Source organism: Bacillus sp. EB106-04-02-XG92, from assembly GCF_058791995.1.
The window spans coordinates 164,394-207,379 of record NZ_JBYTEA010000009.1; the positions used below are offsets into that span (position 1 = coordinate 164,394).

Below are 42,986 nucleotides of genomic sequence, written 5' to 3' on the forward strand. Positions count from 1 at the left end.
TTAAAAAAGGAGGAATACAAGTGAACAAATTTATACGTGAACTAAAAACAGAAGAACTAACAGAGCATGTTGGAGGAATTGATCCTAAAAATGAAACAGTAATCCATGATGGTGGAGGAGCAGGACCCGATTGTAGAAGATTGGCTCATTCATGTCTTTGGAAACATTGGAAATCATGTAACCTATTTGATCAGTTTTGCTAACATTCTTAAAAACAAATATTTACAGGAGGAATACAGATGAACAAACTTATGCGTGAATTAAAAACAGAAGAATTAACAAAACATGTTGGAGGAATTAATCCTACAAATGAAACAGTAATCCATGATGGTGGAGGGGTAGGACCGAATTGTAAAAACTTGCTCAATCAATGTATATTAAAGAATGCTAAGGCATGTGGCATATTTGACCAATTTTGCTATACAGAGTGGAAATAAGACATATTGATGAATAAATGTAGTTTCATTGTATAAATTATCTTAATCTCAAAAAGTATAAAAATCAGTATAATAATATATTTAAAAAACAGAATTTTCATTCTTTTTATACCAGTTTAAATCCTTATTATAGTATTTTGTAACGGATTCCAAAATCTATTTAAGTAAGCAATATTTTGGAATCTGTTACAATAAAATGTGGGAATTTTAAAATTTAAAATCCTAATATTAAGTAAAGGTGATATTAAAATGAAATACATACATACAAAACAACAAGAAGAATACGATTGTGGAATTGCTTGTGTAGCATCTATTTTTAAATATTATCATTTGCATCATGGTATTAATTATCTTAGGGATCAAGTTACTTATAAAAATGGATATGATTTAAAAGATTTGATATCGTTATTCAGTCAAGTTAATCATTTTTCTTGTAAAGCTGTTGAGATAAATAAAGATGATATTGGAGAAGCACTAAAGCACATTGAAGGACCTTGTATAGCTTTAATAAATAAAGAGATCAATGAATCTTATGAAGGTCACTATATAATTATTTATAAACGGAAGAAAAATAAATTGGTAATAAGTGACCCGGGTAACGATAAAATATCTACAATTACTATTGATGAATTTAAAAAACATACTACAGGCATATTTCTTCTAATTGAATCTAAAAATAGTAATTCTGATAAAAAAACAAGTTATCATCAGAAATTTTTTAGAGAATTGATAAAAAATAATAAATTAAGTATCTCATTTGTCTTATGTCTATCCATCTTATTTGTTTTATTTTCAATTAGTAACTCATTCTTCTTTAAACTCGTAATAGATGAGATTATTCCTTACAATTATGATTACCTATTGTTAGAATTTACTTTGATTTTTTTAGGAATCAATTTTTTAAGTAACGCATTTGATTATTTAAGAACGTACATAATTAACAAGGCTGCAATAAAATTAGACCAATCTATATCAAAAGAATTTTTCAGGAAAATATTAAAATTACCTATTAATTTTTTTGAAAATAGGGATGATGGTGACATTATATCAAGATTTAATGATATTTATTATATTAGAAATTTAGTAAATGTAGCTTTTGTTTCAGTAATATTAAATACTGTAATTTTTTTAGGAATAGGATTTGTCCTTTATAGCATCAATGTTTTACTTTTTTTCACTGTTCTTATTTTGACGTTGATTTTAATAGCAATTACTTTTATGTATTATGATATTATCCAAAAAAGAAATAAAGATTCTATGAGTAAAAATGCTGATACACAATCGTTTTTAATACAATTTATAAAAAATATGACTAATATTTATTCTTTAAACAAGAAAGAATATTTTTCCTCTGCATTTAACAAAATATTCAATAGGGAACTTAATGCGGCTTTAAAAGAAGCAGTTACAATAACAAATAATAATGGACTAAAAAAACTTGTTCAGACTTCATTTTCTATCATATTATTATATGTTGGTGCTAAACAGATTATGGCGGATACTATATCATTAGGAGATTTGCTTTTTATAAACTCGTTAACTATGTTTATGCTAAGCTCTTTAACAGGATTAATTGAATTGCAAGGAGAAATTCAAAAATCGCTTGTCGCTAAGGATAGATTGACTGATTTAATGAATTATCCAGTAGTTCAAAATAAGCCTCAGACAGACATTACAAGGATTAAAGACATATCTATAGACAATTTAAACTTTAATATTAATGATCACTGTATTATTAAAAATGTTAATATGAATATTTCTAATAACGAAAAAGTTATTTTAATCGGTGAAAGTGGTTCAGGAAAAACTACGTTTTCTAAATTATTAAACAAACTCTACCAGACTAACCCATCACAAATATATATTAATGGTGTTGATATTAATGAAATTAATGACAATAGTTTAAGAAAGGAACTTATTTATTTAAATGAAAATCCATTTCTCTTCAAACATACAATTAAAGAAAATATATGTATGGGAGAATATTTTACTGAAGATGAAATTATTAAGGCTTGTCAAATTGCACATATTTATGATGTAATCACTTCACTTCCTAAAGGTTTTAATTTTGTAATAAATGATAGTAATTCCAATTTGTCTACGGGACAAAAACAGCGATTATGCCTTGCTAGAGCAATTCTTCACAAACCAAGTGTTTTAATTTTAGATGAATCGCTTAGTAATGTAGATCCTGATAATTTCAGGAAAATTTATGATGCTTTATTAGATTTAAATTTGATAATAATTTTTATTACACATAATCCTGAGTATATAACAAAATATGATAAGAAATTTATTTTTAGAGAAAAATCTATCTTCGAAATGCAAAGAGAATTTGAGAAACAATTAACTTAGAGGTGAATAAAATGTCAAAAAAAATCTTGTTTTCCAGTTTAGTTATTCTAATAAGTATAGGTTCTCTCTTTTTTATTTTCACTTCAAAAGACTTAGATAAACCTAACTATACTAATATCGATATGAAGGAATATAAAGGTAAAATAAACTCAAAAGATAATTTTTATATTTACGTTTACAAAACTAGCTGTACAGCATGCCAAACTACTAAGCCATACTTAAATGAAGTGATTAAAGAAGATAAGAAAAAGGTATTTGCTATAAATATGGAGTCAGAAGAAAATATGGATATTGAATTTTTAAAAAAAAATAAAATTCAAAAAACACCCACTCTACTAAAATATAAAAATGGGGAAGAAATGAACCGGGTAGAAGGGATCCAATCTAAATCTGAATTAAAGTCATTTTTGGCAGAATAAAATTAATTTGATTTTTTAAAGGAGTAAATGTATGATATATTTTTCTTTTCTTGTTTCACTAGTAGCTACGATAGGGAGTTTATATTTTAGTGAAGTAAAGGGTTATGTTCCCTGTAGTCTATGTTGGTATCAAAGAATTTTTATGTACCCAATTCCTTTGTTAATTTTTATTTCAATACTAATTAATGATAAAAATATAAAATATTATCTTCGTTTTTTCTCATTGATCGGTATAATTATTTCTTCTTACCATAATTTCATTCAATTTACTCAACAGAAAAGTAGCTTTTGTGGTATTGTAAGTAGTTGTTTAACAATCTATGATAAATGGGGAGGTTTTATAACAATTCCGCTCATGTCTTTAACAGCATTCATAATAATATTTGCTTCATCATTTTTTATAAACGAGAAGGTTCTATTGCAAAATTCGAAAGAATCATAAACTAATTGATAAATGAGAAACAACGTTTGGGATGTAACTACTGGTTAAGTTGAAAAATTCAAGAAAATATAAAGTGGTTTTATAGATTTGGGATAGACGTTAGGCAATCGCTATTAATTGCTCAAAACATTCGATAAATGTAGTACAAATAGTATTTCTCATTAAGTAGAATTAATAGACAAGTAAAAGGGTAAATATAAAATGTTTTAAATGTTAATTAAGATAGAAATTAAATTGTGTACTTTTTACATAATAAGATTACATTTAAACTAAAATATATATGACATTTAAATCTACGGTGGAAAAGAATAAAAGTTCAGCAATCATATATCGCTGAACTTTTATTCTTTATTCTTTCCAATTCTTCCTAAACTATCTTTAATAGTTGTTTCTCCAAGTTGAGTGTATAACAAAGCAGTATCTTGACTCGTATGCCCAAGTTGCTGCATCACTTGTAACGAGTCTTTTTCTTCCATGTATAATTTATTTGCCAATGTGTGCCTTAATTTATGAGGGGACATTTTTTTACCATAAGCTTTAGTATATTTTTCTACTATATCTTGGATAGCCCTAACAGAAAGAGGCTGTGCAGTATGTTTATACTTCGATAAGAATACATTTTGTAATTCTTTCCCTGGAGCATATTTGTTAGCTCTAATCTCCATATATTTTTCAAGATCATTTAATGCAATTGGGGTAATCCAAACGGAATCTTCTTTGTTTCCTTTTCGGATTACATCAATTAGTCTTTCCTTTAAATTTATATCTTCCATGCGGAGATCGGCCAATTCACTTACACGAATACCACTACCAAGAAAGAGGGAGAGGATAGCTACATCACGCTCCTTATCTCTTAGGAAATAGAATAATTGATGTTTTGTTAAAGATTTTTCATGTTCGTACTTAACATAATTCAGAAATTCTTGATCATCATCATTATGGAATATTTTAGATCTCATACGTTTTGCACGAGCATTTAATGTTTCTTTATCTTTATGTATTTCAATTTTAGCCATTACATTTCTATAAAAATAGCATTCTCCATCTTCATTCTCTGATAGGGAGGTGAGGTACTTAAATAAAGACTTTAAGGCCGAAATTTTTCTGTTAACAGAGGAATTCTGCATATTTTGTTGTAGTTTTAGAAACCTCATAAAGTTCTCAACATCTTTTTTCTTTAAATTCTCCAAATCAGAGAAAGATATGTCTTTAATGGGCTTAAATTCAATAATTTGTTCAGATAATAGCCAATTAAAGAAGACTCTAAAATCATATACATAATTTAGTAGGGTGGAGGGAGAGGCATCATGCAATTCTTTGTACTCCACAAATTCTTCTATGTAAAAGGGCATTTCATTTAAATTCTCGTATAATTTCTTACGATGTACGGATTTTTGACGTTGTTTACTGTAATCCATAAAAATCACCTCATATATACTATAACAGAAAAGAAACTCGAACACAAGTTCGCATTAAATTCAATTTTTACACAAACTTATTTACATAATTAAATTATGAGATGCTAAAAATACTCAATAGTGAATGCAATAATGTATTTACTCAAGTAAAAATTATAGATAATTAAGCTAGAAATTTGTATTTGACCATAAAAATTAGTGCAAAAACTAGATATAAATGTATGCAAAATAAAACAAATTTGATATATAAATTCATACAAAAGATCAATACATGAATATAGTTTAAAAGTCTTTATAATAATATAAATTGGTTTATATAATCATAATTATGGGGATTTAATTAGGTCAACATGTTAAAAAATCTTATAAAGTGAAATGTAATTTACTATAAAAATTAGTAATGAGTTATTCAAAATTTAATAATTTCTATATGAAGTATGAATTATATAGGTACATACCAACATACGAAGATTCATGTAACTAAGCTTGAAAGCCCTAGATACCGTTATTAGATTTTTATTTAATCCTCTTATTGTTCGTAAAATTGGTATTTCGTGCGAACTTTCTTTGTGTTTTTTTAGTATATAATTACTGCTCTTCTATTTTTGAATTTCGTTGATTCCGATATTCTCTCTTTATATTAGAAATACACTATGGAATGAGTTTTTTCAAAAATAAAATAAGTTTTTATGGAAACTCTTATTTTATTTTGATTCTGTCTTATTCGGAACAAAAAAGTAAAGATAACCATTCATATATAATAACTTCTCACTTAAATACACGTTTAATGTGTGATTTCTATATAACAAAGAAAAAAGCATCCGTTTGGGACGCTTTTCTAGTTTTATTTTAAAATTATCTCTTTAGGATCTGTAATAATTTGCTGACTCTCATCATCATTATCAATTTCTTTTCTTAAGTATTCAAGTGTAATTTCGATCTCTTCCTTATTCTCATAATAAATTCCTTTTGTACTTATAATTTCTTGCTCTATTTGTTTTTCTCTTTCTTGAAGTGGATTGATTTCTGCTCTTATGAATAGTTTTTTTCTTTCCCCTTCAAACTTTTCACTCGCTTTTTTTAGAATTTCAATTTTTTTCATTAGAATACAGGATTCAAGTTCCTTTTCTTTTTCTACTTTTACAATCGCTTTATACTTTTCTATTAATTTTTTTTCCCACTTTAATAATTCATCAAGAATATATTTTTCCATCGCCTAATCCCCTCCAATTAAACTATTCGATAAGAATTATAAATATCCTTTTATATGAATAAACTAATTATGTATTTGGAATAATAATCCCAAATAGGATGTGGGATTATACATGAAAATGTGACTTACCAAAGGTACGGCCAATTATTTTTGTTGTACCACCAGTAACTACAGTAATCTTCCACCATACAAAGTCACTTGGCGCATATTTATCATGAGTAAACATTTCCTCGCCCATAAAGAGCTGGATACCTTGTTTTACTTCTCCAATTCCAGGAGCTAAATCAAGGAATACTGAAATTTGTTTAGCGGAACGTTTTTGTTCTTCTAAATATTCCTGCATTTTTTCAGGTGGCACACCAAAATTACGTAATGTGTCTTTTAGCCCATCCATATTCCCCATTTTTTGTGCAGCTGCTGGTATTTCAATCTTGTAACTTACAATTTAATTAGCAGTATCTAAAAGATTATTCGTCGCGTCTATACCTGACATAATATCTGTGTGAAGTGTTGAGAAAGCTTGTTGTGCTTCTTTAATATGCGTAGAAACACTTCTTGTTAAATCTTCGGCCATTGATTTCTATGCAGGTATTCTATCCTTAAAATCTTTACGTCAATCTTTTATCTCTGTAACAGTATCTTTTAAACCGTTAGCTTGTTTTTTAAGCTCTTCTTGCGGTAAGGAATTCAAGAATTTTTCTATTGGTTCAATATATGCTTCTCCTACTTCTACTGGAAAACCATTATACATGTTAAGTGACGCTGCAATTACATCCATGTATTCTGCTAATTGTTTTTTAGTTTCTGATAACAGATTCTTAGCAGCCTGTACATTGTTAATAATATCCCCAGAGTCCTTATTAGCTTTATCTAAAACCATAATACTATCTTTTTATTGATATAATAATAAGAGCCTCCCTATTAAGGAAGACTCTTATCTTTCATATAAATGAATTCAATTTTATAAATTAAATGTAGGGTGTTATATTCCTAGGACTTTGCAAAAAAATTATTTAATATAGATTGAAGTTCGCATTGTATTAAATGGAGCGTTAATAGATGTTTTTTTGTATTCAAATGTTCCTTGCTGATGACCAGAAGCATCCCACTTATAATACCAGCCAACAATTGGTTTTCCACCAATTATAGTAGGGGTACCGCCCACATTTTAACGAAAATATACGCTAAGCAAGTTTCGACAAAAAATGAGCCGAAATTCCTATCCTAAGGACAATCCGGCTCTTATTTCTAGATTTGTTGTAAAGGACGAAGAGTGTCTAATGTTGTTGTATTCCTAGAATTAAATCGATATTCTCCCAAAAAGTTAATGTGCTCCCACCCTAGAGGTGAAACATGTTTTAATAATTCTTCATCTAAACCCTCTATGTTTTTTAACACTTCTACAGGTTGGCTAAGATATACAGTATTCCATATGATAATAGCATTAATAAGAATGCTTAAAGTACCTGCTCGTTGTAATTGATCTTGAAGAGCACGTTCACGAAATTCTCCATGTTTCTCAAAAAAGATTGCTCTTGCTAATGAATTCATTGCTTCGCCTTTATTTAAACCTCGTTGAACTTTTCTTCGTAAATTTTTGTTCGAAAGGTAGTCTAGGATAAAAATAGTTTTTTCGATTCTTCCCATCTCTCTCAATGCTTTCGCTACTTTATTCTGCCGGGTATAGGAACCTAATTTCCCCATAATAAGTGAACCTGATACTTTTCCCTCTCGAATAGAATGAGCGATACGTAAAACATCATCGTAATTTTCATAAATTAATTTCATATTTACTTGCCCTCGGATAAGCCCTTCTATATTCAAAAAATCCTTAGGAAAACCAATTATATATAATTTAGAACTTGATATATCTCTTAATCGTGGTGCAAAACGAAATCCTAACATATGTGTTAAACCAAATACTTGATCCGTATAACCAGCAGTATCTGTGTAATGTTCTTCAATTATTAAATCTGACTCATGATGAAGTAATCCATCAATTACGTGTACAGCATCCCTTGCGTTCGTATTAATCACTTTTGTATAAAAAGAAGAAAATTGATCACTTACAAATCGATATATAGTGGCCCCTTTTCCAGTTCCATAGTGTGGATTAGAACTAGCGTGTAATGATGAGACGCCAATTTGTACTCGCATTCCATCCGATGACGAAGTGGTACCGTCACCCCAATAAGAAGCTAGGGGAAGTTTTTGCTGAAAATTAACCAATACCGCTTGTGCACGATTTAATGCATCATCATACATCCTCCATTGACTTACATTAGCTAACTGATGATAGGAAATACCAGGTGTAGCTTCTGCCATTTTTGTAAGTCCCACATTCGTTCCCATAGCCATAAGTGAGGCAAGAGAAATGATAATTTCTTCACCTTTAGGTGGTTTGTTTGTAGAGGCATGAATAAATTGCTGTTCAAACCCAGTCCAATGAGCTACCTCTATTAGTAAGTCTGTGAGTTTAATTCGAGGAAGCATATGATAAAGTTTGCTACTTAATTGCTTTGCTTTTTGTGGGGTATCCTTGTCTAAACGCTGAAGATGCAGAGTTCCACCGCTAATATCTACTCCTTCTAAGGAATTAGCATTTTTAGAAACTGCTAGGCGAATGCCATTTTCTTTACTGTGATTCCACTCGTTAATAGATATTAAATATTCATCAAAATCTTTATGTTGTCGACTTCCTACAATAGAAATATCTCCCGAACGTACATAATTCCGTAGTTCTGTAAATGCAGCTAATTCATAAAAATGCCGATTAATATTTCCATCTTCATCATGTATATATTTTCTCCATCTATTTGTAACAAAGCTCAACGGCGCGCCATTAGGTACTTTTCGTTTTCCCGATTCATTTAATTCATGTATCGTCTCTAAAGCTTCTAATACGTATCTGGCATAATTAGTAGATTGAAATTTTAGTGATTTAAGTAATGTGGGAGTATATTTACGTAGATAATTATATCGACTCTCTAACAAATCCAGATAATCGTAGCTCATTGGCCGCGACAGTTGTTTTGCTTCCTCTACAGAGGCTACAAATTTATCCCAAGGCATAATAGTTTCTAATACGATAAAAGGGTCTACATTCTCTTCTTTCACTTTGATTAAAGCCATTCCTAAATCTGCATAATGAAGGATTTTTTCGTTTAGTGATTTACCATTTCTTTTGTGCAATTCTTCTTGTTGTTTTCTACCTTTTAGTTGTAGGTTCATCATTTGTTTATCATGAATTTCAAAGGCCTGATCAATTAAATCTTGTGTTAAATCAAGTAAATAAGCTACCAATATGGCATACTTTTTTATATCTTTAAACCTTCGAAATGAATAAGCCTCATAGCGTGCCCCAATTCGAGATAATTGTCGTAAACGATTAGGATGTATACCTTTTGTATCAATATTTAATTGTAAGCCTTTTATATACTCTAAACGCTCAATTACCTTTAAAAAAGATTCTGGTGAAAATTGACCAGGTATTTCTTTTAACCAAGCTAAATATGTTTTTGAAGAATTAGGTATAAAGCGAAGTAAACTGCTTATTTTTTCTTTTTGTAAAAGAGATAAAGAAGATGTGAGCATTTTAAATATGATTTCTTCAGCTCTTTTGCGCGTTTCCCATATTGCTCGTTCTATCACTGCCATTGAAGGAAGTATAACTTGCCAAGTACGTAATTCTTGCAATGCTGTCTCAATGAGATATGTAGTAGTTCCATTATTTAATGCATGAGATTGAAGAAATTTAGATAATCTTCGATAATCTGTAGTTGTAAAATTACGCAAACCATATTCCTTTCGAATTTCTTCCACGTGTTCATACCTTGTAGCTTCTCGCTGGGCATATAGCCTCCAGTCTTCTGTACTTGCACCAATTTGTCTCGCTACAAATTCTAAAACTTCGTTAGGAATGTGTTCAATATCCGATAAAGTCCAACCTAAATATCGTAAAACACTTAATTGCATAGCAAAACCCAGTCGATTATAATCCCTCCGATGGCAATTAATGATTTTTCTATCATGCTGACTAAAGGTAAAGTATGTACTTAATGTCCATTCGCTAATATCAGAGGGGATTTGCATATAACGCTTTCGTTCTTCTGCTGTAAGAAGTTCTCGTACCCTCACATACATAAGAATTCGTCCCCCTTTTTATTTATCATAAAGCTATGACATACGATTTAAAATTTATAGAAACACTATTTGATTGTCTCATATTTCCAAATGTATAGGAATGATGAAAGCGTCTTTTCAAAATAATGTTTATAAAATAAAAAAGCCTCAAAAACATTTATGTTTTTGAGGGTTAGATTAATTGAGATAGTACCAAAAAAATGCGAATTTCGTACGCTAAGCAATTTTTAATATAAAAACAACCGATTCCTGTATATATTCCTGTATATTAAGAATATCGATTTTGTTCATTTTATTATTCTTTACCATTTAGAACTTAGCAAATTTCACTTCAAATATTAAAATCATTTATTAGTTATTACTTATACACAATTTTAAAATAAGAATAAACAGTTAATACATAATATCCAAAATAAATTATGGAATATACACCACCACCAATTAAAATAGGAATCATGATAGTATATATAGGCATATTTGTTAGTATTGGTACAGCAAATAAGCTATGAGAAAGTCCGATTATTACAGGTAAAATAAAACTAAAGCGAACTTGTTTTGAAATTGACTTTCTTACCTCTTTTTTCGTAACACCGATTTTACGAAGAATCTTATAATATCTGTGATTTGCATATGCTTCAGATAATTGTTTATAGTAGATAATAGAGCCTGTTTCCAGGACAAATACAGCCCCTAAAAAGATACCAACAAATAACATAAGTCCAGTCATATCCATAATATCTACATACGCTTTGTAAAAAGAGCCAATTTTCATATCATTATCTTTAGGTAATATTTTTAATAACCCTTCAGTTAGTTTTTCGCTATCCTTTTGCTGTCTTACATCAATATTTCTTACAACATAAGGCTGATGAGTTTGTTTAATCGTTTCATAGAGTTGATCAGGTACAATGACAACTAAATCCCCTAAATTTGTTAGTTTACGAATTTTGACGTCCTGAATGACAGATGTTTCCGGCTCAACTTTAAGGGGTAATTGTAGTCTATTACCCTTTTCAAAATTCTTATCCTCATGTAGGTTATATATAAATACTTCCCCTGGATTTAAGTTGACTTTCTTCACTCCCATATTTTTAGCATTTCTATTCAACATAGATTGGGACATAAGTTGAAAATCATATGGTATTTTAGAAGGGGGATTGGGTAGATTTGTATTACCTTTTTCCTCAAAAGGGCCTCCCTTAACTGTTACCATTTCAACTTCAAAGTCACGGATAATTGGATTTTTTTTCTTGTTCTCTTCAAAAATAGTCTGTATGTGCTTTTCAATCGCATCCTCTTGTTTTTTATATGAAAAACTGTACGGTGCCTCGCTTTTTGCTTCCAATTGTCCACCGAAATACCCTGATACAACAGTACTAATTGCTGTTAAAGCTACAGCACTTAATAGAGCAATAATCGCAAGTAACTTAGCATTTCCTTTTACCCGATATAACAACTGTGAAATATTTAGTATGTTCATACCATTATAAAGTATGTTTTTTTTACTTCTCATTTTCTTTAATACAATTACTGTGTAAGAAGAAAATAGAAAGTACGTTCCAAGAACAATTGCAATCAAAATAATAACCGGGACATACACAGGATCTTCCATAGGCCTCTTCACAAATTTTACGACTTCATGAAAATAAAAGGCTAAAACATAACCTATTCCAAGTAAAATAATACTCATGTACGCCAATATTTTAGATCCTTTTGGTATACTTTCTCCTTTATGATCGGCTTGGAACATCTCAATTAAAGAAAATTGATAAATTACACGAGAACTTTTCCATGCAGTATATAATAAAATAGCTAAAAAGAGCACGGACGTATCTATTAGCGCTTTTATAGAAAACTCAAAATATATAGCTACATTCAATTTCATCAAGTTTGTTAGCAGTTCTAATGCTAATTTAGAACCTAAACTACCCATTAGTACTCCAATTACTAGAGCTATGCTCCCCATTATAATGGTTTCCCAAAATAGCATGGTACTGATCTGTTTTTTAGTTATACCTAATAAAGAGTACAATCCTACCTCTTTTTTACGCTTCCTCATAAAAAAATTAGTAGAGTAAATAATATATATTGCTATAAAAAGGATGAGAATTACTTTGGATGATTGAAGAACACTATTAACCACCACATTATTAATCATTACTTCTTTTATTTGAGCACTATAGCGAAGTGAGGCAAATATAAAATAGATAACCATACTCATAGTTAGGGAAACAAAATAGAGTATGTACTCTTTAAAATTACGCCGTATATTACGTTGAACAATATCAAATAAAGTCATTTTTTGACCTCCATAAATATTTGTGTCAGTGGGACATAGACCACTTTGTTAGTTTTACAGCTTAACTAAAGTGCCTATTGCATTTTTACAATTATGTTTGAAAAATCCATTAAAATATATAATAAATATTGTAATGGAACTCCAATTTTCTTAGAAACTTCCGTTTTGTGTTCTGAAATCACTACTAGATAAGGCCCTCCATTGCAACTCCCGAAATTGCGGACATTACATCAACTATTTTTTGGAAGAACTGTTTACGTGTTAATTCTCCACGATGTAATTCTTTACATAACTCACCATCTTTTATAAAAATAACTCGTTTACAATAACTTGCCGCAAGCGCGTCATGCGTTACCATTAAAATTGTTGAATTATCCTGTTCGTTTAATGACTTCATACTTTCTAATAAATCTGTTGCTGACTTAGAATCAAGCGCTCCTGTTGGCTCGTCTCCAAAAATCATACTTGGATTTGTAACTATTGCACGAGATGCTGCGCAGCGTTGCTTCTGTCCCCCAGATACTTGATATGGGAATTGATTTAAAATATGATCAATTCCAAACTTCTTCGCAATCTTCAAAACGCATCGATCAATTTCTCTCTCTTCCACTTTTGATAGTGCAAGTGGAAGAGAGATATTTTCTCTCACCGTTAACGTATCTAATAAATTATAATCTTGGAAAATAAAACCTAAATGCTTGCGACGGAATAACGCCAGCTTTCCATCATTCATCTTTACAATATCTTTTCCATTAATTAAAATCTCACCACTCGTCGCATTATCAATTGTAGAAATAACATTTAATAGCGTAGTCTTGCCAGAACCAGATGGTCCCATAATGCCAACAAACTCCCCTTCTTTTACTTGTAAGTTAATACCTCTTAATGCTTCAAATTTATTTCCACCTGTGTCATATACTTTTTTAATATTTTTCGCCTCTAACACTATTTTCATCTCTATATCATCCTTTTCTTCTAAAATCTATAGCACGTTAATTTTCTTTAATCCCGTTAACCCATACAAGAAAATAAGTTTGATGGGCACATCATAAAAATCCTTATTTGCAAAAAGAGGGAATACTAACGATCTAATTCACTCTTTTTTATTAACCCCTAACAATTAAACTATTATTTTTTTGTATAATTAGTTAATTTTATTTGGAATTATAAATAAATTAGATTTCAACATATAAACAACTTCTTTTTAAAATCATCGTGTTATGTAAAGCCCCTTGCGCATACTGTACACAAAATAAAAAGCCTCACTTTTTATTTCTATAACTCCTCATTGACCTAACATATATAGGATAGAAGAAATAAATTAAATAAAAAGTGGGGTAAAGATTAAATATTTATTAAAAATTTAAATTCTCTTCTTTTGGCAATCTAACTTCAAGTATTGTTTTGGTTGAAAGGCAGTTATTAACGTGTCCATATTTTTCTGTATATACTTTTTACCTTTCTTCATTTTTCCATTTTTAAAATAATCAGGATTTGGATTTTTTTAATAAATACGTGGATTCAACATGATACGAGAGATATAGTGGGCCTCTTTATCTTGGATATATTGAAGGTCTTTTAAATGAAAACAATCTAAATCTCGGATACATAAATCATTCACGGTCACAGTTGGGACACACACAGCGCCGTAAGTACGATCATGTTGTTTCCCCTGATAAACTGATGAAAATATATCTCGGAGTTGAAATGCAATTGAATCTAAAATACGAATACACTGGAAAACAGAAGTGTATGGAGAAGAAATCACATAAAAGCGGACAATTTTTTGCTTGGTACTTACTGGTTCGTTATACAAAATCCAAACCTCTAGCAAGATCCCGTAAGGTATTTGGAGATAAAAACTTTGAATCTCTTAAGTAAATAGTTGTAATTCATCAGATACAGAAATAGACATACAAAAACGCCATCCTTTTCGTATATTTTCACAAAAAGAATAGCGCTTTTTTCTCTATATGGATACTAATTTATATTAGCTTTATAGTGATGTAAAGATACTTCTATAAACTATTTTTAGCCACCAGTTTAATATGTTCAGGAGCTACAATTTCTTGAATTGACTCCTTTAAATCCTCAACTACCATTTCTTCTATGTGTTCCAAAGGAACTTCAAATAGCATACATTCTAAATTGTTAATATTAACCAACGAATAATTTTCATTTTTTTTAATAACTAAGTATTGATTTTCCTTTGTCAGTAATAAAGAACCTAGTTGAATTCCTAACATGCGCTTGTCTTCGAATTTCATAGCATAATACCTCTTTATATAATTTATTGAAACAACCCATATATCATATAAGACTATACAGTTTTATACGAAAGTATAAATACAAAGTTAATATAACGATTTCACCAATAAAATAAGCTAACAAATAACTTAATCCGATTAAAATATTACTCATGCACGCCAAAATTCTAAATCCTTTTGGCATACCCTCTCCTTTATAATCGACTTGAAACATCTCAATTACAGAAAATTGATAGATTATGCGAGAGCTTTTCTATGCAGTATATCTATAAATGGAATTAGAAATTTTTAGCTTGCTGGGTACATCATGACAGTATTTTACAAAAGGGTGAATCCTTATAAGAACATTTACTCTTTGGTGATAACATCTTAGCACCAAATTAAACCTGTCACTATTCTTACTCATACCGTAGACAATCAATTGGATCCAATTTAGCTGCTTTATTAGCCGGAAGTATACCAGAGGCAATACCGATCAATATAGATACTCCAACAGATAGTAGACCTAGCTTTGCGGAGATAATGAATGGCCATCCACCTAAAAATGCAGCTATCCAAGCAAAGAACATACCTAATCCAAAACCAATTGCTCCGCCCAATGCCGTTAAAATACAAGCTTCAATGAGAAATTGCATTAATATTTTTCTTCGTGTTGCACCAAGTGCTTTTCGAACACCTATTTCACGTGTACGCTCTGTAACGGATACAAGCATGATATTCATTACACCAATACCACCCACAATTAAAGAGATTCCAGCAACACCAGTGAATACCATTTCCATCGTATTGAATGATTCTTCTACGACCGAATCATTTTGTTTCTCATCTGCTACTGTAAATAGATGCTCAAATTCCAGTGGTTTCAATTCATTTAATACAGATACAGCTTGTTTCCCTACAGTTTCTCGCTCACTAGAAGAAGATAACTTTATTGTCACTGCATAATATTCCTCAACCCCTGCAATCAATGGTGCATTGTCAATCGATGTATATCCTGTATGCAAATTTGATTGCAATATATTATCATATTTATACACCCCCGCAATCTTATATGGTTTTCCCTTTATATCTATATACAAATCATCATTCCAAGTATCAAACAGTTTTGTAAATAAAGCTTCACTGAGAATTACAACAGGGATTGGTTTTTCCAGTTCAGTCTCTGTTAACTCACGCCCATGTACCATTTTTAGTTTTTGATCCTGCATAAAATTACCTGTTCCCACATATAAATTAAGAGGAGCTTCTTTTGATTTCACATAGGCTTTTACGTCCATATTCATATGTGGGTACACGTCCTTTACACCTGGTACTCCTTGTAATTGCTTTACCATATCTGGTGTGATTTTCGCTTTATCTAGTGGAGAATCCGGATTGATATACTCTATATAGATTTCATCCATATGGCGGCTCTCTTCAATCTCTTTTTGTATCTTTGCAGTATTTCCATCACCCATTGCGAGAATCGTCATAATCGAACTGATTCCAATAATAATTCCTAGCATTGTTAAAATGGATCGCATTTTATGTGCAAAGATAGAAGATATAGCCATACGTATATTTTCATTCATATTCAAATTCATTTCCTCCAATCTTGAACAACGTTTCCATCACGAATAACAATTTGACGTGTTGCGGCTTCTCCGATCTCACGATCGTGGGTAATCATAATAATGGTTGAGCCTTGTTTGTTTAATTCGTAAAATAGATTTACAATTTGTTCACTTGTTTTCGTATCTAGTGCACCTGTTGGCTCATCTGCCAAAATAAATTTCGGGTTATTTACAATTGCGCGTGCGACTGCAACACGCTGTTTTTGACCACCTGACAATTCATTTTGCATGTGGGTAGCGTGATTAGCTAAACCAACTTTCATTAAGGCTGCTAATGACCGCTCTTGTCTTTCTTTTTTATCGACTCCAGCATAAATAAGAGGTAGTTCTACATTTTGAAGTGCTGTAAGTCTCGGTAATAACATAAAGTTTTGGAATACGAATCCAATCTCTTTATTTCGAACATGTGCGAGTTCTGTTTCAGACATATTTGAAATGTTTTGACCAGCTAATTCGTACGTACCTGTTGTTGGCTTATCTAAGCAACCGATAATATTCATTAATGTAGATTTACCAGAACCAGATGGTCCCATGATAGAAGCGAAATCTCCTTGATTCAGCGTTACATCAATTCCGTGTAAAATTTGAATGGATTCTGCACCATTTTGAAAAGATTTTGTGATTCCCTGTAAGTTAATCATTGCGTGGCAACCTCCATACCATCTTTTAGATTTACAGTAGGTTTAGAGATAATTTGCTCTCCTTTTTTCACTCCTGTAACTTTTGCTTCACTACCCGTTTCGAATTCAACCGTAACAGCTTGTTCTTTTGCTTTTCCGTCTTTTACTACGTAAACAACTGTTTTATCTCCTTTTTTCAAGATGCTGCTCTTTGGGATGACTGTACCTGTTGCTTCACCTGATTTATTTGTTACGTATACGTGGAAGCCGTTTTGTAACCCTTCACTATTAGCTAATGTGACAGTGAATGGATAATTAGAAACTGTTTTGTTTTCGTCCATATTCATTATCGGTGTAGAGCCGATTTCTGTTACTTTTCCTGTCCAAGTCTTACCGGAAACCGTTTTTGATGAAATCGTTACTTCTTGCCCAACTTTCATATTAGTAAGATCATATTCAGACAGTTGACCTTTTACTTTAAATGGGCCAGCGTGACGAAGTGTAATGCCGCTCATACCGGATTTCTCATCTGAAATTTTCACAATATCGTCAATTACACCATCGGCTGGGCTTGTTACAGAAAGTGCGTTTACCTTCTCTTTTGCTGCTTTAATCATTTCACCCGTTTTTTCTACTTCGAACTTTTTCATTTCAAGTTGTGATTCTAATTGTTGAATCTCAATTTCTGATGCTTTTACTGCTTCTGCAGGAAGACCAGCATTTTTATCTTTTTGTAGCTTTTGTTTTGCTACATTAATTTGTTTTTGCAGTAATGTTACCTCTTTTTGTGCAATTCTCTTTTGCATTTCTGCTTCCGTTACCCCTTGTCTAGCAATAGGATCATTATATTTGAAAAGAAGCTGTCCTTTTGTTACTTCGTCACCTTTTTTCACAGCTAATTCATACGTACCTTTTGTCGGATCAAATGAAATAGTCTCAATGCCATTTGGGATAACTTCTCCACCGAATTTTTGCTGATTCTCTATATGTTTTTCTATCACTTCAGATAATTTATAGGTTATAACTGGTTCAGAATTCCCAGCAAACGTCATATACCCCCCAACTCCTATACCAATTGTTAACACACCAACGATGATTACCTTATTTACTTTTTTCATATTACCCTCACTTTTTTCTATGTTTTATTTTGGAAACCATTATTTCATTTTGTGTAATTAGTTAACCTTTTCAGGAATGATATATAAATTAGATTACAAAATTTAAACATCTCCTTTTTAAAATCATTGTATTATATAAAGTCCAGCACATACGGTGCACAATATAAAAAGCCCACTTTTTATTTCTAACTCCTCCTTGACCTAACCTATGTATAGGATAGAAGAAATTAATTAAATAAAAAGTGGGGTGAAAATTAAATATTTATTAAATTTTTACATTCTCTTCTTGCGGTAATCTCACTTCAAATATTGTTCTAAATTCATTACTTTGTGCTGAAATGTTTCCATTATGTTGTTCAACAATATTTTTTGCAATAAATAATCCAAGACCTGTACTGTTTTTCTGCACTGTTCTCGCTTTATCACCCGTATAAAACATATCGAAAAGATAGGGTAATTCTTCTTCAGGGATGCTATCTCCATAATTAACAATCTGTACAACAACATCTCCATCTTCAATATATCCATTCATATCAACAAATTGTCCTTTATTTCCGTATCGAACCGCATTTGTTACAAGATTTTCAAATACTCGAGCTAATAAATTCCCGTCACCGTTGATATATAAATGAGGCTCAACATGTAATCTAGCTTCTAATTGATTCTTCTCTAATAATGGGTATAATTCCTCACCTAGCTGTATAAGTAATTCACTTATATTAATAGATTTTTCATCTAATTGTTGCACACCATAATTTATTCGCGTAATTTCAAACAACTCTTCAATTAAACTTTCAAGTCGTTGTGATTTTGCAAATGCAATTGTAGAATAATATTTAATCTGTTCCTTTGTTAAGTTCTCCTCTTTGAGAATTAAATCTAAATAACCAAGCACAGATGTTAATGGTGTCCTTAAATCATGAGCTAAGTTAACAACAAGTTGATCTTTACTACTTTCAGCGAAGTCTCCTCTTTCAACTGCCTCTTTTAATTTTTCACTCGCGATATTAATTTCACGTGCAATATCGCTAAATTCATCATTTGATGAGATATTGACTGTATTTGTAAAATCTCCTTTTGCAAGATGATGAATACCATTAGAAATCTCATCAAAATACTTTAAGTATGGTTTTGTTAAAAAGAAGAAAAGCAAAATAGATAATAAAATAAAGGAAATTAAAAATAAAAATAATGTTTTATCTCCAAATGCCCTTCCTGTTTCCCTAAATTGATCTAAAGGATTTTCATGAAGTACCATTGTTTTAAAATAAAATAATCCTTTATACATAATATATGTGACAACAGCTGCTAGTACCGTACTTAGTACAAACAATGCAATCATTTTAAATCGAAAACTTTTCATTATTTTAACCATTGAAAGTATAACCTACTCCCCAAATCGTTTTTATTAATTTGTTCTTTCTCTTATCCTCACCAATTTTTTTTCGTAAAGTACGAATATGCACCGTAACTGTACTATAACTATCATCATAATAATCATTTGTCCATACTTGCTGAAATATATTTTCAAGACTATATACTTTATTCGGATGACTGGCTAATAAATATAAGATATCAAACTCTTTCGGGGTTAATTCAATTCGCTCTCCGTATACATGTACCGTACGTTTCTCAAAATCAATCACAACGCCGCCTACCTCTAAAACAGATCTATTCTCCTCTTCTACTTTCGGTTGATTTAACGTTAGAAATCGGCGAAGTTGAGCATTCACACGTGCGACTAATTCGATTGGTGTAAAAGGCTTCGTCATATAATCATCTGCACCTAGTACAAGGCCTGTCACTTTATCAAAATCAGATGTTTTCGCGCTTAAAAAAATGATTGGCATATAATGTTTGGTGCGAATTTTCCGCGTTACCTCATAACCATCCATTTTTGGCATCATGATATCTAACACAACTAAATCGATTTGCTGTGATTGAATAACCTGTATTACCTCTTCTCCATCAGTTACTTTCACAACCTGGTATCCTTCTTTTTTTAAATGTATTTCAATTAATTCAGCAATCTCCAAGTCATCATCAGCTATTAAAATTGTAATGGGCTTCATTTTATTCTCTCTCTTCTTTTACTTACATATATTCCAATTTAAAACTTGATTAATCTATTTTATACCATCTTTAAAAATACTATTATGTATTTCGTTCTTTTAGAGGATAGTTTAAATTCCTATTATCCCCTATGGCGAAAAATTATTTTAGTATTTTTTGAATGGTTATACAATTTTACATTTCTACATACAAATCTTATCATTTTTAGGATAAAAGTGAAAAATGTCCCTATAAAAAATATTTTCAAATACCTTACTAACTTTAATTTAATATTTTTTCTTCCATTAAAGATGTAGAAGCATTATAAATAGAACGTATCCCATATAGCCAAGTTTGGGCAAAAATATCTTTAAATAGATAACAAGCAAAAGCAGTCGGTGTTCCATATAATATCTAATTTTCTTTTAACGATACCTCTAAAGTATCTTTATCATTCTATAGTTTCTTCTATAATTCCCAGGTCATCTTAATTTTATCTTTTATAAGTACATACTTTTTCTACCTCTGGAAAATATGCTGTCAATTTGTCTTTCTCTTGTACCATTTTTTGTTTCTGAGTAAAATCTTTGTCATAATCAATATTTATCCACTCATTATCAAGCCAATTGTATGCCCCTGAATTTTTAAATTCATATGACATTTTTTCGGTATACATTTTTATTAACAATATAGTTTTCTTTTTTGGGTTTCTGGATTAACTTCTATTTTTTCGCTAAACGTGTAAGAAATCGGACAATTATTATCATTATCCACTAATCTCCAATTCCCATTTAATTCTTTATTGCTACATCCAATTAGCAATAAACTGAAGCTAATTGGAAAAATGAGCGTTTTAATTTTTTTCATCATACATTTACCTTTCATCATCATTTTTTATTTAATGTTAATTAAGTACAAATCCCTCTCTAACATAAATGTGTTATATAAATAACTGCACATATATAGGATAGAGAAAATTAATTAAATAAAAAGTAGGGTGATTATAAAATTTCCATTAAATTTTATAACTCTTTTATTTTCACAATCTTCTTTCAAGTCTTGTTGTTAATTCATAACTTTTAGCAGAGTGTTTCCGCTTATTTTGTTCAAAAATTCTCTTAGCAAGATTTCATTCATGTTATCTTCTTTATTATGTAAAATAATTGTGCTTAATCGTATCTCTCTTTAAATGATTAAAAGCTTATAATAGATAGAATGATATTTTATATTCATAAGAAACAAGTTTCATATGAATATTATTTCATACAAAACGCTTAGTAAGGAGAATCAGAGATGTCTTTAAAACACACTATTCTAGGGTTTCTCAATATGAGAGCTTTTTCAGGATATGATTTATGGAAAATGTTTAATGGTTCTGTAAATAATTATTGGTCTGCAACACATACTCAAATCTATAGAACATTATCAGAATTAGAAAAAGGAAAAATGGTTGAAATTGAATTTATTCAACAAGTAGCTACTCCAAATAAAAAGGTCTATCATTTGACTGAAACAGGAAAAAAGGAGTTATTAAAATGGCTACAGACACCTATTGATTTGCCACCTGTTAGAGATAAATTTTTAGTTCAATTTTCTTTTTCAGATATTATGAATCATGATGATATTATTCATAATATTGAATCCTATATTAAGAAAATAGAAATAAAATTAGAAGAACTCAATTCCGAACAATATAGGGTATATTTTAAATACGCCCATAGTGACCGAGAAAAATTTCTTTTGGAAAAAACATTGGAGCATGGTATATGGAGCTATGAAAACGAATTGAAGTGGCTTAAGGATTGCTTAAAAACCTATAACCAACTATTTGTTAATAACGAAAAAATTAATCTTGTAGAAAAGGATAAATAAGATGAGAAAAAATGCTAACTATCAAACATGGATTCGAATGAAAAAACTGATTATGTTTTTGATAAGCTCAATAGTTCTTCTATTCATAACATTATTGCCAATTACTTTATATCTGCGATTCCTATCAGGGCTTATAGCGTTACCTTTTATTTATATAACGTTTATACTTTCTTATTCTACTTATCAATTCGCAGCGTTTGGAGGAGATTACCAATCGAGAATACATGATTTAATGGTGAAAAAAGTGAATTGGAATGGACAAGGAAAAATATTAGATATTGGAGCAGGTAGTGGATCATTGATTATTAAGCTTGCGATAGCTTTTCCTAAATCTTTTTTAACTGGAATTGATTATTGGGGGGAGAATTGGGAATATTCACGGGAGCAATGCCAACAGAATGCTGAAATAGACGGTGTATCTGATAGGATTGATTTTCTAAAAGCAAGTGCCGCCAACCTCCCTTTGCAGGATGATGAATTTGATATAGTTGTAAGTTGTCTAACATTTCATGAAGTAAGAGATACGAGAAATAAAACAGAAGTAATTAAAGAGGCTTTAAGAGTGTTAAAACCTGGTGGTGAATTCATCTTCTTAGATTTGTTTATGGATGAAAAAATATTTGGCGATACAGAAGAGCTTTTTAATGACCTAAAGAGACTTAATATATCTAAATTGAATAGCTACAAACTTGCTGAAGAAATGAAGTTACCAAAGCTTTTATTAAATAAAAAAGTATTAGGAAATGCAATGATTTTGAGTGGGAGAAAATAGAAGTGTACGAATTACTTGCGAAAATAATGAAGACCTCTTTAAGAATATTACGTAATTAGGTAATCGAACATGAATTTTATTAAAATATTGTAGTGAGACACTGTATATAAAAAGCTAATTCTAACTTATGAGTAAGATAGAATTAGCTTTTTATTACTTATTTTTCTTAGCGTGGGTTTTTTCCGAAATGCTGGCGGTACCCCATGCCCATCAAGCTAAGAAAAGCAATGACCTTCAAAACTAAAATTTTATATTTATATTATTCTTGCATTCTCATTTTGCTTTAAAAAGAATGCAAGAATAATCGATTTTTAATATTAACACAACAATCATAGTTATTATTCTGAAAATTAATAGTACAACTCTATTTTTAGGCTAATTCTATTTATTACTTTTCTATAACAATTTTAGCTATTTCATTAGCATATTTTTTAGAGTCAAATTCATCATAGTTACTTAGTACCGCAACAGACAAATATTCTTCAGGAAACCAAATGAAGTGTGAACTATAACCTGCCCAACGTCCGGAATATTCCAAGTATCGACAGTTAAATCCTTCTCTAACTCTCAGTCCAAAAGCATAATCTTCTTTTTCAATAATTCCCTCTCCAGTTGGAGAGATTTTCGAACCCAATTCGCTCATTCGTTTAACAAGGTCTTCAACTGTTGTATGAACTGCTCCATCCCCTGTATGTTCCCAAGGGCTTTCATAGATTTCATATGTTCCTTGCTCATTCTTCGAATATCCGCTTGCAATTGATATAGTAGTTGGATAGTAATCCACAATTGTTGTGGCCCTCATATTTAAAGGGTCAAAACTACGATCCTTTGTAAACTGACGTAGAGACTTGCCACTTACCTTCTCTATCACTTGTGATAATAAGAAATATCCTGTATTACTATACTCAAATTTTGTTCCAACTGGGAACCTTGCCATTTGATGACTTTTAAGGTGTTCTAGCGATTCTCCCACAGTTAATGTATCAGTATATTTAATATTTGCTGCTTCAGCTAATTCCATATAATCAACCAGTCCACCTGTGTGATGAATTAGGTGTCTCAATGTTACCGGTTCAGCGTATGATAAAATAATACTTTGATGGAAGTCCAATTTATATTATTAAAATTGAAGTGGTTATCAAGTCGGAGAAAGGTACCTTGGGGTGTCTTTTTTTTATGATTTTACACAAATAAAAAAGCCTCGTTATAAGAGACTTTTTTATTATAAATAGAATTAAATATTAAATTAATTAACGCCAGCCTTCAAAATAAGCTGTCCATGTACCATCGGCTTCTTGCCATGCATGTTTCAAGTAATAAGTGACACCGAATTCCACCTTTGTGTTCGGTATAGAGTATCTAGAAATATACCCTTGTTCTACAACTTTTACCAATTGTGCAGCCATAGTAACCTTTTCTTGCTTTGGACTTTCTGTATTAGGTGTTGCAGCCATCGCTCCACCTGCACCAGATAACATAATACCAGTCGCTAATGCTCCAACTACTAATTTCTTAAACATAAAAATTCCCCCTCAAGTATTTTTATATCTTACACAACAAACTTAACACATTTTACAAATAATGTTAGTTCATTAAATTTGATAAAATAATATTTAAGTATTCGGAAATTTAAACATTAAATAACTTTATTTAAACCACGTTCTAAAATCAGAACGTGATTATGCTTGTTAACAAAGATATTATTTCGTCTGTTCAATCCTTTACAGAAAATCGGCTTTTCATATATGGTGACCCCTATATGAAAAATTCCTTAGCGTACGAAATTCGCGTTTGGTTGGTGCTACCCCATGCCCATCAACTTAAGAATACAAATCAGCCCCAAAACGAAAAAATGAGCTTTTTTATTACAAATTAGCATAAAATATTGTTCTGGGGGTAGTTATATTTTCTTGGCTTGATAGCGATGGGGTCCTGCCAACATAACAAGAATTTCGTACGCCAAGGAATTATTAGGTATATTTTTTTAATATATCCATTTTAAAAATAAGTTATACAAATAATTTGTTATATTTGCATGTACCCTAGCTGATATAATGTATAAGACAATTATTGGCTAATTAATAGTTCGCATATATTAGGGAGGTACATAAGTAATGATAGAAATAATCGCGGCATTAGTTTCACTAGTCGTACATTTTATTAGTTATCTCTTTTCAACAGGAGAAGACAAGAAAAAGGCAAAAGCAGATTTAAAAGAAGTTGTTACTGGTACTTATGGGAAAATGTTGTTAGGATTTTTTGGAGCTGCGGCGGTTACAGGAATATTTGTAGTCATTTGGATTTTATCAGAGTAAACCTTTCCGTTATTTTAGCCTATATAACGTATAAGGCAACTATTGGCTAATCAAGTGTACATATTTGCGTATGACGCAATAGATGTTTAACCAAGAAGAAAAGCATTAGAGGAAACAAGAAATTGAATAATAAGATATTATGCAAAATATTTCTCTTTGTGAAAAGATAAGATCCTAATCTCAGATCTTATCTTTTTTATTTGTTAATTTGCAATAGGGCTACCGCCATATGCCCATTTTCATGATTAGTTCGTTTTACTTTTAATACTCTCAGTTGCTTTTTTAAATAGTTTCATTGCCTGTTCTGCTTTGTTTTCTGCCTGTTCCAACTTATTATCATTTTGTTCTTCTAATGCATCTGAGAGTAATTGCAGAGCATTCCAGTAATTATCCATTGCCTGCTTTATCTTTTTTTGTTCAACTTCTAACCCTTTAGGTGCCTCAAGGTATTTGATGTCTCTTACGTGTATTTTTGCCATATCCAAACTCAATTGGATTTCACTTTTCTTTGACTCATAATCCTTTATATCTGAATGCCCTATATTTTGTATCATTCTCATAACTTCATCCATCTTATTTGTATTTTCTACGATGGCTGCTTTGTATTTATCAACTTCTGAACCACTAACTTTGTCGTTTAAATCTTCCTCACGATGACCCTCTTTCGCATGTTTCTGGTTCTCTTCCTTTACCTTTTGCTCTACATCAGGGTATTTCTCGTTTATCCCATTAAATACTGTCTCCCATTTAGAAACACCATCATCTATCCCAAACATACCGTTTTGTATGCTTTCTTTTGCTTTATCCTTATCATATTCACCATCATACTTACGGGCATCATACTGTCTAACTGCATCTTCTATTTTTATTAGGTGTTTTCTAATCTCTTCTACCCCTTCTTGTATTAAAAATTGGTAGTCTTCATACTTTTTAGGTGGTTTGATTTTTTCAAAACGGTTTATGTCCAAACTAATGTGACTAATTAAGGAATCTATCTCACCTATGTAGACACCCTCTTTTGTAAATAATTCATCAGTTTTCTTTTCTAATTTTTTTAAATGATACTGGAATTCTAAGTGTAGTTCAGTCAAACGATAAGGGTAATCTTCTTCAGATACTTTTACCTTGTTTTCACCTTCTGTGTCTGATACATTTGATTTACTTTCTTTACTACTTGATTCGTCTTCCTTACTTCCCTTTTCATACTCAATTCTAGACAAGGCGTTTCTTAGTTGATTTTCAATCTGTTCATCACTATAGTGTAATTTCTTTAGGTCAGATACCATTTTATCTGCATCATAATACTTATCTACTTTTCTATACTCTGACTGTGTAAGTCCATATGTATTTAATGTGCAACCTACTAGCATGAAACTAACACTTAACCCTGCTATTGCGATACCCTTAAATGATTTATTAATATTCATTTTAAACTTATCCCCTTTTTCTCTTAGTAATTCTTTTCTTCAACAATAGACAGACCTTCATGAGTTTTTGCATTGTCTGCTGCGTAGTTTAGTTTTCCTAACTTATTGTTTCAGTCTTAACTTAAATTTCTTCCTTATAATTACAAAAAGGATATACCTAAACATATAACTGCTAGTAAAATATATCCTTATATTATTTTATAATGATAACAATTAATGAGTCAAAGTGATTTGCGAAAATTATATAAAACAGGCATAATTTATTAGTTACTTGGTACTACCTTTACAGGAGTAGCAACACGTCTTCATCAACCCCAAAAAACAAATAACCAAACGAAATTTTGTGCTGACTTGTGACAAAAAACCTCATTTTTTCATTTTAGGAAAATCCTGAATTCTTAAATTAATTTGCATGGGGTACCGCCACATCGTTATCAAGCTAAGGTTTTGCACTATTCATAAAGAAAAAAAGACGTTATCCTTTTTGTAGAATTATAGGAAAGGATGGCGTTTTTTTATGGATCTTCCGATTCTTGACGAACTTCAACCGATTGCTGAAGAATTACAACAATATATGTCTCCCCATGTTCTAGAGCACTTAGCTAAAGAAATAGGATTCGTTCATCGAAAGAGTAAATATCAAGCAAAGGAATTAGTTGCTTTATGTGTATGGCTTAGCCAACAGGTTGCAAGTACATCACTCACACAATTATGTAGCTGTCTTGAAGTATCTACAGGTGTTCTTATCAGCCCTGAAGGGCTTAACCAACGATTTAATGCTTCCGCAGTACAGTTTCTTGAACAAGTTCTAGCTAAACTTCTAACTCAAAGAATTCATTCAACACAAGAAATAATTCATCAATACACCACGACCTTTAAGCACATTCGGATTCTAGATTCTACAACATTTCAGCTTCCAGATATATTTTCTTCACATTATCAAGGTTCGGGTGGAAGTAGCCATACGGCAGGAGTCAAAATTCAATTAGAGTATGACTTATTGAGTGGGAAGTTCCTGCACGTTTATGTAGGAGAAGGAAGAGAAAATGATAAAGCCTTTGGTTCAACAAGCCTACAAACCATTCGACCAAAAAACTTGTATATAAGAGATTTAGGCTATTTTGACTTACATGATTTACAGAATATCCATGATAAAGGAGCTTACTATATCTCACGTTTGAAATTAAATTCTCGAATCTATCGTAAGAATGATAGGCCAGAGTATTTTCGAAATGGGACCCTGAAGAAAGGGTCACTCTATATTCAGTTAGATATGGAAGAAATCATGAATCAATTGTCCCCTGGTCAAACAATGGAGATTTCAGAGGCATACATTGGACAGTATCAAAAATTACCAGCTCGTGTTATTATTCATCGATTAACAAAAGAACAAACAGAGAAAAGGTTGAAGGAACAAGCCAAAAAAGAAAAAAAGAAAGGTATTACCTACAAAGAACGAAGTAAACGGTTGAGTGGTATCAACGTGTATATTACGAATCTTTCTACAGAAAATGTTCCAACGGAACATATCCATGACTTGTATTCATTACGCTGGCAAATTGAAATTTTGTTCAAAACATGGAAATCTTTTTTTAAAATTGACAGGTGCAAAGAAATTAAGAAAGAACGCTTAGAATGCCATTTATATGGGCAACTCATTAGTATTTTACTCTGTTCATCGACGATGTTCAAAATGCGTCAGTTACTCTTAGATAAGAAAAAGAAAGAGCTGAGTGAATACAAATCCATCTATATGATAAAGAATTATTATCTATTGTTTTATGAGGGACTAAAGAAGGGCATCCATGAATTATTAAAAATTTTATTGCGTTTGTTTTACCAGTTAGAAAAAAACGGACGAAAATCTCACCGGTATGAAAAGAAAACAGTCTTTGATATCTTAGGTGTTGTGTATGATTGTACGTTGTCACAAGGTTTCCAAGTTGCATAATATTTTTAAAAACACCTATTTAATAGGTTTATTTGTTATGCACACCTTTAGTGTAGTCGTAAAAATTTCAAAAAACACATTCACATATACCCTCTTGTCCCCCTTAGCTTGATGGACATGTGGTGCTACCCCATTGCCATCAACCTAAGAAAACAGGTCACCCCCAAAACAATAAATAAGCTTTTTCGTTACAAGAAAGCCTAAAAATTTCGTTCTGGGGGTGTAATAAAATTTTAGCTTGATGGGCATGGGCTAATACCCCAAATAGTTTATTTTTCATATAAGAAATTCCCCCTTAGTAAAGTAATCGCTGTCATCTCTTATTTGTTTAACAAAAAATATGATATAGCTTGTTGTTTGCTGTTTTCTATCATCTTCACCAATGTTAAAAGAGCCACATTGAATTGATAATCGTCTTCAGAACGATTATTTTTAAAAGCATCATTCTTTCCTAACAGACGTTAAATACCTCTCTTTAAACATATATGTTAACACTAGAAACCCCTACATTTCCTTAGAACACACTTATGACTATTTTAATAGCTGGATTTGACTTAAAATCTTTTTAACCAATTTCATATCCGTAACTATCTTACCTATCAAACAACATAAAGAAACACAACTCCAAGTCATCTTATTGAAATTTTACATTCAACGAAGACTCACTCCCTTCTTGAACTTTCAGTATTATATATTAGATAGTACTATATAATACAAAATACATATCACACAGGAATATATTATATAATTACATTTATTTCAATAAAGTGTACTTATAACAAAAAAACCTATAACTATCAATTATGTCAGCCCCACTTTTCCATACAAAATATCTTTCTCTAGTGGCACCAATTTGTATTTAAGAATTGACTCAAATCGGATAGAATATTCCATGCAACAGTTAAGTATTGTGGCTATTCCAGTAAGAAAAGACCTGACATTATATATCAGGTCTTTTTTTCTTATTCTATCCCAACTGCATCATAAGCCTTCGTTACAGCTTGCACTTCTTTAGAGTTTTTACCATATAAATCTTCTGCTGCTAGAAGTGCGGCTTGGCGCATCATTTTAAAATTAGATTTTGCAGTTAAATATTTTGTAAGAGCACGATAGTAAATTTTTTCTGTAGCTTCGCGACCAACACCATTTACTTCCACACCAAAATGCCAGCCACCTTCAGACATTAAATATGCTGCTTTATTATTGATACTACTATTAATATGAACACCGCCATTATCATATGGAGTCGGGTAATAGTGTCTGTAATGATCTGGATAACCCATAGTTGGATCTAATGGGTTTGGAATGGAAGACGGATCACTTAAGGAACGCATCGCATCCCCAGCTATATCCGGTGTATAAATATCTTCACCCGTCTCCCAATCATCCCGGTCTACCATCACACCGAAAATATCCGAAAGTGATTCGTTTAATGCACCAGATTCATCTTGATACTCTAAATTTGCTGTATGCTCTGTTACAGCATGTGTCAACTCGTGGGCGACAACATCTAAGCTCGCCGAAAATGGAATAAACATTTTTCCATCTCCATCACCATACGACATATACACACCGTTCCACCCAGCGTTATTCCAATTTTTCCCTACGTGAACAACAGAACGTAACTTTGCTCCTTTGTTATCATAGGAATTACGATTAAATGTTTTCTTATAATAGTCGTATACTTTTTCTGCATTTACATGTGCATCAACACCTGCTTTATCTTCAAAGGACTTGAACTTACTTTTAATTTCATAACCCGTATATCCTAGTCCATGTGATGTTGAATCATGAAATTGTTTATCCAAATCTCTCGAATCAAACGTATGAACACCATTTCCACGTTTGCCATCAAATAAATGAAAAAACCCTGTTTTTCCATTTTGAACAATTTCAAATGATTGTTTGTTTCCTAAAACACCATATCCAAAACCAGTCATATGATCGACCGCATTATATTTATTAATTACTTTTCCATTTGTTGCATCAATAAAATAATGCCAGTATCCTGGTTCTGGTTTTGAAACCGATGCTTTTATAACATAGGAAAGATAATATTCCCCATCTTTTTCATATATGTATAAATCTTTCTTAATACCATCATAGTTATCTACTTTTCCCATCTCTTTCTCAATACCAGCTTTCGCAATATTTACAGCCTCTTTTTCTGAAATCTTTGCAGTTGATGGGATATTTTTATTTTCTAAATTCGGGATAACTTGTCCAAAAAATGCTTTCACATTATTATTTTTATCAAGTGCTATTGTTTGATCAGAACCATATACAGGAACACCATTATATTTTTCAATAAGCTTTACATGCGTCGTTTCTGCTTCTGCGTCTTCTTCTTCTCTCACGATTTCAAAATATTCCTCCATATTTCCTGCTAATTTAAACATGTCATTCTTACTCTTTAAATACTGGAATACACTCTCTTTTTTATCTAATCCTTCTGGTGCTTTCCACTCTTCCCCAATATAAGATGGTGTATGAAATTTTTGACTGTATTGTATTTTTTTCTCCGCTGCATATGTACGAGACGTATCTATTGTCGCAAATACCCCTAAAACCATAGATAAAGCTAATGTTGAAGATAAAACCTTCTTTTTCAAAAACACCACTCTCCATCCCTATTTTTTGACACTTTTATATAATTCTAGCAATAATAGTACACGACCTCCTAACTGACATTTTTTAAAATAAAAACAGAATATTCATGTTATTTTATCGTGAATTTCATATGCAAAGTTCATGTAACACAGAGCAGGGGCATCTGTAGTTGATAAACATATTACGCATCCCGAATCGTTATAAACATTAACCTTATTCCCCGTAAACTCCATTCCACACATTCCGTCTGCACCTAATAGTTTTACGTTACCTTCTATTCTTTTAACCTCACTTTCTATTCAAAGGATTATTTTGTTGAGTTTTCTTCTTTATAAAACGATCCTATACCCTCTCCGTGCAACCCTAAATATATTTCTCTATCGCGATTCCAGCAATAAAGCTTTATCAATACCCTACGATTCTATTATTTGAATATTCAAAATGATATTTATCAATATATAAAACTCTTATTTATTCAAGAAACAGCTTACAATCAATTACTATTAATGCAATAATTACTAATGAAGGAAATATATTATAGGAGTGTGAGATACATTGTTTAAAATGAAAAAACCTCTAATTTCTGCATCTTTAGCATTAGGATTACTCGGAGTTAGTTTTAGTCCTACCTACGCACAAGAAACACAAGATCGGGCATCCAATCCGGTTAGTTCAACTACTATTACCCCATACATGTCGTTAAATGCACTAGATGTTAAGCCTGGATTACTCGCTAATTTTCAAAGTATTTCATTTACAGGTAATGATGATGTGCAATTTAATGTTAATAGCCTAAATTTTGATATAAGATACTACATTAAGAATGAAGGAAAGAATAATCTTACCTGGAAGATTACTGATGCAAAAGGAGCAAGATGGTCTGGTGGAACTTTAGCCCCTGGGAAATCAACAACAAAATTAGCTGATTATTACAATGATGTCAATAATACTGGCTTATATACGTTATATGTATCTACCAGTAACGGAGGCGATGGAAAATATACTTTTGTTGCACGTTCCCTAAAACCTTAAAACTAGATATATAGGCAACCTACCATACGTTCAAAATTAATAAGTAATCTAACTCACATTGTTATATCTGTATATATTTAGATTATTTAAATCCCTCACCGCTTCATAATTGGTGAGGGATTTTCCATTTCCCTCTAAATAAAACTCAATATTCCGTCAATACTGTAGACAACCCATTTCTATTACCTGAGCAGTTAGCTTTTGCTAGCCGCTCTTTTATTTTCAACAAACAACTCAACAAAGTTTATTATCGTCACTTTGCTAAATTTATATCGCCTACAAATTCGCCCCTCTATTCCTCTTATCCATTCAATACCACTATAGGTTTCGAGTATATTTACATGGTCATTTCCCCACTCCCAATGACCACCTTCATCACGAATAAACATGTATGAAACTTAGTAATCATATTTGGTTGTTTTCTGCATATCCATTCCTCCTTGAATATAACCGATAACTTGTCATATACTATCTATGCATCTAGATTTTCATTTTGATCAGAGCAGTTAGCTTTTGCTAGCTGCTCTTTTATTTGTGACCTTTCTAAGTAAGCTTTCATACACTATAGTCAGTCCTTTCTTATAACCTGAGCTCGTCACTTTCGTTATAAAAATGGGATTATATCCTATAACCTTTTCAAGAAATATTCATATTTTATTTCTGAAAAAGTTTCTCTGTTTTATAAAAAGGTGGTTGCGGAAACAACCGCCTTTTTATCTATGACAAAATGAAATTTTTATTTAGTTTCACTGGTATTGTTCAAACTAGTACTAGTACCGCCAAAACATTAGAACACCTGACATGAATGTCAAATTTTACGATTTATTTTCAGAATATACAAAATATTACATTTTTCTCTTTTTTCTATTGGTATAATCGGGCTGTCTATCAAAGTTATAGAAAAATTGATAGAAAATTACTGATAGAATGGAGATGTTTTTATGTTTAAAAAATTAATTATTGGAACATTTGCAATTGGTATTATGTTCTCTGGTGTTACTGGTGTATCTGCGGCACAAGTAAATGATGCGCCGCTCAAAGCTTCTGATAACAAATGTGCACAAAAAAAGCATAAATTTTCTCAGTTGTTTAATTCTCCAAAGGTCCCAGAAAATTATACAAAGAACGGCGTTACAGGAAAATTAGTTTGTACTTATGAGGGGCCAGTAGGTTGGATTGGTTACTATAATTAATAAGTAATCTATCAATACAAGTTGGCTCACATCTCTCCCTCGCTTTTTTCATAATAGGCGAGGGATTTTATTTCAGATGTACTTATGCTTATAAAACCAACATCTTCACTTTCTACTAAAATAGCGTTTTTGTTTAAGATAATAGCTCCAGATTAATTAGACATATTTACTGATTTATTCACCACTAAATCCATGTTAAAATCTCTTGTGAGTACGACATATCTCAATTTTATGAGGCCCAGTAATATTTTCTGCGGGGCTTCTTTTTTCAACAAGCCATTAGTTAACTGTGCTGACGACCTTGATCTACAAAATCACTTTTTTAATACATTTATGAAAAACTCATGTGCTATCTTCATTACTTCCTTTATTTTTATATTTATATATACACAATATATAAATATATGGTATACTCTCTTTATGAAACATCACGTGTTTCAAATACAACATTTTTTTGATGACCTCTTATCTTTCCGTAAGAGGTCTTTTTTTCGAATAACTAGTTTGTTTAAATTTACCTTAATTCACATTAAGTTTTCTTAACAAATGAAACAACAGACAAAAAAAGAACGGTTACTATATTTTTAAAAAGTGTTGTTCCGATACGAGGATAAATACTTTCAATGGATACCTAATCTGTTCTTAGAACAGATCGTAATAAACAACAATTAGTTTACAAGCAAGCTATATCCACAATTTCTATGTGAAATTTAGATTAATTTATAAAGTAACACCATTTAGAAAATAATAAAAGCGATGGGCGAATACCCAAAGGAAGGAATATTATGAGTAAAAAAGCAGGGTTTATATTTACTTTTTCAGCTATTTTAGTAGCTGGTTATGCTGTTGTCCAATATTTTATTATGGATGGATTTCAAGCAGGATTTGTTCAAATGAAACTGATGTTTCTTTCGAAATTAAGTAATCTTTGGTATATTATTTTATTTACACATATTGCAACTAGTATAATAGCATTAGTAATTGGTCCTTTTACATTATCCACAAGTTTTAGGGAAACGAATATCAATCGTCATCGAATGATTGGGAAAATCTATATGATTGGTATATTATTAGGTAGCATTTCAGGCCTTTATTTATCCTTTTACGCTACGGGCGGATTGGTAGGAAAGCTCGGTTTCGGTTTGTTATCCGTATTTTGGCTAACCTCGGCATATCAAGCATTGAACAGAATTAAGAGTAAAAAAATTCAAGACCACCGGAATTGGATGATTAGAAATTATTCCTTAACCTTTGCGGCAGTTACATTAAGAATTTGGCTCTCTTTGTTTGTATTACTATTTGGGCTGGAGCATTTCGAACGTAGTTATGCCGTTATTGCTTGGCTAGCGTGGGTGCCAAATTTAATTGTTGCAGAATTATTTATAAGAAATAATCTTAATAAAAGGCAACAACAGAAAAATGCTGATTTACATTTTTAATGTGGAGTCTATTTCTAGACTTCTTTTTTTATAAATAAGAAAGTAAATTTTTATCCAAAAGCCCCTCTTTTGCTAAGAAACTCATAGAAAACTTAAATTGAAATACTAATCTAGTTGCATATTTTATTAGAAGTATTCTCAAAACGGAGTACTGCCAACACTTTGAACCCCATGCTAAGCAAAGATTTACTAAACTGCTTTTTCAATAGATTGAACAATATAATCGCACACACACCCATCCACGCTTTGTTTAAAATTAAATTTCATATTTAAAGCTCTGTTAATTTCATCAATAAACATTGCTAAATAGCCGATATCCGTAGAATCATTCCTGTCTTTTATATTAAAATATGGAGCGACGGATTTAGTCGAATCAATCTTATGCGTAGACGATTCCGAGATAGACGAATTCACTAGGAAATATGGCCGATACTTGGATTGTGAGGTCCAAACGAATGGAGTAACACACACCTTCAACTTGGAAAAGGCTCGCATCACAATCGTTCCCGGATCGCGGTTGTCAGAGCTGCTACCAGGAGAGATGGCACCCCTGCTACCGGGATTCGCCGGGTACGTGGTAGCAGTGAAGGACATCTCACACACCCGAAGATATTTCGAAGAGAACGGTTTACTGATAGTGGAGATGAATTCGGGCGTACCCTTTGTACCGGGGGCCTCGGCGCTTGGTATTGCTATCGTGTTCAGGTGTAGCCGCGAAAAGCAAAAAATCCGCGTTAAAATGAAACAGGGCTAGATTAAGACTTAAAAATACTAATTTCCTGTAAGTGTAATAGAACCTTAGCTTGATGGTGATGGGGTACCGCCACATCGCCATCAAGCTAAAATTTTATTGTACTCCCAGAACAAAATTTTGTGCTAATTTGTAACAAAAAAGCTCATTTTTTCATTTTGGAGTAATTCTGAATTCTTAAGTTGATGGGCATGGGGTAGCACCCCATGCCCATCAAGCTTATATTTTGAAGTACCCCAAAAACAAAAATTCCTTTTCACTTTTTGTTTTATAGATTATTAAGTTCTTTTAACCCATGGAGATTTCGTTCAAACTCAAATAAAAATAGAGCCCCAAGATTCTTTTCTTGAGACCCTATTTTTTATTTCAAAAAGGAAATCATGATTTTTTCTAATTCATTCTTATTTAAACTGAAAGCCGCAGCATAGATTTCAACTTGATAGGCACTTTCCTTTCCTTTTGCAGGAACAATCATCTTCATGGCATTTTCATTATTTTTAGTTTTAGCAAAGGTGAATTGCGCACCTTCTAATTCATAATTTTCTATTTTGTCTTTGTCAGATATTAACGTGTAAAATGAGTCCTCATGCTTTTCGGGGAGAGATGATTGATAAATCGTATACCTGTCTCTCCCTTTTCCATACTTTGAAAAAATAGTTGGATTTGGTTTTCCAAGTGTAATACTTGATCTTATTGTTTTCATCTGTAACTGATAGCCCTCAACTATATAAGTTGGGTCTTTAATTGGAAAATCAACTAACTCTTGTGCCTCTTCCCTCGTAAAACTAAAATGTTCCCTGATTTTTTCCTGGAGCGGCCATTGAGCTTCAGAAATTTTTTCAGATTTATTTTGGTCATCCTGACTTAAGGACCCAAAAGTCATTCTTTTCTTATCGAGGGCGTAAAATTCTTCTTGCAATCGAACGAATTTATCAAATTCTTCTTTTGTTAAAATATTTCGAGCGACTGTAATGTGTTCAAGTATTCCTTCATATGTATCTTCTGGGATTTTTAATTCTTCAAGCGCTTGTTCTTTGGTACCAACTATCTTTTCTACAATTTGTTGAATAGGGACCTCTGGCTCTTTTTTTGTTTCATTTATATCATTTTTTTCTTCTATCTGTTCTTTTTTCTGTTTTTCTGATATATCTGCTTTTGCATTTAGTAAAGATATAGATGACACAGCAATTACAGCAACAACTCCAAATGCAGACCAACGATATGATTTCTTTTGAAAGTTTTTAATCATACGAATTCTCCTTTTTAAAGTTCTTTTATTTCTACTTAAGTTCGCTAAACTAGGCATTTGATAATAACTTGTATAATGTTCTAAAAGAGTAATAATAGTATGGCCATATGCTATTTGTTCCTCTGAATCTATAAATGTCAGAGCTAATGCATCACATGCCAGTTCTTGATCTTCCCGCATACATGAGTAGGCATACCAAAGAATTGGGTTAAACCAATTTAAAATGAGTAAGCCGTGCATCAGCCAATTCACACCAACATCTCTTCGTTTGATGTGAGCTAATTCATGATGAAAAATGTATCGTAACTGTTGCTCATCTAATACTTTCATATGCACACTGGACAATAACACCCTTGGTCGAATAAATCCGAACACAGTTGGACTTGAAATCTTACCAGATAAAAGTAATGGGACATCCTGTTGAACAGACATAGATTTCTTACAGTTTTCAAAAATTTGGACTATCCTTTCATCTACAATAATATGTTGTTTTTTTATGTAGAGTAATAAGCTTCTATTCAGAATGATGGTGGTAAAGCTTAGAATGACGACCCCAGCAAACCAAATATATAAAATGATGGTATAAAATGAAAACGTTTCATTATTGTGCGTTTGTTTCTTACTTTCCCCAGCTGTTTGTGTTGAACCAGATACATAAGTATCTTCTTTTATAACTATTTTTGTATCTCCTATATCTGTCGATCCTTGCTTAAGTTCTTTTGAAGGAGAAAGAATTACAGGGGCTTGTTGAAAGGTAACTGAATTTCCATTACTGTATGAAAGGATAGAATAGATACTGTAGGAACTATCCGGTGACCATGGTAATAGAAGTCTTACAATTAAAATCATCCATAATAGATACTGCCATCGTGGGGTTAACTTGTTTCTAAGCAAGATTTTGACACATAAGATTAAGCCAACTAATATACTTGCCATAATGGATGTTTCTATCACCCAATCAAAAAAGCGAGGTAGATAAACATTGACAAACATATCTATCATCATCTATCCTTCCTCTGACTTTCCTCAGTCTTCTCATCCAGAATACGTTTAAGTTCGTTAATATCTTCTGAAGAAAGTTTTTCTTCTTTTAAGAAATTCACAAGTAAAGGTTTAAATGCTGTACCACAGAAACGTTTGAGGAACGATTTGGTTTCTACTTGTAGATAACTATCTTGCGACACTAATGGATAATATGCATACATACGCCCTCTATCCTGATGGTAAGAAACAGCCTCTTTTTGGACTAACCGATTAATAAGCGTTCGAATCGTTTTCGGTTTCCAATTCATCGTTTCCTCAAGTGCTTCAATTACTTCATTGGCTGTTTGAGGCGACCTTGACCAAAGAACTTTCATGATTTCCAATTCAGCTTCCGATATTTTAGGTAATTCTTTCATTTTATAAAATTCCACCCTTTGTATTACATTTGTAATCTATAATCCAATATTACAAATGTAATCCCTGAATGTCAACCATATTTTGGATTCGTAAATACATTTCCATGAAACTTAAGAAATTAATCCCAAAAACAATGAAAATACGCTATTCTTTCTGTAGAATCATAGGAAAGGATGGCGTTTTTGTATGTCTATTTCTGTATCTGACGAATTACAACTATTTGCTCAAAAAATTCAAAACTTCTTATCTCCAAATTTCTTACGAGATCTTGCTAGAAATGTTGGTTTTGTGCAAAGAACCAGTAAGTACCAAGCAAAAGATTTAGTCGCTTTATGTGTATGGATCAGTCAAAAAGTTGCTAAAAGCTCTTTGACTCATTTATGTAGCTGTTTAGAAGCATCAACAGAAGTGCTCATCAGTCCCGAAGGACTGAATCAACGATTTAATGCCACAGCCGTGCAATTCCTACAACAAATGTTAGCCGAACTTCTCAACCAAAAGTTATCTTCAACTAAGATGCTCACTTCTCCATACGCTTCTATTTTCAAACGTATTCGTATCCTAGATTCAACTGCCTTTCAACTTCCCGATGTATTTTTATCTGTTTATCCAGGTGCAGGAGGATGCAGCCATACAGCTGGGGTGAAGATTCAGCTTGAGTATGATTTACTAAGTGGACAGTTCCTACATATTCATACAGGCCCAGGTAAACAACATGATCGAACCTATGGTTCTCTATGTGCCCCAACTGTGACAGCGAATGATTTATGTATCCGTGATTTAGGTTATTTTCACTTGAAAGATCTTCAACATATACAAGATCAAAAGGCTTACTATATCTCTCGTATTAAATCCAATACACGTATGTATCAAAAAAATCCTACTCCTGATTATTTTCAAGATGGAAGAATCAAGAAAGGTACAGAGTATATACAGATAGATATGAAGGTCTTAATGAACTCTCTTCAACCAGGACAAACATGTGAAATATCCAACGCTTATGTAGGAATGACTGATAAAGTACCAACCCGTGTGATTGTTCATCGACTAACCAAAGAACAACAACAAAAACGATTACAAGATCAAACTGTAAGGGAAAAAAAGAAAGGAATGAAGTATTCTACTCGTAGTAAACGACTCAGTGGCATCAATGTATATATGACAAACACACCTACAGACATTGTCCCGATGGGACAAGTGCATGATTGGTATTCTTTACACTGGCAAATCGAAATTTTATTTAAAACGTGGAAGTCATTCTTTCAAATTCATCAGTGAAAAAAGATAAAACCAAAAAGATGGGAGTGCCATTTGTATGGACAATTAATTGCCATTCTACTCTGTTCTTCTATCATGTTTCAAATGCGGCAATTACTTCTTATGAAAAAGAAACGAGAACTGAGTGAGTATAAGACCATATATATGATTAGAGATTATTTTCTTCTTCTTTTCCAAGCTATACAGAAAAACACCCAAGAACTATCAAAGGTTCTATATCGCCTATTCAATCTTCTACAGCAAAACGGGCGAAAATCTCATAGGTATGAGAAGAAAACAGTCTTTGATATATTAGGTGTCGTTTACAATTGTACCGTGTCTAATAATCAAGTGGCTTAAATCAAAAAAATGAAACCCATTAGGGTTTATTTCGTATGCAAATCTTCCAATTCCCTACACCTAGCCTTTAGAAAAAAGAAACAACCTTTACTATAATTGATGTTGTATGAGCTTAGCTTGATAGCGATGGGGTAGCACCAACAAAACTCGAATTTCGCACACTAAGAAAATTTTTCCATAAAACAAACCGCTAAAAATAATATTATTCCACTAAATGGAATTATAGAAGGAATTAGATAGTAATTTTATAAAGATTGGAGCACTATACATTGAAAATAATAACTAACTTTCGGGAGGTGAACCCTTATGAATAAATATAGTGTTTTTTCACTTACTACTTTAATAATCTTCATTGTTTTGTTTTATACGCTGTGGAGTGGTGTGTCGTTAGGATCATTAGGTAAACCATTTATTATTGCAATGGTTCTGTTCCCCTTATTAGGGGCCTTTTTGGGACTAAAAGCAAAAAAAGGTTCAATGAAGTGGCTACTAATACTACTTAACATTATTGCAATTTATATGATCGTGTGTATTTTATTACTTGCTTTTGGTATGGGGGAAAGATAATTAAATTAAAAGAAAATTCAACTTCCGCAATCGATAATTATGTAAATAAGCCGTCCATATGATGGATTTACAGACATATTGGAACACTTAAAATATACTGTAGCATCAGAAACGTTATATTCGTTTGATTTAGGTTTTCATGATGCTGAAGAATTTGAAGAGACCCACCAAAGGGAATAGGTGGGTCATTAGGGTACTACTATCTCATTGCACAAAAGGGACTTTGTATTAACATAATAGCATATTCTTAAACTTCTTATATTGAGAAAAAAGAAAAGACACCCTAAGGTGCCTTCCTCCGACTTGAACCACTTTAATTTTAATAATATGTATTGGACTCCCATCCAAATATTATTTTACCACGTTAAGTAATGTTGTGCATTGAGAAATACGGTACATCTCTTTATTTAAACGCAAAAAGCCCTAGGGGGACTAGGACTTTTTGACAGAATGAAAATGATACAAAAAGGACTTTTATAACGTAACATATAAATGTTTCATAAATGTATCATAAAAGTGAACAAATTCTATATTTTATTAGAATTTATTTTATTTGATTCTTTTCCCTCAACCATCTTGTCTAGTTTATCTGGCCATGTTAATCCGGTAGCTTTTATCATAGTTTTAATAGTATTAATGTCTGGCGCTCCATTATATAGCATACTTTCAATTATTTTACCGTCTTTTCTTAGGTTCACACTAATCCACTTTGTTTCTGATGTAGTATCTTCAGCTTTTGTGTAATAAAATGGACAACATTTTCTTCGCCTTGAGCATAAAGTGTATTATAACCCTATTAAATTAATAAGAGTCTATTCCCTACACATTGAGATTAGAAGTTGCGTAAGGAAGCTCTTCTTTTTTCCATGCAAGAAATCCTCCCTTAAATTCACTACTTCCTTTATACCTGCTCTTTGTAAAATACTAGCTGCTATAGCGGAACGCAATCCGGTTCGACATTGTAAAACGATTGGGCAATCTTTTGGTATGCAATCTAGCTGCTTAGATAGATTTCCTAAAGGGATATGTATTGCATCATGAAGATGTCCTTCCTCCCACACTTTTTCACTTCGTACATCGATAACCTTAACTTTTCCACCTTTTATATGCGGATATAATTCAATTGATGTTTTTTCTTTGTAATTTTCAAATCTATCAAGTCTTTGTATTACTTGTAAAGGTACAAAAGCAATAATATTGTCTAACCCAGTAGATTCAAATTCTCTAATAACCTCCTCCACTCTAACCTCTTCCTCATTTAGTATGATTAAAGTTTCTGCTTTATAATCTAGTAACCATCCACACCAATGTGACCAGAAGCAAAACTCTCTACATCCCTTATATCAACTATTTGCTGAACGCTCCTCATCACTTCTTGAAATTCTGCTACTGTATTAATAGAAAAAACTTCCCTCTTCTTTCGAATTGGAGGACCATACTTATTTAAATTCTTCATTAATGAAAAATACTTTGGAGGCTCTGGCTATCCCTTCAATACAGTCGATATAAAATCACCTTCTTCATTACACTGAAATGCCCAATTAAACATCTTTTCATAACCTAATGTAGAAGTTGGAATTGCTCCTAATGCTTTTCCACATGCACTTCCTGCACCATATGATGGCCATATTTGCCAATAATCAGGAAGTATCTTTATTTTTTGTATAGAATCAAATAATTGTTTCGCTCCTATTTTTGCAGTATCTTTCATACCTACAGCGGTTTCTAATAAATCCGGTCTTCCTATATCTCCTACAAATATAAAATCACCTGTGAATATCCCCATCGGCTTATCATTTGTATAATTATTTTGACTTGTATCAGTTACTAAAAAAGAAATACTTTCAGGCGTATGCCCTGGGGTGTGAATTACATTAAATTTTATATGACCTATTTTAAACTCTGTTCCCTCTCTAACCAATTTGTATCGCCCTTCGTTAAGATATTGATATTTCCAATCACAATCACCTTCATCAGATACATATAAATTGGCATGATAAAGAGTAGAAAGTTCTCTAGACCCAGAAAGAAAATCTGCATGAATGTGAGTTTCAGCCGCAGCAATTACTTCCATCCCCTCTTTCTTAGCAAAGTCTATATATTGTTCTATATAGCGACCTGGATCAATCACAATTGCTACGCCTTCCTTCTGACAACCGACTAAATAGGAAGCATGTGCTAATTTTTCATCATAAAAATATTTTAAAAGCATAGCTATTCCCTCCAAATAGTTAATTCAAATGCTTTTCAATTTTTATAACCGCTTTCTCTCTTCCCTTATAGGATTCCTTTTAACATAAACTTCCAATACATATAGGGCAACATATATCTTTTAAGTAAAAACATACTATACCGTTCTTTCGCTTGATTGAACGGAAACGTTTCTTGAGGCTC

Annotated in this window: 33 protein-coding genes and 5 pseudogenes; 14 read left to right on the plus strand and 24 right to left on the minus strand. The window is 31.8% G+C overall.

Annotated elements, in window-relative coordinates:
* Window positions 1-20: 20 nt before the first annotated feature.
* The 5 genes from AC3WVA_RS21115 (at window position 21) to AC3WVA_RS21135 (ending at window position 3,653) form a co-directional block, all read left to right on the plus strand.
* Window positions 21-203 carry a hypothetical protein gene (locus AC3WVA_RS21115; protein WP_097841934.1) on the plus strand — a complete coding sequence of 61 codons (183 nt, stop codon included), beginning with the start codon at window positions 21-23 and terminating at the stop codon, window positions 201-203.
* Window positions 204-239: 36 nt separating this feature from the next.
* Complete coding sequence (locus AC3WVA_RS21120; RefSeq protein WP_492322163.1) at window positions 240-437, plus strand: hypothetical protein; 198 nt, start codon at window positions 240-242, stop codon at window positions 435-437.
* A gap of 249 nt (window positions 438-686) precedes the next feature.
* A complete protein-coding gene (locus AC3WVA_RS21125) occupies window positions 687-2,792 on the plus strand; it encodes a peptidase domain-containing ABC transporter (protein ID WP_492322164.1) in 2,106 nt (701 codons plus the stop codon).
* Between the two features lie 11 nt (window positions 2,793-2,803).
* On the plus strand, window positions 2,804-3,211 hold the full coding sequence (locus AC3WVA_RS21130) for a thioredoxin family protein (protein ID WP_098520971.1): 408 nt from the start codon (window positions 2,804-2,806) through the stop codon (window positions 3,209-3,211).
* Window positions 3,212-3,242: 31 nt separating this feature from the next.
* Window positions 3,243-3,653: a disulfide bond formation protein B gene (locus tag AC3WVA_RS21135; protein WP_098520970.1), complete on the plus strand. Its 411-nt coding sequence runs from the start codon at window positions 3,243-3,245 to the stop codon at window positions 3,651-3,653.
* A gap of 341 nt (window positions 3,654-3,994) precedes the next feature.
* Here AC3WVA_RS21135 and xerS read toward each other — a convergent pair whose 3' ends face one another.
* The 15 genes and pseudogenes from xerS to AC3WVA_RS21210 all read right to left on the minus strand — a co-directional run bounded on the left by xerS (window position 3,995) and on the right by AC3WVA_RS21210 (window position 20,416).
* Window positions 3,995-5,071 carry a tyrosine recombinase XerS gene (xerS, locus tag AC3WVA_RS21140; RefSeq protein WP_088123185.1) on the minus strand — a complete coding sequence of 359 codons (1,077 nt, stop codon included), beginning with the start codon at window positions 5,069-5,071 and terminating at the stop codon, window positions 3,995-3,997.
* Window positions 5,072-5,915: 844 nt separating this feature from the next.
* Window positions 5,916-6,284, minus strand: a complete 369-nt coding sequence (locus tag AC3WVA_RS21145; protein ID WP_098347210.1) for a hypothetical protein — start codon at window positions 6,282-6,284, stop codon at window positions 5,916-5,918.
* A 106-nt stretch (window positions 6,285-6,390) separates the two neighbouring features.
* Window positions 6,391-6,687: a hypothetical protein gene (locus AC3WVA_RS21150; RefSeq protein WP_417902854.1), complete on the minus strand. Its 297-nt coding sequence runs from the start codon at window positions 6,685-6,687 to the stop codon at window positions 6,391-6,393.
* Window positions 6,688-6,897: 210 nt separating this feature from the next.
* Window positions 6,898-7,164 carry a hypothetical protein gene (locus tag AC3WVA_RS21155; protein WP_195756866.1) on the minus strand — a complete coding sequence of 89 codons (267 nt, stop codon included), beginning with the start codon at window positions 7,162-7,164 and terminating at the stop codon, window positions 6,898-6,900.
* A gap of 129 nt (window positions 7,165-7,293) precedes the next feature.
* Window positions 7,294-7,434, minus strand: a pseudogene (locus tag AC3WVA_RS21160) (DUF4879 domain-containing protein); the annotation flags it as partial.
* 98 nt (window positions 7,435-7,532) lie between these two features.
* Window positions 7,533-10,427 carry a Tn3 family transposase gene (locus AC3WVA_RS21165; RefSeq protein ID WP_492322165.1) on the minus strand — a complete coding sequence of 965 codons (2,895 nt, stop codon included), beginning with the start codon at window positions 10,425-10,427 and terminating at the stop codon, window positions 7,533-7,535.
* A 358-nt stretch (window positions 10,428-10,785) separates the two neighbouring features.
* A complete protein-coding gene (locus AC3WVA_RS21170) occupies window positions 10,786-12,726 on the minus strand; it encodes an FtsX-like permease family protein (protein ID WP_195756865.1) in 1,941 nt (646 codons plus the stop codon).
* A 184-nt stretch (window positions 12,727-12,910) separates the two neighbouring features.
* Window positions 12,911-13,681 carry an ABC transporter ATP-binding protein gene (locus AC3WVA_RS21175; RefSeq protein ID WP_086398635.1) on the minus strand — a complete coding sequence of 257 codons (771 nt, stop codon included), beginning with the start codon at window positions 13,679-13,681 and terminating at the stop codon, window positions 12,911-12,913.
* Between the two features lie 444 nt (window positions 13,682-14,125).
* Window positions 14,126-14,641, minus strand: a pseudogene (locus tag AC3WVA_RS21180) (IS4 family transposase); the annotation flags it as partial.
* A 103-nt stretch (window positions 14,642-14,744) separates the two neighbouring features.
* Complete coding sequence (locus tag AC3WVA_RS21185) at window positions 14,745-14,993, minus strand: hypothetical protein (protein WP_086398636.1); 249 nt, start codon at window positions 14,991-14,993, stop codon at window positions 14,745-14,747.
* Window positions 14,994-15,391: 398 nt separating this feature from the next.
* A complete protein-coding gene (locus tag AC3WVA_RS21190) occupies window positions 15,392-16,570 on the minus strand; it encodes an ABC transporter permease (protein WP_195756864.1) in 1,179 nt (392 codons plus the stop codon).
* A gap of 2 nt (window positions 16,571-16,572) precedes the next feature.
* A complete protein-coding gene (locus tag AC3WVA_RS21195; protein WP_195756863.1) occupies window positions 16,573-17,247 on the minus strand; it encodes an ABC transporter ATP-binding protein in 675 nt (224 codons plus the stop codon).
* Window positions 17,244-18,344, minus strand: coding sequence for an efflux RND transporter periplasmic adaptor subunit (locus AC3WVA_RS21200; RefSeq protein ID WP_098129822.1), 1,101 nt, complete (start codon window positions 18,342-18,344; stop codon window positions 17,244-17,246). Before AC3WVA_RS21200 ends, AC3WVA_RS21195 begins: the two co-directional genes overlap by 4 nt.
* A gap of 265 nt (window positions 18,345-18,609) precedes the next feature.
* Window positions 18,610-19,719, minus strand: coding sequence for a HAMP domain-containing sensor histidine kinase (locus AC3WVA_RS21205; protein WP_492322166.1), 1,110 nt, complete (start codon window positions 19,717-19,719; stop codon window positions 18,610-18,612).
* Complete coding sequence (locus tag AC3WVA_RS21210) at window positions 19,712-20,416, minus strand: response regulator transcription factor (RefSeq protein ID WP_000802752.1); 705 nt, start codon at window positions 20,414-20,416, stop codon at window positions 19,712-19,714. The genes AC3WVA_RS21205 and AC3WVA_RS21210 overlap by 8 nt, the downstream gene beginning before the upstream one ends.
* 1,273 nt (window positions 20,417-21,689) lie before the next feature.
* On the opposite strand from AC3WVA_RS21210, the gene AC3WVA_RS21215 reads away from it, so the two are divergent.
* Complete coding sequence (locus AC3WVA_RS21215) at window positions 21,690-22,268, plus strand: PadR family transcriptional regulator (protein ID WP_195756861.1); 579 nt, start codon at window positions 21,690-21,692, stop codon at window positions 22,266-22,268.
* Between the two features lies 1 nt (window position 22,269).
* Window positions 22,270-23,040 (plus strand): class I SAM-dependent methyltransferase, encoded by a 771-nt coding sequence (locus AC3WVA_RS21220; protein WP_492322167.1) that lies wholly within the window; start codon window positions 22,270-22,272, stop codon window positions 23,038-23,040.
* Between the two features lie 388 nt (window positions 23,041-23,428).
* On the opposite strand, the pseudogene AC3WVA_RS21225 reads toward AC3WVA_RS21220, so the two are convergent.
* Both AC3WVA_RS21225 and AC3WVA_RS21230 read right to left on the minus strand, forming a co-directional pair.
* Window positions 23,429-24,124: pseudogene (locus AC3WVA_RS21225) on the minus strand (serine hydrolase domain-containing protein); the annotation flags it as partial.
* 166 nt (window positions 24,125-24,290) lie between these two features.
* Window positions 24,291-24,560, minus strand: coding sequence for an LCI fold-containing protein (locus AC3WVA_RS21230; RefSeq protein WP_098375559.1), 270 nt, complete (start codon window positions 24,558-24,560; stop codon window positions 24,291-24,293).
* A gap of 594 nt (window positions 24,561-25,154) precedes the next feature.
* Here AC3WVA_RS21230 and AC3WVA_RS21235 point away from each other — a divergent pair.
* Complete coding sequence (locus tag AC3WVA_RS21235; protein ID WP_000569755.1) at window positions 25,155-25,355, plus strand: hypothetical protein; 201 nt, start codon at window positions 25,155-25,157, stop codon at window positions 25,353-25,355.
* A gap of 245 nt (window positions 25,356-25,600) precedes the next feature.
* Here AC3WVA_RS21235 and AC3WVA_RS21240 read toward each other — a convergent pair whose 3' ends face one another.
* Window positions 25,601-26,782 carry a DUF7018 domain-containing (lipo)protein gene (locus AC3WVA_RS21240; RefSeq protein ID WP_001024592.1) on the minus strand — a complete coding sequence of 394 codons (1,182 nt, stop codon included), beginning with the start codon at window positions 26,780-26,782 and terminating at the stop codon, window positions 25,601-25,603.
* 517 nt (window positions 26,783-27,299) lie between these two features.
* Between AC3WVA_RS21240 and AC3WVA_RS21245 the strand changes: the two genes are divergently transcribed.
* Window positions 27,300-28,733: an IS4 family transposase gene (locus AC3WVA_RS21245; protein ID WP_000365467.1), complete on the plus strand. Its 1,434-nt coding sequence runs from the start codon at window positions 27,300-27,302 to the stop codon at window positions 28,731-28,733.
* A 157-nt stretch (window positions 28,734-28,890) separates the two neighbouring features.
* Here AC3WVA_RS21245 and AC3WVA_RS21250 read toward each other — a convergent pair whose 3' ends face one another.
* Window positions 28,891-29,013 (minus strand): hypothetical protein, encoded by a 123-nt coding sequence (locus AC3WVA_RS21250; protein ID WP_267876746.1) that lies wholly within the window; start codon window positions 29,011-29,013, stop codon window positions 28,891-28,893.
* Window positions 29,014-29,695: 682 nt separating this feature from the next.
* Entirely contained in the window at window positions 29,696-31,345 is a 1,650-nt protein-coding gene (locus tag AC3WVA_RS21255) for a M4 family metallopeptidase (protein WP_158318230.1), read from the minus strand.
* A 562-nt stretch (window positions 31,346-31,907) separates the two neighbouring features.
* Between AC3WVA_RS21255 and AC3WVA_RS21260 the strand changes: the two genes are divergently transcribed.
* The 3 genes from AC3WVA_RS21260 to AC3WVA_RS21270 all read left to right on the plus strand — a co-directional run bounded on the left by AC3WVA_RS21260 (window position 31,908) and on the right by AC3WVA_RS21270 (window position 35,007).
* Entirely contained in the window at window positions 31,908-32,375 is a 468-nt protein-coding gene (locus tag AC3WVA_RS21260) for a hypothetical protein (RefSeq protein ID WP_492322172.1), read from the plus strand.
* A gap of 941 nt (window positions 32,376-33,316) precedes the next feature.
* Window positions 33,317-33,568: a hypothetical protein gene (locus AC3WVA_RS21265; RefSeq protein WP_158318228.1), complete on the plus strand. Its 252-nt coding sequence runs from the start codon at window positions 33,317-33,319 to the stop codon at window positions 33,566-33,568.
* A gap of 785 nt (window positions 33,569-34,353) precedes the next feature.
* The gene (locus AC3WVA_RS21270) at window positions 34,354-35,007 is read left to right on the plus strand and encodes a DUF2306 domain-containing protein (protein ID WP_098904102.1); all 654 of its coding nucleotides are present in this window, start codon (window positions 34,354-34,356) and stop codon (window positions 35,005-35,007) included.
* A gap of 1,112 nt (window positions 35,008-36,119) precedes the next feature.
* Here the strand turns inward: AC3WVA_RS21270 and AC3WVA_RS21275 are convergent.
* Window positions 36,120-38,009, minus strand: coding sequence for a M56 family metallopeptidase (locus tag AC3WVA_RS21275; protein WP_492322168.1), 1,890 nt, complete (start codon window positions 38,007-38,009; stop codon window positions 36,120-36,122).
* Complete coding sequence (locus AC3WVA_RS21280) at window positions 38,009-38,407, minus strand: BlaI/MecI/CopY family transcriptional regulator (protein ID WP_492322169.1); 399 nt, start codon at window positions 38,405-38,407, stop codon at window positions 38,009-38,011. Before AC3WVA_RS21280 ends, AC3WVA_RS21275 begins: the two co-directional genes overlap by 1 nt.
* Window positions 38,408-38,594: 187 nt before the next feature.
* Between AC3WVA_RS21280 and AC3WVA_RS21285 the strand changes: the two are divergent.
* A pseudogene (locus tag AC3WVA_RS21285) lies at window positions 38,595-40,025 on the plus strand (IS4 family transposase).
* 306 nt (window positions 40,026-40,331) lie between these two features.
* Window positions 40,332-40,592 carry a hypothetical protein gene (locus AC3WVA_RS21290; RefSeq protein ID WP_098904100.1) on the plus strand — a complete coding sequence of 87 codons (261 nt, stop codon included), beginning with the start codon at window positions 40,332-40,334 and terminating at the stop codon, window positions 40,590-40,592.
* A gap of 527 nt (window positions 40,593-41,119) precedes the next feature.
* Here the strand turns inward: AC3WVA_RS21290 and AC3WVA_RS21295 are convergent.
* Together AC3WVA_RS21295 and AC3WVA_RS21300 are read right to left on the minus strand one after the other, a co-directional pair.
* Complete coding sequence (locus AC3WVA_RS21295) at window positions 41,120-41,290, minus strand: hypothetical protein (RefSeq protein ID WP_492322170.1); 171 nt, start codon at window positions 41,288-41,290, stop codon at window positions 41,120-41,122.
* Between the two features lie 121 nt (window positions 41,291-41,411).
* A pseudogene (locus AC3WVA_RS21300) lies at window positions 41,412-42,804 on the minus strand (MBL fold metallo-hydrolase).
* Between the last annotated feature and the right edge of the window lie 182 nt (window positions 42,805-42,986).

Bases quoted from the DNA above. Each gene is read 5' to 3' on its own strand.
- AC3WVA_RS21195 (WP_195756863.1), bottom strand. From the start codon at position 17,247: ATGATTAACTTACAGGGAATCACAAAATCTTTTCAAAATGGTGCAGAA.
- AC3WVA_RS21185 (WP_086398636.1), bottom strand. From the start codon at position 14,993: ATGAAATTCGAAGACAAGCGCATGTTAGGAATTCAACTAGGTTCTTTA.
- AC3WVA_RS21240 (WP_001024592.1), bottom strand. From the start codon at position 26,782: ATGAATATTAATAAATCATTTAAGGGTATCGCAATAGCAGGGTTAAGT.
- xerS (WP_088123185.1), bottom strand. From the start codon at position 5,071: ATGGATTACAGTAAACAACGTCAAAAATCCGTACATCGTAAGAAATTA.
- AC3WVA_RS21215 (WP_195756861.1), top strand. From the start codon at position 21,690: ATGTCTTTAAAACACACTATTCTAGGGTTTCTCAATATGAGAGCTTTT.
- AC3WVA_RS21125 (WP_492322164.1), top strand. From the start codon at position 687: ATGAAATACATACATACAAAACAACAAGAAGAATACGATTGTGGAATT.
- AC3WVA_RS21175 (WP_086398635.1), bottom strand. From the start codon at position 13,681: ATGAAAATAGTGTTAGAGGCGAAAAATATTAAAAAAGTATATGACACA.
- AC3WVA_RS21260 (WP_492322172.1), top strand. From the start codon at position 31,908: ATGAAAAAACCTCTAATTTCTGCATCTTTAGCATTAGGATTACTCGGA.
- AC3WVA_RS21290 (WP_098904100.1), top strand. From the start codon at position 40,332: ATGAATAAATATAGTGTTTTTTCACTTACTACTTTAATAATCTTCATT.
- AC3WVA_RS21145 (WP_098347210.1), bottom strand. From the start codon at position 6,284: ATGGAAAAATATATTCTTGATGAATTATTAAAGTGGGAAAAAAAATTA.
- AC3WVA_RS21210 (WP_000802752.1), bottom strand. From the start codon at position 20,416: ATGAAGCCCATTACAATTTTAATAGCTGATGATGACTTGGAGATTGCT.
- AC3WVA_RS21250 (WP_267876746.1), bottom strand. From the start codon at position 29,013: ATGAAAAATAAACTATTTGGGGTATTAGCCCATGCCCATCAAGCTAAA.
- AC3WVA_RS21230 (WP_098375559.1), bottom strand. From the start codon at position 24,560: ATGTTTAAGAAATTAGTAGTTGGAGCATTAGCGACTGGTATTATGTTA.
- AC3WVA_RS21120 (WP_492322163.1), top strand. From the start codon at position 240: ATGAACAAACTTATGCGTGAATTAAAAACAGAAGAATTAACAAAACAT.
- AC3WVA_RS21130 (WP_098520971.1), top strand. From the start codon at position 2,804: ATGTCAAAAAAAATCTTGTTTTCCAGTTTAGTTATTCTAATAAGTATA.
- AC3WVA_RS21245 (WP_000365467.1), top strand. From the start codon at position 27,300: ATGGATCTTCCGATTCTTGACGAACTTCAACCGATTGCTGAAGAATTA.
- AC3WVA_RS21265 (WP_158318228.1), top strand. From the start codon at position 33,317: ATGTTTAAAAAATTAATTATTGGAACATTTGCAATTGGTATTATGTTC.
- AC3WVA_RS21235 (WP_000569755.1), top strand. From the start codon at position 25,155: ATGATAGAAATAATCGCGGCATTAGTTTCACTAGTCGTACATTTTATT.
- AC3WVA_RS21270 (WP_098904102.1), top strand. From the start codon at position 34,354: ATGAGTAAAAAAGCAGGGTTTATATTTACTTTTTCAGCTATTTTAGTA.
- AC3WVA_RS21205 (WP_492322166.1), bottom strand. From the start codon at position 19,719: ATGGTTAAAATAATGAAAAGTTTTCGATTTAAAATGATTGCATTGTTT.
- AC3WVA_RS21135 (WP_098520970.1), top strand. From the start codon at position 3,243: ATGATATATTTTTCTTTTCTTGTTTCACTAGTAGCTACGATAGGGAGT.
- AC3WVA_RS21200 (WP_098129822.1), bottom strand. From the start codon at position 18,344: ATGAAAAAAGTAAATAAGGTAATCATCGTTGGTGTGTTAACAATTGGT.
- AC3WVA_RS21165 (WP_492322165.1), bottom strand. From the start codon at position 10,427: ATGTATGTGAGGGTACGAGAACTTCTTACAGCAGAAGAACGAAAGCGT.
- AC3WVA_RS21150 (WP_417902854.1), bottom strand. From the start codon at position 6,687: ATGGGGAATATGGATGGGCTAAAAGACACATTACGTAATTTTGGTGTG.
- AC3WVA_RS21170 (WP_195756865.1), bottom strand. From the start codon at position 12,726: ATGACTTTATTTGATATTGTTCAACGTAATATACGGCGTAATTTTAAA.
- AC3WVA_RS21280 (WP_492322169.1), bottom strand. From the start codon at position 38,407: ATGAAAGAATTACCTAAAATATCGGAAGCTGAATTGGAAATCATGAAA.
- AC3WVA_RS21155 (WP_195756866.1), bottom strand. From the start codon at position 7,164: ATGGTTTTAGATAAAGCTAATAAGGACTCTGGGGATATTATTAACAAT.
- AC3WVA_RS21220 (WP_492322167.1), top strand. From the start codon at position 22,270: ATGAGAAAAAATGCTAACTATCAAACATGGATTCGAATGAAAAAACTG.
- AC3WVA_RS21275 (WP_492322168.1), bottom strand. From the start codon at position 38,009: ATGATAGATATGTTTGTCAATGTTTATCTACCTCGCTTTTTTGATTGG.